This window comes from Pseudomonas sp. TE6283 (assembly GCF_054060555.1).
Map to the genome: position 1 here is coordinate 229326 of NZ_JBSSDH010000006.1, position 57671 is coordinate 286996.

The following is a 57671-nucleotide window of genomic DNA, read 5'->3' on the forward strand; positions in this document are numbered from 1 at the left end:
AGCGGAGCACGCCGGGAGAATCAATCGGTCAGATCTGGCTGTATGAAGCGTGTTAGCGAGTAACTACTGGGTAAGTCCATGGTGGGATTCCACAAGCCCCGGCGGGGCTGACGGGCGCAATCATACACTGTGTAAGCTGTCGGATCGCTTAAATTTTTGGCCAGAACAATCGTTTGCGCGCTAAAGCTGTGACAACGCTCGAAGCCATCAGTGCGACGGTCGCTCTGGCGTAAAAAGCACATTCGTCACGTGCCAACTCGATGTGCATCGCCGATCCCTGCAGGGACCTCCTACAGAACAGCGTAGATGGACATCCGTGACAATTCAGCGCACCAGAAAAACAAAAAGCCCGCTCTAATGAGCGGGCTTCTTGATGTATGGCGGACTCAGGAGGATTCGAACCTCCGACCGCTCGGTTCGTAGCCGAGTACTCTATCCAGCTGAGCTATGAGTCCGTGGTGGTAGTTTTAGGCCAGATTACCACTGGCTTGTCGAAGCGTCTTTGCAAGCAAAGCCACTTCAAGAGTGGCGGACTCAGCAGGATTCGAACCTGCGACCGCTCGGTTCGTAGCCGAGTACTCTATCCAGCTGAGCTATGAGTCCGTGGTTGGTAGTTTTAGGCCAGATTACCACTGGCTTGTTGAAGCGTCTTTGCAAGCAGAGCCACTTCAAAAGTGGCGGACTCAGCAGGATTCGAACCTGCGACCGCTCGGTTCGTAGCCGAGTACTCTATCCAGCTGAGCTATGAGTCCGTGGGGTAGTTTTAGACCAGATTACCACTGGTGAATTGAAGCAGCCTTGCAGGCAAAGCCACTTCAAAAGTGGCGGACTCAGGAGGATTCGAACCTCCGACCGCTCGGTTCGTAGCCGAGTACTCTATCCAGCTGAGCTATGAGTCCGTGTCTTGCTGTGCCATTCGGATCGCTTTAAGCGCTCCAGGCAAATAATGGCGGTGAAGGGGGGATTCGAACCCCCGATACCCTTATGAGGTATACTCCCTTAGCAGGGGAGCGCCTTCGGCCACTCGGCCACCTCACCGCAACACGAGGCGAATATTAAACACACCCTTCCTCGTTTGCAACCCTTTTTTTGAAAAAAACTTCAAAAAAATTAAAGGCTTGGCTCCTCGTCCTTCTCTTTCTTGATCCGCAGGTAGATTTCCTCGCGGTGAACAGCCACTTCCTTGGGCGCGCTAACGCCAATACGCACCTGGTTGCCTTTGACACCCAGGACCGTCACGGTGATCTCACCGTCACCAATGATCAGGCTCTCGGCGCACCGACGAGTCAGAATCAGCATAGTTTTCTCCTCACATGAATCTTCAGGGACAACAGTCTTTGAAAAGCAGGGCCTGGCCGGGGACAACGGCACTGGCCCGGATCGACCGCCACGGCTGCCTGGACAGGGACAGCCGCAGCGACCAGAAACGCGAAGGGCGCGGCAAGCCGCGCCCCTCCAGGCAGCGTGTCACTCACCCTGTCGGGCAGGCGCGTCAAGCTCGAACGCGGTGTGCAGCGCACGTACAGCCAACTCCAGGTACTTCTCTTCGATCACTACCGAGACCTTGATCTCGGAGGTGGAGATCATCTGGATGTTGATGCTCTCCTTGGCCAGGGCCTCGAACATGCGACTGGCAACACCCGCATGGGAGCGCATGCCAACGCCGACGATCGACACCTTGGCGATCTTGGTATCGCCGATCACTTCACGCGCGCCGATTTCGCGGGCGGTATTCTCCAGCACGCTCAACGCCTTCTCGTACTCGTTGCGGTGCACGGTGAAGGTGAAGTCGGTGGTGTTATCGTGCGAGACGTTCTGCACGATCATGTCGACTTCGATGTTGGCAGCGCTGATCGGACCGAGGATCTTGAAGGCAACGCCCGGGGTATCCGGGACGCCACGAATGGTCAGCTTGGCCTCATCACGGTTGAAGGCGATACCGGAAATGATCGGCTGTTCCATGGATTCCTCTTCATCGATGGTAATGAGGGTACCCGGACCCTCCTTGAAGCTGTGCAGCACGCGCAGCGGGACGTTGTACTTGCCGGCGAACTCCACCGAGCGGATCTGCAGCACCTTGGAACCGAGGCTGGCCATTTCCAGCATCTCCTCGAAGGTGATCTTCTCCAGGCGCTGGGCCTGGGGCACGACACGCGGGTCGGTGGTATAGACGCCATCGACATCGGTGTAGATCTGGCACTCGTCGGCTTTCAGCGCCGCCGCCAGGGCCACGCCGGTGGTGTCGGAGCCGCCACGACCGAGGGTGGTGATGTTGCCGTGCTCGTCGACGCCCTGGAAACCGGCGACCACCACGACACGGCCGGCCTTGAGGTCGGCGCGGATCTTCTGGTCGTCGATCTGCAGGATGCGCGCCTTGTTGTGCGCACTGTCGGTGAGGATGCGCACCTGGTTGCCGGTGTAGGACACCGCCGGCACGCCGCGCTTCATCAGGGCCATGGACAACAGGGCGATGGTGACCTGCTCGCCGGTCGAGACGATCACATCCAGCTCCCGGGGTTCGGGCTTGTCGGTGATCTGCTTCGCCAAGTCGATCAGGCGATTGGTTTCCCCGCTCATCGCCGACAGCACAACCACCAGGTCGGTGCCTTGCTCGCGGAATTTCTTGACCTTGTCGGCAACCTGCTCGATCCGCTCGATGGAACCGACAGAGGTACCGCCAAATTTCTGTACGATCAACGCCATTTCAAAGGTGCCTCAGCCCTCAAGGGCCCCAAAAAACAATCCAACATGGCGGGGACGCCGACCAGACCGACGCCCCCGCCATCTCAAAGTCCCTGCTCGGCGAACGGCACGGCCAGGGCCAGCGCCTGGTCCAGCGCGGCGACGTCGACGCCACCGCCCTGGGCCATGTCAGGACGACCGCCGCCCTTGCCTCCGACCGCCGCAGCAGCTTGTTTCATCAGGTCGCCAGCCTTGAGTTGGCTGGAGAGGTCCTTGGTCACGCCAGCCACCAGCACGACCTTGCCCTCATGCTCGCTGCCCAGCAGGATCACTGCGTGGCCGAGCTTGTTCTTCAGTTGATCGACGAGCGCCAGCAGCGCCTTGCCATCCTGCCCATCCAGGCGTGCGGCGAGGACCTTGGCGCCCTTGACCTCAACGGCCGCATTGGAGAGATCATCCCCGGCGGCGCTGGCGGCCTTGGCCTGCAGCTGCTCGAGCTGCTTTTCCAGCTGGCGGTTGCGCTCGAGCACAGCCGACAGCTTGTCGATCAGGTTGTCGCGATTGCCCTTGACCAGTTGCGCGGCTTCCTTGACCTGCTCTTCGGCAGTGTTCAGGTAGGCCAGCGCGGCGGCGCCGGTGATCGCTTCGATACGGCGCACGCCAGAGGCCACGCCGCCTTCGCTGATGATCTTGAACAGGCTGATGTCGCCGGTGCGCTTGGCATGGATGCCACCGCACAGCTCGACAGAGAAGTCACCGCCCATGCTCAGCACACGCACGGTGTCGCCGTACTTCTCACCGAACAGCGCCATGGCACCCTTGGCCTTGGCGGTCTCGATGTCGGTCAGCTCGGTCTGCACCTCGGTGTTGCGACGCACCTCGCGGTTGACGATGTCTTCCAGGGCCTTGATCTGTTCCGGCTTGACCGCCTCGAAGTGGCTGAAGTCGAAACGCAGGCGCTGGCTGTCGACCAACGAGCCCTTCTGCTGCACGTGCTCGCCCAGCACCTGGCGCAGGGCTTCGTGCAGCAGGTGGGTGGCGGAGTGGTTCAGCGAGGTGGCGTGCTGCACCTCGGCATCGACGCGGGCATCAACCGCGGCGCCGACAGTCAGCGCACCACTGGCGACCACGCCGTGGTGCAAGAAGGCACCGCCGGTCTTGGTGGTGTCGCGCACGTCAAAGCGCACGGCGCCGGCCTGCAGGTAGCCGCAGTCACCGACCTGGCCACCGGACTCGGCGTAGAACGGCGTGCGGTCGAGGACCACGACGCCCTCCTCGCCTTCACCCAACTGCTCGACGGCCTGGCCGTCCTTGTACAGGGCGATGACCTTGCCCTGGCCTTCGGTAGCGTCGTAGCCGAGGAAGTCGGTGGCGGTGTCGACCTTGACCAGGCTGTTGTAGTCCATGCCGAAGGCGCTGGCGGAGCGGGCACGCTCACGCTGGGCCTCCATCTCGCGCTCGAAGCCGGCTTCGTCGATGGTCAGCTCGCGCTCGCGGGCGATGTCGGCGGTCAGGTCCATGGGGAAGCCGTAGGTGTCGTACAGCTTGAACACCACGTCGCCCGGCACGACCTTGCCCTGCAGCTGGGCCAGGTCCTGCTCGAGGATGCGCAGGCCCTGCTCGAGGGTCTTGGCGAACTGCTCTTCCTCGGTCTTGAGCACGCGCTCGATGTGCGCCTGCTGGCCCTTGAGCTCTGGGAAGGCTTCGCCCATCTCGGCCACCAGCGCGGCGACGATCTTGTGGAAGAAGCTGCCCTTGGCGCCCAGCTTGTTGCCGTGGCGGCAGGCGCGACGAATGATGCGGCGCAGCACGTAGCCGCGGCCTTCGTTGGACGGCAACACGCCGTCGGCGATCAGGAAACCGCAGGAACGGATGTGGTCGGCGACCACTTTCAGCGACGGCTGGTCGTCATTGGCGCAACCGATGGCTTTGGCGGCAGCGGCCAGCAGGCTCTGGAACAGGTCGATCTCGTAGTTCGAGTGCACGTGCTGCATCACCGCACTGATGCGCTCCAGGCCCATGCCGGTGTCCACCGATGGGGCGGGCAGCGGGTGCAGGACGCCGTCAGCGGTGCGGTTGAACTGCATGAAGACGTTGTTCCAGATCTCGATGTAGCGGTCGCCGTCTTCTTCCGGCGAGCCGGGCGGGCCGCCCCAGATGTCGGCTCCGTGGTCGTAGAAGATCTCGGTGCACGGGCCGCACGGGCCGGTGTCGCCCATGGTCCAGAAGTTGTCGGAGGCATACGGGGCGCCCTTGTTGTCACCGATGCGCACCATGCGCTCGGCCGGCACGCCGACTTCCTTGGTCCAGATGTCGTACGCTTCGTCATCGCTGGCGTAGACGGTGACCCACAGTTTTTCCTTCGGCAGGTTCAGCCACTTGTCCGAAGTCAGGAAGGTCCAGGCGAAGGTGATGGCATCGCGCTTGAAATAGTCGCCGAAGCTGAAGTTGCCCAGCATCTCGAAGAAAGTGTGGTGACGGGCGGTGTAGCCGACGTTTTCCAGGTCGTTGTGCTTGCCACCGGCGCGTACGCACTTCTGGCTGCTCACGGCGCGGGTATAGGCGCGCTTTTCCTGGCCGAGGAAGCAGTCCTTGAACTGGTTCATGCCGGCGTTGGTGAACAGCAGGGTCGGGTCATTGCCCGGGATCAGGGAGCTGGAGGCAACGCGAGTATGTCCCTGCTCTTCGAAGAAGCGGAGGAAGGCTTCACGGATTTCTGCGCTTTTCATAGGTTCTTCCACGGAAACGGCGGCCACGCGTCGAATCGACGAAACGACGGCAAAGGGCCGCATTATATCGGTCCTGCAGTCTCGGTGCAGTGTGTTTATGCGATAGAAACCGTCGAATGGACGGTTTGTCGGACTACAGCAATTGAAAACGGCATGACCGCGATGCTAAAGCCAGCGTTTCGCTACTGGCAAGCCAATTACGGTCCCGGGTCGGGGAAAATTAACGGGTTGGTGAATTAAAAGAATTTCATCACCGAAGGGATCCAAAATCACGCTGACCTTGCAGCGTGGGAGCGGGCTTGCCCCGCGATCGGTACCCGATTGCACCAAGGCGCCCGCCAGGCCAGACGCAATCGCGGGGCAAGCCCGCTCCCACGCCAAGTTCAGGTGCCTGTAATGGATAGTATCAAGCCAGCCGCTGGCCCGAGTCGGGCACGATCAGGATGCCGGCACGCAGCCCGTTCTTCACCTTGGGGTTGGGGAAGATGATCCGCGCGCCCTCCTCCTCCACCACCCAGCGCGTCTCGGCCAGGTCTTCGGCCAGCAGGTAACCCTTGCTGAGCTCGGAGAAGTTCTCGATGTCCGCCGGCAGGTGCAGGTGGAAGCTGTCGCTGTGCTTGATGATCTCGCGGGCGACGCTGAACAGCTTGAGGCCATCCAGGGACTGCTCGGTTTGCGGCTCGGTATCCTCGATGAGCTGGATCAGGCGCACCTCGAGCCGGTCGAGGTTGACCTCGTCGTTCTGCCCGAACGGGCGGGCCTTGCCGAGTTCCAGGGTGAAGGCCTCGGCGTCGAGCTGCTCGTAGGTGAATGCGCTGAAGGTGATCGACGACTTGCTCTGCAGCAGCACCGCCTCCATGCCGGCCGCAGCCAGACGGGCCAGCTCGCGTCGGGAATGCCGGCGACCTTCCTTGTAGGGATACAGGGCAAACTGCTCGATCTTCGACCCGCGAATGGCGGTATGCAGGTCGTAATGCAGGCGGGTGCGCTCGGGCTTGCTGAAGAACACCCGGGCGAACTGTTCGAGCTCGGCGGCGCGCAGCGCCTCGAAGCCACTGGAGAGCTCATGACGGCCATTGAACAGGCGGTTGATGTCCTGTTCGATGAAGCGCTCGCCCTTGCGGATCGCCGCTGGGTTGCCGAACAGGAACAGCACCCGCGCGCGCGGCTTGATCTTGCCGTTTGCAACACCGTGCAGCAGCCTTTCGAGCAGCTCGATCGGCGCCGTCTCGTTGCCATGGATACCGGCCGACAACAGTAGGTCGAGACCGCAATCCTCACCTTCGGGCGGACGCACTTCCAGCGCACCCTCCCCCAGCCAGCGCAAACGCACGCCCCGGGTGGTCACTTGGGTCTTCTCGGCCGGTTCGTGATCGGTCAGGGTCAGCTCAAGCAATTTGCCAAGGGCGAGCATAGACGCTTCCTTAGTGGTGGTGGCCGCAGTCCGGGCCGTGGACGTGGTCGTCGTCACCGGCGACGTCGGCCGGTTCCATCTCCAGTTGCAGGCTGACCAGGTTGGTGGCCATCGGGCGCAGCAGCAGGTTGGCGTATTCGGTATCGTCTTCCTCGACATCGACGCCGATCAGCAGCTGGCCGCGGCCGTCCTGCTGGATCCACACTTCCTTGCCTTGCCAGACCACGGCAAAACGGGTGCAGGAGGTTTCCAGCTGGGTGCCGTCTTCATCTTCCAGGATCAGGCGCAGGGCGTCGGACATTGCAATTTCTCTCTATCAAGGTTGGCGTTGGAACGGATACACCGAGCCCAGCTTGAGGATCTGGGTCAGTTCATCCAGAGCCGTGCGGCATTCCACCAGCAACTGCGGGTCGGCCAGGTCCGCTTCGCCGAGGCGATCGCGGTAATGCTTGTCGACCCACTGCACCAGGGTGTCGTACAGCGAGGCGGTCATGATAACGCCTGGATTGACCGCCGCCAGTTCGTTTTCCTTCAGCGCCACACGCAGACGCAGGCAAGCCGGGCCGCCACCGTTCTGCATGCTCTGTTTGAGGTCGAACACCTTGACCTCCTTCACCGGACCGCCCCGGCTGGTCAATTGACTCAGGTATGCCCAGACGCGCTCGTTGTTGCGGCACTCTTCCGGCACCACCAGCAGCATCGATCCGTCCTCGCGGCTGAGCAACTGGCTATTGAACAGGTAGGAACGCACCGCGTCCTCCACCGTCACTGCCGCGCGCGGCACGCAGATACCCTGGAAGCTGCCACCCCTGCTGGCCAGTTTAGCCTGCAACTGGCCGAGCACAGCGTGGGTCTCGAGGAAGGCGTCCTCGTGGTAGAACAGCACCTCGCCGTTGCCCACCGAGATCACGTCGTTGTGGAACACGCCCTGGTCGATCACCGCCGGATTCTGTTGAGCGTAGACCACGCCATCATCGCTCAGCCCGTGCAGGCGAGCGACAGCCTGGGAGGCTTCCAGGGTCTGGCGCGCCGGATACTTCTGCGGCGCGGGATAGCGGCTGTCGAAGGCGCTGCGGCCATAGACGAAGAACTCGACGCCGGCCTCGCCATAGGCGCGGCAGAAGCGGGTGTGGTTGGCCGCCCCCTCGTCACCGAACTGGGCCACCGCTGGCAGCGCCTCATGGTGGGCGAAGACCTTGTCATCGCTGAACATGGCGCCCAGCACACGGCTGGTGGTCGGGTGCTCGATGCTGCGGTGGTACTTGCAGTTGAGGTTGGCGGCAGTGAAGTGCACGCGGCCATCGGCGGTGTCGGCGCTGGGGCTGACGGTGGCGGCGTTGGCCACCCACATGCTCGAGGCCGAGCAGCTGGCGACCAGCAGCGGCATGGCTTCCTTCGCGGCGCGCTGGATCACTTCGCCGTCGCTGCCGGTGAAGCCCAGGCGGCGCAAGGCGGCCACGTCCGGGCGCTCCTGCGGGGCCAGCACGCCCTGCTTGAAGCCCATTTCCATCAGCGCCTTCATCTTCGCCAGGCCCTGACGCGCCGCCTCGCGCGGGTTGGAACCCTGCTGGCTGTTGCTCTGCGAGGCCACGTTGCCGTAGGACAGGCCGCCGTAGTTGTGGGTCGGCCCCACCAGGCCATCAAAATTCACTTCAAAGGATTTCATCGGCAAGGCTCCGAGACCGGTTGTTATAGGGTGACGCCCGGCGTCAGGGTCGCCGGCAGTGCAAGGCTCGCGGTCTCCAGCGAAGCCACGGGGTAGGCGCAATAGTCCGCCGCGTAGTAGGCGCTGGCGCGGTGGTTGCCGCTGGCGCCGACGCCACCGAACGGCGCGCTGCTGGCAGCGCCGGTCAGCTGCTTGTTCCAGTTGACGATACCGGCGCGGCTGCGCAGCCAGAAGTGCTGGTAGCGGGCGTTGGAGTCCGACAGCAGGCCGGCGGCCAGGCCGTACTGGGTGTTGTTGGCCTCCTCGATCGCCGCATCGAAGTCGGCGTAGCGGATCACCTGCAGCAGCGGGCCGAAGAACTCTTCGTCCGGGCGCTCGGCCACGGCGCTGACATCGATGATGCCCGGCGTGAGCAAGGCCGCGCCGGCCTGCGGCTGGGTCATCTTCAGCAGCGCCACCGCGCCCTTGTCGAGCAGCTCGGCCTGGGCCGCCAGCAGCGCACGGGCCGCCTGCAGCGAAATCACCGAGCCCATGAATGGCGCGGGTTGCTGATCGAAGGCACCGACACTGATGTTGCGGCTCACCTCGACCAGGCGCTGGATCAGCGCGTCACCCCAGGCGCCCTGCGGCACCAGCAGGCGGCGGGCGCAGGTGCAGCGCTGGCCGGCAGAGATGAAAGCCGACTGGATGATGGTGTACACCGCAGCGTCCAGGTCCTTGACCTCATCGACAACCAGCGGGTTGTTGCCGCCCATTTCCAGGGCGAGGATCTTGTCCGGACGGCCGGCAAACTGCTGGTGCAGCAGGTTGCCGGTGCGACTGGAGCCGGTGAAGAACAAGCCATCGATACCCGGGTTGGCGGCCAGCGCGACGCCGGTTTCGCGGGCGCCCTGGACCAGGTTGAGCACGCCGGCCGGCAAGCCGGCCTCGATCCAGCACTGCACCGTCAGCTCGGCGACCTTCGGGGTCAGCTCGCTGGGCTTGAACACCACGCAGTTGCCGGCCAGCAGCGCCGGAACGATGTGGCCGTTGGGCAGGTGACCCGGGAAATTGTACGGGCCGAACACCGCCACCACGCCATGGGGTTTATGGCGCAGCACGGCGGTGGCGTCGGCCAGCGGGCCGCTCTTCTCGCCGGTGCGCTCGCGGTAGCTCTGCACCGAGATGGCAACCTTGTTGACCATGCTGGTCACTTCGGTAGCCGACTCCCACAGGGGCTTGCCGGTTTCTTCGCCGATGCAGCGCGACAGTGCTTCGGCATTGGCCTTGAGCTTGTCGGCGAAGGCCTCCAGCACGCTGATACGCGCCTCCAAGCTCAGCGATGCCCAGGCCGGGAACGCCTGGCGGGCGGCCTGCACGGCAGCTTCGACCTGGGTGGCGTCGGCGCCCTGCCCTTGCCAGATCACCGACTGGGTGACGGGATTGAGCGACTGCAGGGCTTCACCCTGGCCGGCCAGCCAGTGGCCGGCGATGTAATGCGTGTTCATTTACTGGGCCTCCCGACCGGCGGACAGCGGCACGGCGCGGACATTGTCGCCGGCGCCCAGGCGCAGGCGCTTGGCAGTCTGCGGATCGACCACCAGGGTGCCTGCCGCCAGGCGCGCCGGTGCAGCCGTGATGCGGCAGTCTTCGCGCTTGCGGTTGTGAATGATGTAAGGGGTGGCGTCGTCACCCGGGGTGCCGACGGCCAGTACCAGGGTCTCGCTGTCACGCACGGCGCGGATCTTCGAGGTCTCGCACTCGATGGCGGGACCTGCGTCGAAGATGTCGACGTAACCCTGGTAGTTGAAGCCTTCGCGCTTGAGCATGGCCAGCGCCGGCTCCGTGTCGGTGTGCACGCGACCGATGACGTTGCGCGCCGCTTCCGAGAGGAAGCAGGTGTACAGTGGGAACTTGGGCATCAGCTCGGCGATGAACGACTTGTTGCCCACGCCGGTCAGGTAGTCGGCCTGGCTGAACTCCATCCTGAAGAAGTGCCGGCCCAGGCTCTCCCAGAAAGGCGAACGGCCTGCCTCGTCGGACATGCCGCGCATCTCGGCGATGATCTTGTTGCCGAACAGCTGCGGGAACTCGGCGATGAACAGCATCCGCGCCTTGGACAGCAGACGACCATTGAGACCGCTGCGGTAGTCGCTGCGCAGGAACAGCGAGCACAGCTCGGAGTTGCCGGTCAGGTCGTTGGCCAGGAACAGCGTGGGAATCTCGCGGTAGATGTTCAGTTCCTGCGAGGCGCTGACGGTCAGCCCGACCCGATAGTTGTACCAGGGCTCACGCAGGCCAACGGCACCGGCGATGGCGCTGATGCCAACCACCAGGCCTTCGTCGTTCTCCAGCACGAACAGGTAGTCGGTATCGCCGCGCTCGGCTTCGCCGCGAAAGCTCTTCTCGGCCCAGCCGACGCGCTGGCCGAGGCGCTCCTCGTTGGCGGGCAGCGTGGTCAGCCCGGTGGTGCCGGTGCTGCGGGCCAATTCGATCAGCGCGGGTAAATCGCTGCTGCGTACAGGACGAACGATCATGCTATCTCCTTGTGCGGCGGTCTGTGCCTGCCGCGAAACTCTCTGTTGCGGCGTTCAGACCGCGACCAGGCGCACGCTTGCGCCTTCGCCGACCCCCAGGGCCTCGGCGGCTTCGCCGCTCAGGCTGACCGGCTTGCCCGGCACCCAGTCCAACTCAAGCAGCACGGCGCGGTAATCCTGCAACTGGCCGTTGCACACCAGATACGGACGGCCACCCTTGACCGGCGTCTGGTCGAGCTTGACCGGCACCACCCGGCTCTGGGCGATGGAGCGGATACCCGAGGCGCGGGCGTGCAGGGTCGGGCCGCCGTCGAAAATGTCGATGTAGTGCTCGGTCTCGAAGCCTTCGCGCATGAGGATGTCGAAGGTGATCTGCGCCCGCGGGTGCACCTGGCCCATGGCTTCCTGTGCCTGGTCGGCCAACAGCGGCACATAGATCGGGTAGTGCGGCATCAGTTCGGCGAGGAAGGTGCGGCTCTTGAGGCCGCAGAGGCGCTCGGCGTCGGCGTAGTTGAGGTCGAAGAAGTTACGGCCGATGGCGTCCCAGAACGGCGACTCGCCCTGCTCGTCGCTGTAGCCGACGATCTCGGTCACCACCGAGTCGGCGAAGCGCTCGGGGTGCGCGGCCATGAACAGCAGGCGGCCGCGGGAGTTGAGCTCGGCGAAGGCGCTGCTCACCAGCTCCGGCACCACGTAGAAACTGGTCAGCAAGCTGTTGCCGGTAAGGTCGTGGCACAGCGACAGGACGTGGATCTTGTTGTGGATCTTCAGCTCGCGGGAGGCGTGCACGAAGGTCTCGTTGCGGAAGCTGTAGAACGGCTCGGAGTAGCCGGCCGAGGCGACAATGGCCGAGCAGCCGACTAGCTTGCCGGTGGTGCTGTCCTCGAGCACGAAGAAGTAGCTCTCCTCGCCATTGAAGCTGACCTCGGCGGCGAAGGAGGTTTCCGAGGCGGCGATCTTGTCGCCCAGGCGGCCGGCGTCATCGGGCAGCGAGGTGACACCAATGGGGCTGTCGGCAGCCATGCGCTGCACTTCGTTCAGATCAGCCATTTGCGCGGGGCGCATCACCAGCATGGTGTCACTCCTTTCGGGAAAGCGCGCCGATCACATCGGCACGGAAAAACGGCGGGCACGCGCCACCACCTGCAAGCAGGTGCCCGCACTGGAATTCAGGTATCGCCGGCCCCGTCTGGAGGCCGGCGAAGGGCGATCAGCCCTTGGTCAGTTTTGCCACGGCACGTTCGAAACGATCCAGGCCTTCGTCGATGTCGGCATCCTCGACCACCAGGCTCGGGGCGAAGCGCACCACGTCGGGACCGGCCTGCAGGACCATCACGCCTTCCTTCTCGGCGGCGTTGAGGATGTCCTTGGCCTTGCCTTTCCAGGCCTCGCTCAGCACGCAGCCGATCAGCAGGCCGACGCCACGCACCAGGGTGAACAGGCCGGTTTCCTGGCCGATCTTCTCCAGACGGGCCTTGAAGCGCTCATGCTTGGCCTTGATGCCTGCCAGGGTTTGCGGGGTGTTGACCACATCGAGCACGGCGCAGGCGACGGCACAGGCCAGCGGGTTGCCGCCGTAGGTGGTGCCGTGGGTGCCGACGGCCAGGTGCTTGGCCAGGTCACTGGTGGTCAGCATGGCGCCGATCGGGAAGCCGCCGCCCAGGCTCTTGGCGCTGGTCAGGATGTCCGGGGTCACGCCGTAGTGCTGGTAGGCGTACAGCGAGCCGGTACGGCCAACGCCGGTCTGCACTTCGTCGAAGATCAGCAACGCGTTGTGCTCATCGCACAGCTTGCGCGCGCCTTCCAGGTAGGCCTTGTCGGCCGGGACCACGCCGCTCTCGCCCTGGATCGGCTCGATGACCACGGCGCAGGTCCTGTCGGAAATCTGTGCCTTCAGCGCTTCCAGGTCGTTGTATGGCACATGGCTGATGCCGGTGATCTTCGGACCGAAGCCGTCGGAGTACTTGGGCTGGCCACCGACGCTGACGGTGAACAGGGTACGACCGTGGAAGCTGTTCACGGTCGCGATGATCTCGTGCTTCTGCGGGCCAAAGCGGTCGTGGGCGACGCGACGGGCCAGCTTGAAGGCGGCCTCGTTGGACTCGGCGCCGGAGTTGCAGAAGAACGCGCGCTCGGCAAAGGTCGCGTCCACCAGCTTGTGCGCCAGGCGCAGGGCCGGCTCGTTGGTGAACACGTTGGAGACGTGCCAGAGGGTGTTGGCCTGCTCGGTGAGCGCCTTGACCAGCGCCGGGTGGCAGTGGCCCAGGGCGTTCACGGCGATACCGCCGGCGAAGTCGATCAGCTCGCGACCGGTCTGGTCCCAGACTCGGGAACCCTCGCCTCGTACAGGAATGAACGCCGCCGGGGAGTAGTTGGGAACCATGACCTGGTCGAAATCGGCACGTTGCACCGGGGCTTGCTCAACGGACATCTGAGTCTCCTGAAGAGGAACGCTGGCCTGGAAGTGGCGAGCGATGAGGGGATTGTAAGGACTGATCGGCGCCTGTCCTTGCTGCCAGGCGACAACTTGTTACAGCGCCAAACCGTGTTTTCACGCGGTTTTCGGCAATGCGACAAACAGTGTCGCAATCGCGCAGTGTAACGGGAGGATGGGGTGTCGGGGAGATGCCCGGCGAGAATTGGGTGAACGGGTGTTCACATAGATAAACCCCATCGCGGGTCAAGCCCGCTCCCACACACAGCGCAAGCCGTGGGAGCGAGCCTGCCCCGCGATAGCGTCTTCGCAGAAAGGAAGGTCTTCAGCCCCGCTCGGCCGGCGCCGAACTCAGCTCGAACGGGCTGCTGCTGCGCCGCTGGTTACGGTCTTCACGCGGCGTGGCGCCAAAGAAGTTGCGGTATGCACTGGAGAAATGCGGCCCCGAGGAGAACCCGCAGGACAGCCCGATCTGGATGATCGACTTGCTGGTCTGCATCAGCATCTGCCGTGCCTTGTTCAGACGCAGCTCCAGGTAATACTGACTGGGCACTCGATTGAGGTACTGCTTGAAAATCCGCTCCAGCTGGCGACGGGACACGCACACATGCTGGGCGATCTCGTCAGTGGTCAGCGGCTCCTCGATATTGGCCTCCATCAGCAGCACCGCCTGGGTGAGCTTGGGATGACTGGAGCCCAGGCGATTCTGCAGCGGAATGCGCTGGCGCTCGCCGCCTTCACGGATACGCTCGACCACCAGCTCTTCGGACACCGCGCCCGCCAGCTCCGCGCCATGATCGCGCGCCAGCACCGCCAGCAACAGGTCGGTCACTGCCATGCCACCGCAGGCCGTCAGGCGGTCACGGTCCCAGTCGAACAGATGACTGGTGGCGATCACCTTGGGGTAGCGCTCGGCGAAATCATCCTGCCAACGCCAGTGCACCGCGGCGCGGTAGCCATCGAGCAGGCCCAGCGCCGCCAGCGGGTACACGCCGGCGGACAGGCCACCGATCATGCAGCCGCTGCGCGCCAGTTGCTTGAGCGCGGCGGACAGCGACGATCCGATAGTCGCCGGCGGCTCATCGGCCAGCAGGAACAGTTTGTGGCAACCCTCGAGACGACCGTTCCATGCCTCGCCCGGCAAGCGCCAGGGGCCCTCCTGCCCGGCTTCGGCCTGCAGATAGGTCAACTCGTAGACCACGTCCGGATGCACCCGCTGGGCCACCTGCAGCACCTCTTCAGCCAACGCCAGGGTCAGCGGCTTGGTACTTGGCCAGATGAGAAATCCGATTCGCTGGGTGGTCATAGGGCGTGGTCCGAAACCTGGAAGGAAGGGTTCGCGCTTGTGGCGCCAGGGCATGCCGCGCGGATGGCGCAGCATGCCCCATTAGGGTGCAAATGTGCAGAGATTACTTCAAGCTGCCGGAAAGGAACTGCTTGAGGCGCTCGGACTGCGGATTGACCAGCACCTCGCGCGGGCAGCCGCGCTCCTCCACCAGCCCCTTGTGCAGGAACACCAGCTGGTTGGACACCTCGCGGGCAAAGCCCATCTCGTGGGTGACCACGACCATGGTGCGGCCCTCCTGGGCCAGCGACTGCATGACCTTGAGCACATCGCCTACCAGCTCCGGGTCGAGTGCCGAGGTCGGTTCGTCAAACAGCATCACCTCCGGCTCCATGGCCAGGGCGCGGGCGATGGCCACGCGCTGCTGCTCGCCACCGGACATGTGGCCAGGGAAGGCATCCTTGCGATGGGACACGCCGACCTTGGCCAGGTAGTGCTCGGCCTTCTCCAGCGCTTCCTTCTTGTTCACCCCCAGCACGTGCACCGGCGCTTCGATGACGTTCTCAAGCGCGGTCATGTGCGACCACAGGTTGAAATGCTGGAACACCATCGACAGACGCGAGCGCATGCGCTGCAGCTGTTTCGGGTCGGCAGCCTTGAGCGCGCCGTCCTTGCCGGCCACCAGCTTGAGCTCTTCGTTGTTGAGCAGGATCTTGCCCGCGTGCGGCTGCTCCAGCAGGTTGATGCAGCGCAGGAAGGTCGATTTGCCCGAACCGCTGGAGCCGATGATGCTGATCACGTCGCCTGCCTTGGCTTCGAGGGAGACGCCCTTGAGCACCTCATGGCTGCCGTAGCGCTTGTGCAGGTCTTGGATTTGGAGTTTGTACATGCTGTCGGATCTCACAGAGCGGTCAGTGCTTGCGCGGCGCCAGGTAGCCGAGCCAGCGGCGTTCGGCCATCTTGAACAGGCGCACGAGGATGAAGGTCAGGCACAGGTAGAACACGCCCGCCGTGATGTAGGCCTCGAAAGGCAGGTAGTACTGGGCGTTGACCGTGCGCGCGGCACCGGTGATGTCGATCAGGGTGACGATCGACGCCAGGCTGGTGGTCTGCAGCATCATGATCACTTCGTTGCTGTACTGCGGCAGTGCCCGGCGCAGCGCCGAAGGCAGGAGGATGCGGCGGTACATCTTCATGCGCGACATGCCGATGGCCTTGGCCGCCTCGATCTCGCCGTGAGGCGTGGCCTTGAGGCTGCCAGCGATGATCTCGGCGGTGTAGGCGCTGGTGTTGATGGCGAAAGCCAGGCAGGCGCAGAAGGTCGCGCTGGACAGCCACGACCACAGGAAGCTCTCGCGCACCGCCTCGAACTGGGCCAGGCCGTAGTAGATCAAAAACAGCTGCACCAGCATCGGCGTACCGCGGATCACGTAGGTGTACAGCCAGGCGCTCATGTTCACCAGCGGCTGCTTGGAGACGCGCATCAGGCCCAGCGGCACGGCCGCCAGCAGGCCGAACAGCAGCGACAGCGCCAGCAGCTTGAGGGTGGTCAGCAGGCCGCCCAGATAAAGCGGCATGGCCTCCCAGATGACGTTGTAGTCGAAGATCATAGTTCAGCCGCCTTGACGCCCACCGAGTAGCGCTTCTCGAGATACTTCAGCGCCAGCAGCGAGACACTGGTCAGCACCAGGTACAACGCCGCCACCGCGAGGAAGAAGGTGAAGGGTTCACGGGTGGCGTCCGCCGCCTGCTTGGCCTTGAACATCATGTCCTGCAGGCCGACCACCGAAATCAGCGCGGTCGCCTTCGTCAGCACCAGCCAGTTGTTGGTGAAGCCCGGGATCGCCAGGCGGATCATCTGCGGCACCATGATCCGGAAGAACACCTGGACACCGCTCATGCCATAGGCCGCGCCCGCCTCGGCCTGCCCCTTGGGAATACCCAGGAAAGCGCCGCGGAAGGTTTCCGAGAGGTAGGCACCAAAGATGAAGCCCAGGGTGCCGATGCCGGCAGCCAGCGGGTTCAGGTCGATGTAGTCGTCATAGCCGAGCAGCGGCGCCACCCGGTTGATGATGTCCTGGCCGCCGTAGAAGATCAGCAAGATCAGGACCAGGTCAGGGATGCCACGGATCACCGTGGAATACAGATCCCCCAGCCAGGCCAGCCAGCGCACCGGCGACAAGCGCAGCGCCACGCCGATCAGGCCGAGGACGATGGCCAGGGCCATCGACGACAGGGCGAGCTGCAGCGTCAGCCACGCCCCATCGAGGATGACTGCCCCATAGCCTTTCAACATGATTCGAATTCCTCAGGGCTTGGGAATGAAAAATGGTGCAAACCTCAGAGATTCTGCTGTTTGCACCATTGCACAGGTGAAACTCGAGGGCTTACTTCGAGTCTGGACCGTAGATATCGAAGTTGAAGTACTTCTTCTCGATTTCTTTGTATTTGCCATTGGCACGTATCGCGTCGATGGCCGCGTTGATGCGCTCGGCGTTGGCGGTGTCGCCCTTGCGCACGGCAATGCCGACACCGTCACCGAAGTACTTGGTGTCGGTGAAGGCCGGACCTACGAAAGCGAAGCCCTTGCCGGCGTCGGTTTTCAGGAAACCGTCTTCGAGCAGGGTGGCGTCGGCCACGGTACCGTCCAAGCGACCGGCGGCGACGTCCAGGTAGATTTCGTTCTGGGTGCCGTAAGGCACGACGGTGGCGCCTTGCGGGGCCAGGACTTCCTTGGCGAAGCGGTCGTGGATCGAGCCGCGCTGCACGCCGATCTTCTTGCCCTTGAGCTCGGCCAGGCTGTCGCTGACGGCAGTGCCTTCCTTCATGACCAGGCGCGCCGGGGTCAGGTAGTAGCGCTTGGTGAAGTCGACCGACTTCTTGCGATCGTCAGTGATCGACATGGACGACAGGATGGCGTCGATCTTGCGCACCTTCAGCGCCGGGATCAGGCCGTCGAACTCCTGCTCGACCCAGGTGCACTTGGCTTTCATCTGTTCGCACAGGGCGTTGCCGATGTCATAGTCGAAGCCGGCGAGGCTGCCATCGGGCTGCTTGAAGGCGAAGGGTGGGTAGGCGGCCTCGATACCGATCTTCAACGGCTTCTCATCGGCCTGCGATACCAGGGAAAACACGGAAAGCGCCAGGGCGCCAAGCAGTGCGAGCTTCTTCATCAGGTAACTCCATCGGTACGGGGCAATACAAGGCAGTTGTAACGGCTGCCCGATATGCGAATGGGTACAGCGCGAGCCGCGCAGGTTTCGACCAAGGTCGCAGACCACGAGCGAGTGAGTGGCATTCTAGCGACAGCCCGGTGGTCGATATTTCTTCAAAGCGACAACTAATTACAGAAGCGCCAGGAACCGCGGCGGGCGATATTGACAGCTCCTGCGAGATATGCAAGAGCAAAAGAGAAATAACCTATACCCAAAGCAATAAGCGGGCCCATTATTGGCAAAGCCTTGTATTCCGGCAAGCGCAGCGTGCGACCCTGCACCAAATGCTCGCCGGAATGCACTCAAATGGCACGCGATTGTTTCCACAAGCCCCGCATTTGGGCGAAATAGGTGACAGCCAGGGTTACCGATGGATGTAGGAGTAACAGTCGGTATCAGTAAAGCAAAAACCCCGCCGGGCATGGGCGGGGTTTTTACTGATGACCGTATCGCAGGACAGGTCCGCCCCACGATTGGGACGCTTCAACTCAAGCGGTGGCCAGGCTCATCGCCTTGTGGGTGTCGATCAGGTGCTGCACCACCCCTGGGTCGGCCAGGGTGGAGATATCACCCAGCGCGTCGTACTCGCCGGTAGCAATCTTGCGCAGGATGCGGCGCATGATCTTGCCCGAGCGGGTCTTCGGCAGCCCCGGCGCCCACTGGATCACATCCGGCGAGGCGATCGGGCCGATCTCCTTGCGCACCCAGTTCTTCAGCTCCTGGCGCAGTTGCTCGCTCGACTCCTCGCCGGCGTTGAGGGTGACATAGACGTAGATACCCTGCCCCTTGATGTCGTGCGGCACGCCCACCACGGCCGCCTCGGCGACCTTCGGATGCGCCACCATCGCGCTCTCGATCTCAGCGGTACCCATGCGATGCCCGGAGACGTTGAGCACATCATCGACACGGCCGGTGATCCAGTAGTAGCCGTCTTCGTCGCGGCGGGCACCGTCACCGGTGAAGTACATGCCGCGGAAGGTCTTGAAGTAGGTGTCGACGAAACGGTCGTGGTCGCCGTACAGCGAACGCGACTGACCCGGCCAGGAGTCGAGGATCACCAGGTTGCCCTCGGCGGCGCCTTCGATCAGGTTGCCCAGGTTATCCACCAGCGCTGGCACCACGCCGAAGAACGGACGGGTCGCCGAGCCCGGCTTCAGCGCGGTGGCGCCCGGCAGCGGGCTGATCAGCACACCTCCGGTCTCGGTCTGCCACCAGGTATCGACAATCGGGCAACGTTCCTTGCCGACGGTCTTGTAGTACCAGTTCCAGGCCTCGGGGTTGATCGGCTCACCCACCGAGCCCAGCAGGCGCAGACTGGAGCCATCAGCACCGGCCACCGCCGCCTCGCCCTCGGCCATCATGGCGCGAATGGCGGTCGGCGCGGTGTAGAGGATATTGACCTTGTGCTTGTCGACGATCTTCGACACCCGGTTGATGTCCGGGTAGTTCGGCACGCCCTCGAACAGCAGTGTGGTGGCGCCGTTGGCCAGCGGGCCGTAGACGATGTAGCTGTGGCCGGTGACCCAGCCCACGTCGGCAGTGCACCAGTAGACCTCGCCCGGACGGTAGTCGAACACGCGCTCATGGGTCAGCGCGGCATACACCAGGTAACCGCCAGTGGTGTGCAGCACGCCCTTGGGCTTGCCGGTGGAGCCGGAGGTATAGAGGATGAACAGCGCCTCCTCGGCGCCCATCTCTTTCGGCGCGCAGTGGCTGGAGGCAACCTTCATCAGGTCTTCGTACCAGATGTCGCGGTGCTGGTGCCAGGCGATGTCGCCACCGGTGCGCTTGCACACGATGATCTTCTGCACGCTGTTGGTTTCAGGGTTGGTCAGGGCCAGGTCGACATTGGCCTTGAGCGGGGTGCGACGGCCACCGCGCAGGCCTTCGTCGGCGGTGATCACCACTTTCGACTTGCAGTCGATGATGCGCCCGGCCAACGCCTCCGGCGAGAAGCCGCCGAACACCACCGAGTGGATCGCACCGATGCGGGCACAGGCCAGCATGGCGACCACGGCCTCGGGGATCATCGGCATGTAGATGGTCACCACGTCGCCACGGTGCACGTCCTGGCCACGCAGGGCGTTGGCGAACTTGCAGACCTGCTCGTGGAGCTCGCGGTAGGTGATGTTACGGTGTTCGGAAGGGTCGTCGCCTTCCCAGATGATCGCCAGCTGGTCGCCGCGCTCGGCGAGATGGCGGTCCAGGCAATTGTAGGAAACGTTCAGAGTGCCGTCGGCGAACCACTTGATGTCGACATGGTGGTCGTCGAACGAGGTCTGCTTGACCTTGGTGAAAGGCTTGATCCAGTCCAGACGCTGGGCCTGCTCGCGCCAGAAGCCGTCCGGGTTGATCACCGATTGCTGGTACATGGCCTTGTAGGTGGCCTCGTCGGTCAGGGTACTGGCCGCAACCTCGGGACGAACGGGATACAGTGGAGCCGCACTCATCTGTGTTACCTCGGTGTAATAGTTGTTTTTGTATGGAACCGTTTGTAACTGTACCAGAGCGGCCAAGACCATTCGACGTTGGTAGTAACACGACGGGCCGTCGACCTACCGATCGGGCGCGACCGCTCTAGTACATGGCATGCAGCCATTGTCGAGAGGAAAAGACAGGGTTTCGACGGGGATTGTTACAGATTCTGTCAAAAGACTTTATCAAAACCCCCTCTGTTTCAGCCGTGGGCGCCTCCCTAAAATTCATCTCGCCAGCAACGGCAACGCGATTAACTTGGAAACAGCCCCCACGAAGGCAGCGTTAATCCGTACTTCATCCCGATAGTTGAAACTTGCTGTACTCGCGGCGCCATAAGCGCCGCGTGCCCCCTCACGACCTTAGACAGGTAACTTGAACATGAAAGCTTTACTGGTATTGGTACTTGGCGGTTTTTGCGGCGCGGCATTGGCCGGCGAAGCAAAAGATGTCGAGCAGATTCCGGTTGAACAGTACAGTTATTCGCAGCACCTGGACATCGCCCGCGTCATCTCCATGAGCGAAGTGCCGAACGTCTGCGAAGTGGTGCCGGCCCGCATGACCTACGAGGACTCCCAGGGCCAGAAGCACATTCTCGAATACCGCGTGATGGGGAATGGTTGTTCCAACGGCTGAGGTCAAGCCTCGCTCCCTGCAGGAGCGGCCTCGTGTCGCGAAAGGGCCGCACAGCGGCCCCGACGATCTTGGCATGCTGCTAAAACCCAGGGCCGCTACACGGCCCTTTCGCGACACAAGGCCGCTCCTACAGGGATAAGTGTAACTTTCAAGGCAATTAGCCACGCTCACTCCGCCGACTTGCTCAACGAATAATCCCGCAACTTGTTGGCAATGGTCGTATGGGAAACACCCAATCTTTTCCCCAGCGCCCGACTACTTGGAAATTCACTCATCAAACTTTCCAATACCGCCTTTTCAAACCGCCCGACAATTTGCGAAAGATCGCCATCCAGGGAAAACTCGCCCAATGGCTGGCGTGCACCATAATCCGGCAAACGGATATGTTCGCTCTTCACCACCCCGCCCTCGCACAACGACACCGCCTGGAACAGCACGTTCTCCAGCTGGCGCACGTTGCCCGGCCAATGATATTGAGCAAGCTTGTCCATCGCCGCCGGCGCCAGGCGCGGCATCGGGCAGCCGATCTGCCGGCTGGCCTGGTCGAGGAAGTGCTGCACCAACCCCTCCAGGCCATCCATGCATTCGCGCAGCGGTGGAATATGCAGCGACAGCACGTTGAGGCGATGGTAGAGGTCCTGGCGGAACTCGCCCCGGGCGCACAGCTCGGACAGGTCGACCTGGGTCGCGCAGATCACCCGCACATCCAGGTACACCTCTTCGTCACTGCCGACCCGGCGGAAACAGCCATCCTGCAGAAAGCGCAGCAGCTTGACCTGCAAGCGCGGGCTCATCTCCCCCACGCCATCGAGGAACAGCGTGCCACCGGCGGTAAGCTCCAGCAGCCCCAGCTTGCCTTCGGCACGCGCACCTTCGAACGCCCCCGGGCCGTAGCCGAACAGCTCGGTTTCGGCCATCGACTCCGGCAGGCCGGCGCAGTTGAGCGCCATCAGCGGCGCCTGGCCACGGGGGCTGGCCAAGTGGCAGGCGCGCGCCAGCAATTCCTTGCCGGTACCGGTCTCGCCCTCGATCAGCAGCGGCGCATCCAGGGGCGCCATGCGCCGCGCCTCGCGCACCACCGCAGCCATCACCCGCGAGCTCTGGAAGATGCTGTCGAAGCCTCGCAGCTCCTGCTTGCGCACGTTGTAGATACGCTCGCCGATGCGATCAGCGCGATGCAGGGTGATCACCGCACCCGCCAGGGCCTCGCTGTCATCATGCTCCGACTGCAATGGCGCGATATCAGCGAGGAACACATCGCCCTTGACCTTGATGCGCAGGCCGTTGATGCGCGACTTGTTGGCGCGGATCAGCTCCGGCAGGTCGAAGTCCTCGACGTAGCGCGACAACGGAATGCCCGGCACCTCGTCCACCCGCACCCCGAGCAACTGCGCCGCGCCGCGGTTGGCGGCGACGATGCTGCCGCCCATGTCGATCGACAGCACCGGGAAATCCAGCGCGCCCAGCAAAGCGTTCAGTTCCATGTGTCGGCGCTCGCTGGGCATCAGGCCGACGCGCTTGACCCCGAACACCCCGGCGATCGACTCGAACTTCGGCCGCAGCGCCTGGAACTGCAGGTTGATCAGGTTCGGGCAGTGCAGGTAGATGGCGTTGCCATGATCGCCGCCCACCTCGCCGCGCAGCACGTTGATACCGTACTCCACCAGCAGGTTGAGGATGTCCCGCAGGATGCCGATGCGGTTCTGGCAGTGCACTTTGATACGCATGAAAGCTCTCGAAGCGGCCAAGGTTTTTACTTGGCACGCGGAAAATTCGTAAAGATAAGCTGACAGAATCACCCTTCCGCACAGCTCGATGCCCGTGATTTTCCGGCACAAGGGCATTTTTGTAAAATTATCGTTACGAATTCAGGACCAGCGGATAACCACAGGTGGCATCAACCCCGGTGCAAAGCCGCGTTTGTAGGGATATTCCTAAGGTATGTCCTGTACATAACAAGAACGCCCTCACCAGGAGAGCCACATGAAACAGACGCAATACGTGGCACGCGAGCCCGATGCGCATGGTTTTATCGACTACCCGCAGCAAGAGCATGCGGTGTGGAACACCCTGATCACTCGCCAACTGAAAGTGATCGAAGGCCGGGCATGCCAGGAATACCTGGACGGCATCGAGCAGCTCAAGCTGCCCCATGACCGCATCCCCCAGCTCGGCGAAATCAACAAGGTGCTGGGCGCCACCACCGGCTGGCAAGTCGCCCGCGTGCCGGCGCTGATCCCCTTCCAGACCTTCTTCGAGCTGCTGGCCAGCAAGCGCTTCCCGGTCGCCACCTTCATCCGTACCCCCGAAGAGCTGGACTACCTGCAGGAGCCCGACATCTTCCACGAGATCTTCGGCCACTGCCCGCTGCTGACCAACCCGTTCTTCGCCGAATTCACCCACACCTACGGCAAGCTTGGCCTGGCGGCGACCAAGGAACAGCGTGTGTACCTGGCGCGCCTGTACTGGATGACCATCGAGTTCGGCCTGATGGAAACCGCGCAGGGTCGCAAGATCTACGGCGGCGGCATCCTCTCCTCGCCGAAGGAGACCGTCTACAGCCTGTCCGGCGAGCCGGAGCACCAGGCCTTCGACCCGATCGAGGCCATGCGCACGCCGTATCGCATCGATATCCTGCAGCCCCTGTACTTCGTCCTGCCGAACATGAAGCGCCTGTTCGACCTGGCCCACGAAGACATCATGGCCATGGTCCACCAGGCCATGCAGCTGGGTCTGCACGCACCGAAGTTTCCACCCAAGGTCGCCGCCTGAGCGCCCCTGTCGATAACAACTCAAACCGGAAAACACCCATGAATGCCTTGAACCAAGCCCACTGCGAAGCCTGCCGCGCCGATGCGCCGAAAGTCACCGACGAGGAACTGGCGGTACTGATCCGCGAGATCCCGGACTGGAACATCGAAGTCCGCGACGGCCACATGGAGCTCGAGCGCGTGTTCCTGTTCAAGAACTTCAAGCACGCCCTGGCCTTCACCAATGCCATTGGCGAAATCGCCGAAGCCGAAGGCCATCACCCAGGCCTGCTGACCGAGTGGGGCAAGGTCACCGTGACCTGGTGGAGCCACTCGATCAAGGGCCTGCACCGCAACGACTTCATCATGTGCGCGCGCACCGACGAAGTCGCCAAGACCGCCGAAGGGCGCAAGTGATGCACTTCGCAGCCATCGGTCGGGTCCCTGGCGACCCGATCCTCGGGCTGATGGAGGCCTACGCCCACGACGCCAACCCGGCCAAGTTCGACCTGGGTGTCGGCGTGTTCAAGGACGCCCAGGGTCTGACACCTATCCCCGCGGCGGTCAAACAGGCCGAGCAGCGCCTGGTCGAACGCCAGGCCACCAAGAGCTACATCGGCGGCCATGGCGACGCGGCGTTCGGCCGCCTGGTCAGCGAACTGGTGCTGGGTAGCGACTCGCCGCTGCTGGCCAGCCAGCGCGCCGGCGCCACCCAGACCCCGGGCGGTACCGGCGCCCTGCGCCTGGCCGCGGAGTTCATCGCCCATTGCCTGCCGGGGCGTGGCATCTGGCTGAGCGACCCGACCTGGCCGATCCACGAGACGATCTTCGCCGGCGCCGGGCTCACGGTGTCCCACTACCCCTACGTGGGCAAGGACAACCGCCTGAACGTCGACGGCATGCTCGCCGCGCTGGAACAGGCAGCGCAAGGCGATGTGGTGCTGCTGCACGCCTGCTGCCACAACCCGACCGGCTTCGACCTGGGCCAGGACGACTGGCGCGCGGTGCTCGACATCGTCAAGCGCCGCAACCTGCTGCCGTTGATCGACTTCGCCTACCAAGGCTTCGGTGACGGCCTGGAAGAAGACGCGTGGGCGGTGCGCCTGTTTGCCGCCGAACTGCCGGAACTGCTGGTCACCAGCTCCTGCTCGAAGAACTTCGGCCTGTACCGCGATCGCACCGGCGCACTGCTGGTGTGCAGCCACGATGCCGAGAAACTGCTGGATGTGCGCAGCCAATTGGCGTTCATTGCGCGCAACCTGTGGTCGACGCCACCGGACCATGGCGCCGCGGTGGTCGCCGAGATCCTCGGTGATCCGGCACTCAAGGCGCTGTGGGTCGAGGAAGTGAACGCCATGCGCCAGCGCATCGCCGAGCTTCGCCAAGGCCTGGTGCAGGCGCTGGCGCCCCATGGCCTGGCCGAGCGTTTCGCGCATATCGCCGCGCAACGCGGGATGTTCTCCTACACCGGGCTGAATCCCGAGCAAGTGCGCCTGCTGCGTGAGCGGCACAGTGTGTACATGGTCGGTACCGGCCGGGCGAACATCGCCGGGGCCGATGCACGACGCCTGGAGCAATTGGCGGCGGCCATCGCCGACGTCTGTCGCTGATATCTGGCCGATGTGGCGTGGGGGGCAAATCTGCCCCCCACGCGCCCTCCTGACACACTCCTTGACCGATAGCCGCCCGCTAAAACCGACCAGCGCCCGGCAAAAATCTCAAACTGTCACCCAGACTGCTGTATCCTGCCCCAGCTTTTCGAAGCCACACATGCGCCCTGGCGCCGCCTTTTCACTCACACTTGCGAGGAACGACGAGATGCATGAAATCCCGAATCTTCCCTTCCCAAGCCTGAACCCCGAAGAGCAATCCGTTGCCGCCCACGCCGAACCGACGCCCGCCGTCGACCAGGACGGCGACGATCAATCCAGCGCCGACCAGGAATAACCCGCGCACCGTTCGACAGTGTGAAAACGACTGACCTGCGGGACATCCCTGCCAACGACGTTTTCACACCGTCAGGAGCCTTCCTGATGCGATACCCCCATACCGCCCACCCCCCTTTTGAATCAACAGACTGACACCTCCCATAAACAGGAGGCCGCATGTCATTTGTTTCCACTTTCAAGCCCGTTACCATACTCCACGAGCACTGCACCGATCAGCGCCTCGTCCTGCCCCCCAGCTCCCCTGTATCCCAAAACCAGATACTCCACGAGTACTGCACCGATCAGCGCCTTGTCCTGCCCCCCAGCCCCCCTGTATCCCAAAACCAGATACCGACCATCGGCAGCACATCAGCTGATGGCCACGGCGCCATCAGCGCGCAGCTCACCCCATCACAATTACTGGAAAAAATCCTCGCGTACGTGTCGACCAGGCCCTCGACGGACGAAGACCTGGACAACAGTATCCAGTCACCGGTCCCCGCACTTGTCGCCAACGACCTGGACATCCCCCTGAGCGTCCCACGTGATGCATGCGACGCTATCAGGGCAGTTCACCTCACCCTCAACTATCTGCTGGACGGCAACACGCGATTCCCTGAAGAGCCACGCTTCATCTTTAGGAACCTGATGGATCTATACGGCGACGCGAGGACCTATGCGTTGGTTGCCGCAGTCCTGGACGTCGCGCCGGATACCCTGACACCCCGCCAGATCCACCAGTTTTTTGCGCGCATCGCCTGGGTCAATGAAGCCTCGATCAAAACGCCGACCGCGAAAAAGCAGCTCGATGAATTGCTGTTTGGCGAAAAGGCATTGAGTGCAGAAACCGCTCGACTTGGCAAAGATGAGTTTTCCGAACTGGGCGAACTGCTGACCGGTGTGCCTGCCGCCTTGCAGACATGGATGTTGCAGTTCAAACGCGGCGAACGCCGAGACATCGCCAGCGATTGGCTTGCGCAGTGCCCGGCTGAAAATCTGCTGAAAGACCTGACAGCATATGAATTGAATCCAGCCCAGACGGCCTTGACGGCCTTGACCCTCACGCTCCAGGAAGTACTCCCCACCCGAACCGAGTATGAAGACAACGCACTGATAATTTCGCGAAACCTACAGCTGACCCAGCCGATGATGAAGCTTCGTGTCAGGGTGCTTCCTGGTGCATCGCAGGTGCCACCCTTGGCGAATGAAGATGGTTATCGCGATGACAGCCCATCGGTCGAATGGAGCAATGCCCAGACTCAGGACCTGGGAACCCGACTGCTCCGGAAAGTGGTACTGCATGCACTGGATGCAAGTACTGAGGCCTGGGTGCCTCTGACCCTCGACAATGTCCAACGCGCTCAGGGTATGCAGGCCTTTTCCTTTGCGCACACACTGAAGCAGGTGCACCCGGCCTTGAGTACGCCAGATTGCCTGCGCATAGCCTCGTTGCTATTGCCATCAACGCCTGAAATGGCTGCCCCATCCCCGCTAGACCCCTTGCCTGACAGTCGAGCCCTGATTGAAACGCTCCCCGCCTTCAGCGACTGGTGCACACACACCCTCATTGATGATGTGTTCACGAACGCAGGCTGCGAACTGCTCAGCGAACTCAAGCAGGGCGAACGCCACTTGCTGTTGCCGGCCTCGAAAACCTGGCAGTTGATGATGGGGTCATCACAGTTCGCAGACGTTTTCCGGCCTCTTCTCGCCCAGGCTGGCTGGTATGGCGCCTCCCAGGCTGAATCCGCGTCACCACGTGCGACACAGGCACTGGCGAGCAGAGCAATCGTCGATCACTTCCTTGGGCCTCGTACACCAGCAGACCAATCACTGGCCGAGAACTTCCACGATCACTGGGTGACTGAGCACAGCCATGTAGAACTGCGCGTGAAAGTAAGCGACAACATTCGAGCTCGAAATCCCGGTATATCCCCAGCAGCGCTGAGCCTGCTCGAATACTTGCTGCTCAGGGAGCTCGCACCCGAACTACTGATCACCGACACACCCGACTGGCTCTACTATGGCCGCTCACTGCAAAGCCTCGCCCTGATGCACGGCGCCAGATTGCTTGAAGCCATCTTGCCAGGCGCCTGCAGCAGGGCAACCTATGACAAAGTCATCACCCTGGCGAGTGATTTGAGCAGCGTCAACGATGAACAGTTACAGCGTCAATGGAGCAGCACCCTGATCTTGCCAGCCTTGCGCTATGCCAAAGCCCATGGCGCCTTGCCCGACTTCACGGGCAACGACATCAGGCAAGCCACCCAGCAGCAGATGAACAGTGCCGTGCAATTTGTCACTAGCGAGCAGCAGGCATTTGCGCAGGATGCGCAACAAATAGCCATGACGCCTCCGGACCGAAAGACCTTGGCGGAGCAGCAATTGGCTGAAGCAGGCGTCGACAAGCAATACTGGGACAAGGCTATTAACGCCCCATGGATCTGGAACCACCTGAGCGACCTTGGCCTTGCCAAATCGAGCAGCTACAACTGGCATCAGACCACCGCCACACCTGGATTCACAAGTGACGTTGACGAGCCAAGCCAGAAACCTGTCATTGAAAACCTCACGCAACTGATCATGACAGGGGATATTTATCGCGAAGGCAAAAGCACGGTGCCTCAGCTGTATGACCGAGCCTTCGAAACCTTCAAGAATGTGTGGCAGGCTGCCCACGCACGGCTGATCAGGCGCTTGTTCCTGGAAATGCCGCAAGCCTTGCGCAATAGGCTCTACACGTCCACCTGCGAAGTGAACCTGGTCACTTTTGAAGAAACGCCGAATAGCAAGGAACAGGCAGGAACTCAAGGCCTATTCATTCGTTGCCAACCTGGCGACCACCGAGCCGACTTCGACACTCACGAAGCCAGCACCGAGTATTTCTTTGAGCTCACTCCCGGCGCCGGTGCACTTCGCCCTTGCAGCCAACAGTTCAATTACAAGGTTGTGCCGGACACCGGTTTTAGCGGCAATATTGTCGAGACGGTGGCCAAGCACTGGGAGAACAACGAGCGCAAGCGCCAGGCCCGCGTGACCCCGCTGCAACCATTGGACAGTGACGCCTACCTCAATGGCACGCCTTCACGTTTCGCCGATCAGCTCCAGACACCACGCAGGGGCAAACTGATTGCAGCAACGGAACGCATTTACGCCCAGCAGGCCAGTGAAGGCGATTTTTTCCAAACATTGGCCACTACCGCGACAGCTCACCTCTACGCTTCCACGCTCGCCCAATTCAAGGCACGCCACACCCACACCACGCCTTGGGAAGAGCTAGTCGACCTGGAAAAACAAGTTGCAGACTTCCTTGCCCGTACGCTCCTGCCGTTCTATGGCTGCATTGCCGACCTGGTCAAGGGCGATCACTCCGCCGGCGTCATCACTGGCTGCGTGCTGGATGCTGTCGGTGTCCTGATACCAGCAGGCAAGTTCATTGCCTCGAGCCTGGCACTGATTCGCGATGCCGCCAACCTCACCCTGCGCGCGACCTGCGAAATCATGAGCAGCGCCATCGGTGACCTGCTGCTCCACTTGGCAGAACAAAGCCCGGTACTCATTTACCGCGACATTGGCCGCGGTATCCGCTGGCTCTTCGTCAAATCCTGGGAAAAACTGGCACAACCTGCACTGCGCTGGCTGCACGACCTGCGCGGCGCCCAGCAGCTGCTGCACACGACCGAACAAGGCACCTACGCCATTACCCGGGAGGCCTTGAGCGACTTGGGGCATGTCGCTCTGCCAGGCGAACTGGAACAGGTGGGTTCCAGCGAAAACACACTGGTGCGCAACCTTGGCACGCCAGAAACGCCAAACTTCAAGTTACTCGATCCACACGACAACCTGCCCTTCGGGCCAAGACTGATCGGCGAAGACGCGTCACTGGCGCACTCTCTGGTCCCATTGAAAGCACCTGGGAGCATCAGCCCCAATCATTACCCCACGCGCATCATCACCGTAGCGACGGCTGACGACAGACTGAGCATGTCAATCGATGCGGCCTGCGAGGTACGCGTGCGCTACAGGGGTGAGGGTCACTACGATATCCATATCGATGATCACGGCTACCACCTGGATACCACCTCAGCCGAACCCTGCCTCACCGAATTACCCAAGGCCCCCGTCAGTGAACTGACCGATGTGGAGGCCGAGCAAATCCTCTGCCGCCTCAGGCGCGATGTAATTGAGGTTTCCTGCACCCCCCATACCAAATTAGTTTCCCTACCGGCCGAACGCCTTCGCGCCCCAGATGCCGACCCACTGACTCGCGGACAGGAAATCAGCCAGGCATTCGAGACCAAGGAGTTCCATCTTGAACGGCGCACCATCCCGGCGAGTGAACAGTCCCCGGAGCAAACGCACGACCTGCTGGTCCATGAAGGCAAGTTCTGCAAATGGGACCATGCGCCTATAAAAAGAACCAACCCCGTAAGGTTTACTCCAGACAAACAGATCGTGGCCTTGAGCGCCGAGCAACGCGATGCCCTTGGCTTACCCGAAGCACCTCGCTATCGCGCCGAAATCAAAGGGCGCATGTCCAGGGAGCGTAATTTCGGCTTCTCCGATCAAATCAGTGGCACGCAAGCCAAGACCATCAATCCCCAAGTGCCAGTCGTCGAGCTGGACCAGATCTGCGATCAAGTTTTCGATAGGCGACGCCTGCGCGGGATCAGCATGGAGTGGGAGACAGAAACGTACATCTACGTTGAAGTCGACAATGGACGATTTTATAAAACCCGCCAAGGCCCCGGTGAACTGTCATTCACTCCCGTTAGCGATCCGGCGGAAATCGACGAGTACCTGCGTCTATCCAACCAGTACCGGTTCGTTTCCGAGCGCCCCTACAGCGCTATTGACCGGGACAATATTGCCAAGCTGCTCTATGGCACCCTTGTGGAGAAGAACGAACCAGGGCTTCAAACCTGGATTGCCTCCGCGCCGCGCAATCGTGAATACCAGGCATACGCCCAGTGGTGTATCGACAACAACGTACGTAACGACATGCTGCACTTTGCCGAGAACATTCTGTCAGGGGAGCGTTCACAGAGCGCCTTGGTCGAAGAGACACGAGGACTGATTCCCGACTGGAGGAAAATCACCCAACGCAATATCGCTGAAAAAAGCGCGACTGCCGAAACCCTGAATGAACTATTACCGATCCAAGGCAAAGAGGCCAGCTGGGTTCCCGTCACAGCCAAAAACATTGGCGATGACGCAGTTTCGAAAATGATCTCGAAACAGGTCAATACCAGCAACCTGGCATTTTTCTCGATTCAGACCAAGGAAGGGAAAAAGTTCGTCTATTACGCCCTGGCAGGCGGCAAACGCGCGGAGAAGCTGAACCTCAAGATCCATGTGCAGGGGGAACACAGTCGCACAATCAAAGGCATCACCTATACGGATGCGCGAGCGCTGATGAAAGATCGCGCGCCAGACCCGAGCATTACCAGCCTCCCGAATGTGAGGCATGCAGACAGACTGGCCATTGCCGGGCATTCCCGTCACCTGGACGCCGAGCGCTTGATCGCAAGCATCGTCAAGGAACAGCACCCGGCAAACAGCATCGACTCCATCCACGTCTTTACCCGAATGGATACCTGTCGATCCTGCGGCGGAGTGGTATTGCCTCAATTGGCGCTCGCGTATAACGATGCGGATTTCTGGGTGACTTATCTGGATGACTATCAATAAGCAAAGCACTGTGCGGCACCCTCACCGCAGCGAGCACAGCGCCCTCCCCTGAGCCCGCCCAGCAAGGTCTCCCACCGGGCCGCAATGCGACCGGGTGGGAGCTGTCCGCCCCGCCTTGTTTGCCGGTATCAGCGCTGGGCGTACTGCAGCACCACCTCCAACGGATGGCGCAACTGCTTATCGGTCATGCGCTTGACCTGGCTGCGGCACGAGTAGCCGGTCGCCAATGCCTCACCCTGCCTGTCCAGCTTGGTCGCCCAGGACTGCTCGAAGATGGTCTTCGAGGTTTCCTGGTTGCGCGCTTCATGCCCATAGGTACCGGACATGCCGCAGCAGCCGGTGGCCTCGGTGACCAGCTTCAGCCCCAGGCGGGCGAACACCTGCTCCCACTGCTTGGTACTGGCTGGCACATTGGTTTTCTCGGTGCAGTGGGCCATCAGGCGGAAGCTCTCGGCCTTGGCCGGCGCCCGCTCGGGCAACACATTCATCAGCCACTCCTGGGGCAGCAGCACCGACGGACACTCCACGCCATCCACCTTCTGGTACTCCTGGCGATAGACCAGGGTCATCGCCGGATCCAGCCCTACCAGCGGTACGCCGCAGTCGGCCAGGGCCTTGAGCTGGGTGGCATTGCGGATCGCCGCCCTGGCGAAGGCACCGAGGAAACCCTGCACGTGCAACGGCTTGCCGTTGGCGCTGTAGGGCGCGAGGAACACCTTGTGCCCCAGGCGATGGGCCAGGTCGATGAACGAGGCCAACAGTGGCGTCTCGAAATAGCGGGTGAAAGCATCCTGCACCAGCACGATGCTGCGCTCGCGCTGGGCCGGGGTCAGCTCACGCAGGGCCGGCACGCTCGCCACCTGGACCCGGCAACGGGTCAAGGTGGCCTGGAAGTTGAAACGGCTGATCAGCGGGCTGTCGACCATGCCGACCTTGTCCGCCAGCAGCCTGCTCACCCACTTCGAGCCCATCACCGCGTTGTACAGGCCCGGCGCATGGGCCAGGTACGGGATGGTGAATTCCAGCGAACCAATCAGGTAATCGCGCAACGGGCGCTGGTAGCGGCCGTGGTACAGCTCGAGGAAGCGCGAGCGGAAGTCCGGCACGTTGACCTTGATCGGGCACTGCCCGGCGCAGGACTTGCACGCCAGGCAGCCGGCCATGGCGTCGTATACCTCGTGGGAGAAGTCTTCCTGTCCCTGCTGGCGCGCACGGCTGTTGCGCAGGCGCGCCGGCAGCCCCTTGAACCAGGACGCCTTGCGCTGGGCGGCGGCGAGCACATCGATGTTCGCCTCGCCCTGCAGACGCAGCCATTCGCGGATCAGCGAAGCACGCCCCTTGGGTGAGTGCTGGCGTTCACGGGTGGCCTTCCACGATGGGCACATGGCGTCGTTGGGGTCATAGTTGTAGCAGGCGCCGTTGCCGTTGCAGTGCACGGCGCTGCCGAAGCTTTGCCAGACGCGCTCGTCGATACTGCGGTCCAGGTCACCACGCAGGGTCACGCCATCCACGGGGGTCAGGCCTTCGGCGCTGTCAGGCGGGGTGCAGATCTTGCCCGGGTTGAGCTGGTTGTGCGGGTCGAAGGCACCCTTGAGACGCTGCAGCGCCGGGTACAGTTCGCCGAAGTATTCCGGCACGTACTCCGAGCGCAGGCCTTTGCCATGCTCGCCCCAGAGCAGGCCGCCATAGCGCTGGGTCAACGCCGCCACGGCATCGGAGATCGGCTTGACCAGCGCGGCCTGGGCCGGGTCCTTCATGTCCAGCGCCGGGCGCACGTGCAGCACGCCGGCATCGACATGGCCAAACATGCCGTAGGCAAGACCGTAACCGTCAAGCAGCGCGCGGAAGTCGGCGATGTAGTCAGCCAACTGCTCCGGCGGCACGGCGGTGTCCTCGACGAACGGCTGTGGCCGCACCTCGCCCTCGACGTTGCCCAGCAGCCCCACCGAACGCTTGCGCATGGTGTAGACCCGGGTGACCGCCTCGGCGCCCTCCGCCAGGGTATGCCCCAGGCGCTCGACGCTGGTGTCGCGCTGCAGGTGGGCGACGAACGCCTCGACCCGGGCATTGACCTCGGCCGGCTCGTCGCCGCAGAACTCCACCAGGTTGATGCCCAGCGTCGGGCGCTCGGCGTCGGCCGGGAAATACTCGGCGACGCTGTGCCAGACGATGTCCTTCATCGCCAGCATCAGCACCTTGGAGTCGACGGTCTCGATCGACAGCGGCTTGTGCGCCATCAGCGCATTGGCGTCGCGCAGGGCGTCCATGAAGCTGGTGTAGCGCACGTTGACCAGCACCGCGTACTTCGGGATCGGCAGCACATTGAGCTTGGCCTCGACCACATAGCCCAGCGAGCCTTCGGCACCGCACAGCACGCTGTTGAGATTGAAGCGCCCCTGCTCGTCGCGCAGGTGCGCCAGGTCGTAGCCGGTCAGGCAGCGGTTGAGCTTGGGGAAGGTGCTTTCGATCAGCCCGGCCTGAGTTTGCTGGATCTCGCGGGCCATGCGGTACACCTCGCCGACCCGGCCGGGCGCGGCGCAGGCCTGCTCCAGCGTCGCGTCGTCGATCGGCAGGCTGTGCAGACGCTCGCCACCGAGCAGCACACTGTGCAGCTCGAGCACGTGGTCGCGGGTCTTGCCATAGGTGCAACTGCCCTGGCCGCTGGCGTCGGTGTTGATCATGCCGCCGACGGTGGCGCGGTTGGAGGTCGACAACTCTGGCGCGAAGAACAGCCCATGGGGCTTGAGCGCGGCGTTGAGCTGGTCCTTGACGACGCCCGCCTGGACCCGCACCCAGCGCTGCTCGACGTTGATCTCGAGAATGCTGTTCATGTGCCGCGACAGGTCGACGACGATGCCGTCGGTCAGCGACTGGCCGTTGGTGCCGGTGCCGCCGCCACGCGGGGTCAGCTTGATATCGCGAAAGCGCGGCTCGGCCATGAGCGTGGCGACCCGCGCCACATCGTCGGCATCCAATGGGAACACCGCCGCCTGGGGCAGGCGCTGGTAGATGGAGTTGTCGGTGGCCAGCACGGTGCGGGTGCCGTAGTCGGCACTGATCTGGCCACGAAAGCCGCTGTTCTTCAGGGCTTCGAGAAACTCGGGGTAGTAGGCGGCGGGCGCACGGGGCGGCAGCTGGGCGATCATCGAAGGATGCCTCTTTGATATCGGGCTAATTCACGGAAATCTTGTCACTCCTGCATGAATGACTCATGGGAGGATTTCGAACAGGCCAATGTTCCTGTAGTTTCGCGCCAGGGGCAAATGGATATTCCTGCCGCTATCAATGAGCTTTATGAATGAATTACCGCCACCTCACGCCGTCCATGTCGCTGCTGCTGGCCTTCGAGGCGGCCGCGCGGCATGAAAGCTATACCCGCGCCGCCGCCGAGCTTTCGCTGACCCAGAGCGCGGTGAGCCGCCAGGTGCAGGCGCTGGAGCAACAGCTGGGGCTCACCCTGTTCCGCCGCGAGGGGCGCCAGGTGCAGCTGACCGATGTCGGCCGCCTGTACCAGCGCGAGCTCAGCGAGGCCCTCGGCCGGATCCGCAGCGCCACCTTGCAGGCCCTGGCCTACCAGTCCGGGGTCGGCACCCTGCGCCTGGCGACCCTGCCGACCTTCGGCTCGAAATGGCTGCTGCCGCGCCTGCATGCGTTCTACAGCGCCCACCCCGGCATGCTGGTGCACATTCATTCCCGTATCGAAGCCATCAACTTCGACACCAGCGAGATCGACGCGGCCATCGGCGTGGCCACCCACGACCTGCCCGGACTGGTCTGCCATCGCCTGCACGCCGAGGAACTGGTGGTGATCCTGCCACCCGAATCCAAGGTGGACGGGCATTGGAACCCGCAAAGGATCAGCGAGCAGGTACTGCTCAACGTCGCCAACAACCCCCATGCCTGGGGCGAGTGGTTTTCCCACCATGCCCTGCCCCACCGGACGATGCGCCTTGGGCCAAGTTTCGAGCTGACCTCGCATTTGATTCAAGCGGTTCGGGCAGGCATAGGCATTGGCCTGGTGCCCAGAATCCTGGTGCAGGAGGAACTGGCCAGCGGCGAACTTTTCAGCCCGGGCACACCGTTTGCCAGCCAACGCAGCTACTACCTGATCTATCCGCCCAGGAACGAGGCATTGCCTTCGCTGCGGGCGTTTCGCGGCTGGTTGCTCGAACAGATCTGAGGCCGGCACAGGCAACAAAAAACCCGATGCCAGTCACCCGGCATCGGGTTCTTTGTTGGTGCGCGTCAGCGCTTACTTGGCGATGCTGCCAGCAGCGCCATTGGCCTGGGAGCCACGCTTGCTCTTCAGTTGGTAGGCCACATACATCACCACCAGCCATACCGGCATGGCGTACACCGATACCTGGATGCCCGGGATCTGCAGCATGATGCCGAGGATCAGCACCACGAAGGCCAGCACCAGGTAGTTACCGTACGGGTACCACAGCGCCTTGAACAGCGGCTTCTGGCCGGTGCGGTCGAGGTGCTGGCGGAACTTCAGGTGCGAGTAGCTGATCATCGCCCAGTTGATCACCAGGGTCGCCACCACCAGCGACATCAACAGCTCCAGGGCGTTCTGCGGCATCAGGTAGTTGAGCAGCACCGCGATCAGGGTCACGGCCGCCGACACCAGGATCGAGCGTACCGGCACGCCGCGACGGTCGACCTTGGCCAGCGCCGCCGGGGCATCGCCCTGCTCGGCCATGCCCAGCAGCATGCGGGCGTTGCAGTAGGTGCCGCTGTTGTAGACCGACAGCGCCGCGGTCAGGACCACGAAGTTCAGCAGGTGCGCGGCCACGTCGCTACCCAGCAGCGAGAAGACCTGGACGAACGGGCTGCTGCCGTAGCTGCCGCCGGAGGCGTCGATGCTGGCCACCAGGCTGTCCCACGGGGTCAGCGACAGCAGCACCACCAGGGCGCCCACGTAGAAAATCAGGATGCGGTAGATGACCTGGTTGATCGCCTTGGGGATCACGGTCTTCGGCTTGTCGGCCTCGGCTGCGGTGAAGCCGAGCATTTCCAGGCCACCGAAGGAGAACATGATGAAGGCCAGAGCCATCACCAGGCCGCTGACGCCATGCGGGAAGAAGCCGCCATGGGCCCACAGGTTGGTCACCGACGCTTCCGGACCGCCACTGCCGCTGGTCAGCAGGTAGGCGCCCAGGCCGATCATGCCGACGATGGCGGCGACCTTGATGATCGCGAACCAGAACTCGGCCTCGCCGAAGAACTTCACATTCATCAGGTTGATGGCGTTGATCAGCAGGAAGAACGCCGCCGCAGTCACCCAGGTCGGGATCTCCGGCCACCAGTAATGGACGTACTTGCCCACTGCCGACAGCTCCGACATGCCCACCAGGATGTACAGCACCCAGCAGTTCCAGCCCGACAGGAAGCCGGCGAAACCACCCCAGTACTTGTGTGCAAAGTGGCTGAACGAGCCGGCCACCGGCTCTTCGACGATCATCTCGCCGAGCTGGCGCATGATCATGAAGGCGATGAAGCCGCAGATCGCATAGCCGAGGATCATCGACGGACCGGCGGACTTCATCACGCCGGCCGAGCCCAGGAACAATCCGGTGCCTATCGCGCCACCCAGGGCGATCAGTTGGATATGGCGGTTCTTCAAGCCACGCTTGAGTTCGCCAGACTGTGAATTATGTCCACTCATGAACGAAGTCACCTGCTTGTTTTTATCTGTGACGGAATCGGACCCACCGCACTCGTGGCGCAGCGGAATGGGCAAGGTGGTTACCTTGGGTTCTTGGACGGGACGGTCCTGACGGGCGAGGTGCCCGGACGGATCAACCGGGTGTCAGCAAGAGTGCGCGGTACGCAAGGGGGTCACAGGTAAAACGCGGCGCATTGTATACCCCTGCAAACGCGCAGGCGTCAACGCGTTGCATCGTTTCCTGTGGAAAAAACGCACCGGTCCTGGGGTGAAGGCCTGAAAAGGCGGAGTGATCGGCGTACATGGCGCCTCCATTTTGTTGTTTTCGATGCCTGGCTATCCTGCCTGGCTCTGCACACGGCAATGGCGCTATCTCAGCGTTTGGGCAGGGGTTTGGGAAGAGGGGAAAGGGTGTCGGGGAGGCTCTGGCGCGCAAGTCTTGGAAAGATTTTGTGACGAAGAGCGGTAAATCACTGGCAAGCCGAGGAAAAGGCCTCGGATCGTATAATTTTCTTTACATAGCGGTTTGAAAATTTGCCACTGGCCGGGAAAATTTCTGTCTGTTCAGGTACTTGGGACCGCTTTGCCCCGTGCCATAAACCGCAGCCACAAAAAAGCCAGCCCGAAGGCTGGCTCTTTCGCTACCGGGGCGAATCAGCCACGCGGCTTGCCGCGACCACGGCCGGCAGGCTTGTCGCCCTCGGGACGGGCCGGACGCTTGCGCATCTCGCTCGGGCGCTCGGCCACCGTGCTGCCACGACCACTCTTGCGCGGCGCAGACTCTTCACGCGGCGCGCGCGCCGGGCGCTCGGCCTTACCTTCGGCAGCCGGACGCAAGGTGCGCACACGCTCGCCACGCCCCAGCGGACGGGTCGACTTGCGCTGCAGACGCTCGAGCTTGTCCTTGGCCTTGAGCTTCATCTCCGGCAGCGCCACTGGCTGCAGGCCGACTTCGGCGGCCAGGATGTCGATCTCGCCCTGGCTCATTTCGCGCCAGCGGCCCATCGGCAGGTCGGAGTTGAGGAACACCGGGCCGAAACGCACGCGCTTCAGGCGGCTGACCACCACGCCCTGGGATTCCCACAGGCGGCGCACTTCACGGTTGCGGCCTTCCATCACCACGCAGTGGTACCAGTGGTTGAAGCCTTCGCCGCCCGGTGCCTTCTGGATGTCGGTGAACTTGGCCGGGCCGTCCTCGAGCACCACGCCGGCCTTGAGGCGATCGATCATGTCGTCGTCGACCTCACCGCGCACACGCACGGCGTACTCGCGGTCCATTTCATAGGACGGGTGCATCAGGCGGTTGGCCAACTCGCCGTCGGTGGTGAACAGCAGCAAGCCGGTGGTGTTGATGTCCAGGCGGCCGATGTTGATCCAGCGGCCCTCTTTCGGGCGCGGCAGGCGGTCGAACACGGTCGGGCGGCCTTCCGGGTCGTCACGGGTGCAGATTTCGCCGTCGGGCTTGTTGTACATGATCACGCGGCGGGTCGCCTCGGCGGCCTCGACACGCTTGATCAGCTTGCCGTCGACGGTGATGGCGTCGTGCAGGTCGACGCGCAGGCCCAGGGTGGCCTCGACGCCGTTGACCTTGATACGGCCCTGGCCGATCCAGGCCTCGACGTCACGACGCGAGCCGACGCCGATGCGCGCCAGTACTTTCTGCAGTTTTTCGCCGGACGGCGGGGTGGGTTGTTGGTCTTGCAGGTCTTTGTCACTCATCTGGGCACCTCCCGGTGTAGTAGTGAAAGCGGGCGCGCATCATACGCGGTTCGGCGGGGGAACGCACTGGAGGGTAGAAGGTTTTTGGTGATAGCCCTGTAGATTCTGCCCAAAGGTAGGTGTTGACGGTGCCGGCCTTATCGCGGGGCAAGCCCGCAGTCACAAGGTCGGCAGTCAGGCCTTTGGTTCGTCCTCGGGCTCGACCGACGCCTCATCGCGCAAATCATCGAAATCGGTCTTGAGCCCCTCTTCCATCGCATCCAGCTCAACCAGCAGCGAGCGGAAACTAGTCTGCTCCTTGGGTTGCACCTCTTCACCCTCCCCGCCCAGGCTGGCATCGGCCAAGGCTTGCAGGTGAGCGGGCACCGGCGCCTCGTCCGGATCGAGCAGCGGTTCCGGCTCCATCTCGCGCAACTCGGCCAATGCCGGCAGCTCGTCGAGGCTCTTGAGGTTGAAATGATCGAGAAACGCCTTGGTGGTGGCGAACATCGCCGGCCGGCCGGGCACCTCGCGATAGCCGACGATGCGGATCCACTCGCGCTCTATCAGGGTCTTGATGATGTTGCTGTTGACCGCCACGCCGCGCACGTCCTCGATCTCGCCACGGGTGATGGGCTGGCGATAGGCGATCAGCGCCATGGTTTCCAGCAGCGCGCGGGAATAGCGCTGCGGGCGCTCCTCCCACAGGCGGCCGACCCAGGGTGCATAGTCTTCGCGGATCTGCAGGCGATAGCCGCTGGCCACTTCCTTGAGTTCGAAGGCACGGCCGCTGCAGGACTTGCCCAGCACATCCAGGGCCTTCTTGAAAACAGCGGGGGCCGGGCGCTCGGCCTCCTCGAACAACTCGTAAAGGCGTTCGAGGGATTGTGGCTTGCCCGAGGCGAGCAGGAAGGCCTCGATCAGCGACGCCAGTTCACGGGGTTCGTTCAGGTTCATCGGTAGTCGTCAGGTCATTCTGCCCGGGCACGGACGTGGATCGGGGCGAAAGGCTCATTTTGCACGAGTTCGATCAGCGATTCCTTCACCAGTTCGAGAATCGCCATGAAGGTCACCACGACGCCGAGCTTGCCCTCCTCGCGACTGAACAGTTCGACGAAAGGCACGAAGCCACCGCCCTTGAGGCGTTCGAGCACCTCGCTCATGCGCTCGCGGGTCGACAAGGTCTCGCGGGTGATCTGATGGCTCTCGAACAGGTCGTTGCGACGCATGACCTCGGCCATGGACAGCAGGATCTCCTCCAGCGCCACCTCCGGCAGCAGCTTGCGCACCTTGGCCTGGGGGGCCTCGAGGCGCGGCACGACAACGTCGCGTCCGACCCGCGGCAACTCATCGATGCCTTCGGCGGCGGCCTTGAAGCGCTCGTACTCCTGCAGTCGGCGGATCAGTTCGGCGCGCGGGTCGCCCTCCTCTTCCTCGATCTCGCTGGAACGCGGCAGCAGCATGCGCGACTTGATCTCGGCAAGCATGGCGGCCATTACCAGGTACTCGGCGGCCAACTCCAGACGCACGCTCTTCATCAACTCGACATAACCCATGTACTGGCGGGTGATCTCGGCCACCGGGATATCGAGAATATCGATGTTCTGCTTGCGGATCAGGTAAAGCAGCAGGTCCAGCGGACCCTCGAAAGCCTCGAGGATCACTTCCAGCGCGTCCGGTGGGATGTACAGGTCCACCGGCAGTTCGGTCAGCGCCTCCCCGTAGACCAGGGCCAGCTGCAACTGTTGGGGGGCATCGGCCTCCTCGGCCGGCGCCTCGGGCGTTTCCGTCTGGCTCATGCGTTGACCAGGAACGGCGTGGGGTCGCCGCAGCCTTCACGGATCAACGCAGGTTCGTCGCCGGACAGGTCGATGATGGTGGAAGCCTTGAGGTCGCCGAAGCCGCCATCGATCACCAAGTCGACGTTGTGTTCAAGGCGCTCGCGGATCTCGTAGGGGTCGACCATCGGCTCAGCGTCGCCCGGCAGGATCAGGCTGACGCTCATCAGCGGCTCGCCCAGTTCCGCCAGCAGGGCCAGGGTGATTTCATGCTTAGGCACGCGCAGGCCGATGGTACGGCGCTTCTCGTGAAGCAGCAGGCGCGGTACCTCGCGGGTGCCATTGAGAATGAAGGTGTAAGGCCCAGGCACATGGGCCTTGAGCAGGCGGAACGTGCCGGTGTCGACCTTGGCGTACAACCCCAGTTGCGACATATCACAGCACATCAGGGTGAAATTGTGGGTCTTGTCCAGGCCACGCAGCTTGCGCACCCGCTCGATGGCGGCCTTGTTGCCGATCTGGCAGCCCAGCGCATAGGCCGAGTCGGTCGGATAGACCACCACGCCACCCTTGCGGATGATCTCCACAGCCTGCTTGATCAGGCGCGGCTGCGGGTTCTCCGGATGAATCTGGAAAAATTGGCTCACGAAATCGTCCTGTTCATACCGCCATAGGCTGTTCATGTCGGAATCGGCGCCACAGGGGTGGCAGGTCCTCGGGCAATGGCCGGTAGGCACCGATCTCGCCCCAGGTGCCAGGGCCGTGGAAATCACTGCCGGCGCTTGCCAGCAAGCCGAACTCACGGGTGAGGATCGACATAGTCCCCACCTGCTCGGGCGGCATCATCCCATTGACCACTTCCAGTGCCTGCCCTCCTGCCTGAATATAGTCGGCAATCAGCCGTCTGCGCTTGCTGCGGGTCAGGTCGTAGTGCATGGGATGAGCCAGGCTCACCCAGGCATTGGACTGGCGCAACGTGGCGACGGTTTCCTCCAGCGTCGGCCAGTGCAGCTTGACGTCCCCCAACTTGCCGGCGCCCAGCCACTTGCGAAAGGCCTCGCCACGGTCCTTGACGAAACCTGCGCGCACCAGGAATTCGGCGAAGTGCGGGCGCGCCGGGGCATTGCCGCTGTCGCCCAGCTCCTGCTGCACGGCCCGCGCGCCGTCCAGCGCGCCGGGCATGCCCTTGGCCGCCAGCTTGCGGTCTATTTCCTCGGCGCGCAGCCAGCGGCCACGGTGCAGGTTGTCGATGGCCTCGAGCAAGGGCGGGGCATCGAGCGGAAAATCGTAACCCAGCACATGGATGGTGGCGCCGCCCCAGGTGCACGACAACTCCACCCCGCTGATCCACCGCATGCCGTTGTCCAGGCAGGCCTGGCGGGCCTCGGGCAGACCTTCGAGGGTGTCGTGGTCGGTGAGCGACAGCGTCCGCACCCCGTGCTCATGGGCCCGGGCGACCAGTGCCGTGGGCGACAGGGCGCCGTCGGAGGCCGTGCTGTGACAGTGCAGATCAACATTCATGGAGGAGCGCTTTCGCAGGAATCGATGTTTGTTATTATGCCGTCACATCCCGCTTCTGGCTGCCACTGTGAAACAATTCATCGATTTCATCCCGCTGCTGCTGTTCTTCATCGTCTACAAACTGGACCCGCGCCCGGTCGAATTCGCCGGCCACGGCTTCGAGTTCGGCGGGATCTACAGCGCCACCGCCATGCTGATCGCCAGCTCCGTGGTGGTCTACGGCGCGCTGTTCCTGCGCCACGGCAAGCTGGAGAAGGGCCAGTTGCTGACCCTGGTCGCCTGCCTGGTGTTCGGCGGCCTGACCCTGGCCTTCCACAGCGAGACCTTCCTCAAATGGAAGGCGCCGGTGGTCAACTGGCTGTTCGCCCTGGCCTTCGCCGGCAGCCACTTCATCGGTGACCGGGTGCTGATCAAGCGCATCATGGGCCACGCCCTGACACTCCCTGAAACAGTCTGGAACCGCCTGAACCTGGCGTGGATCGGCTTCTTCCTGGTGTGCGGCGCCGCCAACCTGTTCGTCGCCTTCACCTTCCAGGACATCTGGGTCGACTTCAAGGTGTTCGGCAGCCTGGGCATGACCGTGCTGTTCCTGGTGGCCCAGGGTGTCTACCTGTCGCGCCACCTGCACGATACCGACCCTTCCACCTCCAAACCCAAGGACTGACATGCTCTACGCCATCATCGCCAGCGACGTCGAAAACTCCCTGGAAAAACGCCTGGCCGCACGTCCCGCCCATATCGAGCGCCTGCAACAGCTCAAGGCCGAGGGCCGTGTGGTGCTTGCCGGCCCGCACCCGGCCGTCGACAGCAACGACCCGGGGGCCGCCGGTTTCAGCGGCAGCCTGATCGTCGCCGAGTTCGATTCGCTGGCGGCCGCCCAGGCCTGGGCCGACGCCGACCCGTACATCGCCGCGGGCGTCTACGACAAGGTCGTGGTCAAGCCGTTCAAGCAAGTCCTGCCCTAACAGGCTGTTGAGGACAGGCTTTGTGGTAGCGGGCCAAGGCCGCACCAGCAAAGCCTGCTCCCTGCTACACCCCGCGCTGCGCTATTCATAAATTCCGACAACCGGCCGACAACCTCCTGAATCGATACGAATCAGGAGTTCCAATGCGTCAAGGTCCGATGTCCCTGCTGCTTTGCCTGTTGCTGTCGTCCCCTTTCGCCGCGGCCGAGCAGCCGCTGTCGCTGGAAGCCGGGGCGCGGATCACCGAGCTGCAACAGCGCCTGGAAGAAAGCGAGAAACAGCGCGACGCGCTGACCCTGCAACTGCAGAACCAGGACAACGAGCGCGAAAGCGCCCAACTCTCGCGCCTGCGCCAGGACAACCAGCGCCTGAAGCTGGCAATCAAGGAGCTGCAGGCCGCGAGCAGCGCGCCTCAGCGGCTGCTCACCGACCAGCAGCAGTGGTTCCTGATCGGTTCGGTCGTTGCACTGTTGTCGGCAGTCTGCGGTATCTTAGCCAGCGGCGGACACAGAAGACGCCGGCAATGGTTGAATTGAGTGAGACATGAGCGAGCTGTTACTGATTGATGATGACCAGGAACTGTGCGAGCTGCTCGGCAGCTGGCTGACCCAGGAAGGGTTTGCGGTGCGCGCCTGCCACGATGGCCAGAGTGCGCGCCAGGCCTTGGCCACCCACGCTCCGGCGGCGGTGGTGCTGGATGTCATGCTGCCCGACGGCAGCGGCCTGGAACTGCTCAAACAGTTGCGCAGCGAGCACACCGACCTGCCGGTGCTGATGCTCTCGGCCCGGGGCGAGCCGCTGGACCGCATCCTTGGCCTGGAGCTGGGCGCCGACGACTACCTGGCCAAGCCCTGCGACCCCCGCGAGCTCACCGCCCGCCTGCGCGCCGTGCTGCGCCGCAGCCACCCCAGCGCGCCCAGCAGCCAGGTCGAGATCGGCGACCTGACCTTCAGCCCGGTGCGCGGCGTGGTCAGCATCGACGAACGCGAGATGACCCTCACGCTGTCCGAGAGCCGCATCCTCGAAGCGCTGCTGCGCCAGCCCGGCGAGCCGCTGGACAAGCAGGAACTGGCGCAGATCGGCCTGGGCCGCAAGCTCACGCTCTATGACCGCAGCCTGGACATGCACGTCAGCAACCTGCGCAAGAAGATCGGCCCGCACCCGGATGGCCGCCCGCGCATCGTCGCCCTGCGCAGCCGCGGCTACTACTACAGCCTCTGACAGGCAACACGACCTCTGTAGGAGCGGCCTTGTGTCGCGATGGGACGCGAAACGGCCCCAGAATCGTGGCGGTATGCAAAAAATTGCCGGGGCTGCTGTGCAGCCCATCGCGACACAAGGCCGCTCCCACAGGATCCGCACGGTGGCTACCGGCATCTTTACCCAGCCTTTACCCTCGCCTGACCGCCCTTGACCTTGATCTCCCTAGACTGGGCTCATCCGGTAACCACCGGCCCCTGAAAGGAGAGACACCATGCGCAAGACCCTGATCGCCCTGATGTTCGCCGCCGCCCTGCCGACCGTGGCCATGGCCATGCCTGACGGCGGCCCGCGCCACGACGGCCCCCATCATCGCGGTGACGCGCCTTTCGCCCAGCTGGACCTGAGCCGCGATCAGCGCCAGCAGATCGGCAAGCTGATGGGCGAGCAGATGCAGCAGCGCCGCGACATCACCGAGCGCTACATGGCCAAGCTGCCGGCCGCCGAGCAGAAAGCGATGAAGGACGAACTCAAGGCCAGCCACGACAAGACCGACGGCCAGATCCGCGCCCTGCTCAAGCCCGAGCAGCAGAAGAAGTTCGACGAATTGCAGAAGGAACGCGCCGCGCGCAAGGCCGAATGGAAGGAGTTCCAGGCCTGGAAGGCTGAAAAAGCCGCCAAGGCCCAGTAAGCTGTCAGCCCGATGCCCGGCCCGCGCCCCCGCGGGCCGGGCTTTCGCCCTTTCTCGGAGGTGCTCGTCTTGCGTTCACTGTTCTGGCGCATCCTGGCCAGCTTCTGGCTGGCCATCGCCCTGGTCGCCGGGCTGTCGATCCTGCTCGGGCACATGCTCAACCAGGACACCTGGATCCTCAGCCGCCATCCGGGCCTGAACAACTTGGCCAGTCACTGGGCCCAACACTATGAACAGGACGGCCTGGAGTCGTCGCAGCGCTTCCTGGAGCGGCGCAAGCAGCGCTACAAGATCGACGTGCAGGTGCTCGACGACAGCGGCGATGCCGTGGTACCCGGTACCTTCCCGCGCCGCGCCGCCGCCTTCGAGGCGCGCCAGCACAACGACGAGCGCCGCCTGCCCTGGCGCCGCCTGACCGAGGAATACACCAGCCCCACCAGCGGCGAAACCTACCTGCTGATCTACCGCATTCCCCACCCCGAACTGGCCGCCTGGCACCGCGAGAGCCTGATCTGGCCGCTCAGCGCCCTGGGGATCGCCCTGGTGGTGCTGACCCTGTTCAGCCTGCTGGTGACCCTGTCGATCACCCGACCGCTCAGCCGCCTGCGCGGCGCGGTGCACGACCTGGGACAGACCAGCTACCAGCAGAACAGCCTGGCGCGGCTGGCAGTGCGCCGCGACGAGTTCGGCGTGCTGGCCAACGATTTCAACAAGATGGGCGCGCGCCTGCAGAGCTTGATCGGCAGCCAGCGCCAGCTGCTGCGCGATGTATCCCACGAACTGCGCTCGCCGCTGGCACGGCTGCGCATCGCCCTGGCCCTGGCCGAGCGCGCCGAGCCGCAGCAGCGCGAGGCCTTGTGGCCGCGCCTGACCCGCGAGTGCGATCGCCTGGAAGACCTGATCAGCGAGATCCTGGTGCTGGCCCGGGTCGATGCCGACCAGGCCCATGCCGAACCCGTGGACCTCAATGCCTTGCTGGGCGGCGTGCGCAAGGACGCCCAACTGTCAGCCCCGGAACAGGAAGTGCGACTGGAGGCGCAGGCAGGGCTGACCTTGCACGGCTGGCCGACCTTGATCGAACGGGCGGTGGACAATTTATTGCGCAATGCCCTGCGCTTCAATCCGGCCGGGCAGCCGATCGAGGTGCATGCCCGCCGCGAACAGGATCGCATCGTGCTGAGCGTGCGCGATCATGGGCCGGGGGTGGCGGCAGAGCACCTGGCGCAGCTGGGCGAGCCGTTCTTCCGGGCGCCGGGGCAGGAGGCGCCGGGGCATGGCCTGGGGCTGGCGATTGCGCGCAAGGCGGCGGAGCGCCATGGTGGCAGCCTGGTGTTGGGGAACCATCCGCAAGGTGGGTTCATTGCGACGCTGGAGCTGCCCTTGGGGCATGAATAGCTGATAGTGGTGATGAACCCATCGCGGGGCAAGCCCGCTCCCGCGCATTCCTGTGGGGCGGGCTTGCCCCGCGATAACTGATGCTTCAGTTACCCCAGGCGCTGACGTACCGGGCCGTCTCCAGGACCGGCGCCGTGCGCGGCTCGCCCATCGGCGTGCCGACATACAGGTAGCCGATCACCTCTTCATTCGCCTCCAGGCCCAAACCCTCGTGCACATGGGCATCGAACGCCATGTCGCCGGTGCGCCACACCGCGCCGATACCCTGGGCATGGGCGGCGATGAGGATGCCATGGGCGGCGCAGCCGGCGGCCAGGCGCTGCTCGATCTTCGGCACCTTGAAATGATCCTGCAGCCGGGCGATCACCACGATCAGCAGCGGCGCCCGCAGCGGCATCGCCCGGGCCTTGTCCAGCGCGGCCGGGGAGGCATCGCCCTTGGCCTGCACCGCCTCGGCGAACAGCTCGCCGAGCTTCTCGCGGCCCTGGCCCTCGATGGTCAGGAAGCGCCAGGGGCGCAGCTGGCCATGGTCCGGCGCGCGCAATGCGGCCTGGAACAGCGCCTCGCGCTGGGCGGCATTGGGCGCAGGTTCGGTCAGGCGTGGCACGGAAACACGGTTGAGCAATGCGTCGAGAGCCTCCATGGGCTACCCTCCTGGCAGATTGAAAGTGCCGCCATTCTCAAGCTGCAAGCTGCAAGCTGCAAGCCACAAGAAAAACAGCCTTCGTAAGCCTCATTGGTACTTGCAGCTTGCAGCTTGCAACTTGCGGCTTAAAATGGCGCCCTTTCCGTAGCGAGTCAGAGCAGATCACATGGCGTTGCCGACCTTAAGGATCATTGGTTTCATCATCGGCATCTTCCTGATCACCCTGGCAGTGAGCATGGTGGTGCCCATGGCGACCCTGGTGGTCTTCGAGCGCACCGGCGACATGCCGTCGTTCCTCTGGTCGAGCCTGATCACCTTCCTCGCCGGGCTCGGCCTGGTCATCCCCGGCCGCCCCGAGCACGTGCACCTGCGCCCCCGCGACATGTACCTGCTGACCGTCAGCAGCTGGCTGGTGGTCTGCGTGTTCGCCGCCCTGCCGTTCCTGCTGACGCAACACATCAGCTACACCGACGCCTTCTTCGAAAGCATGTCTGGCATCACCGCCACCGGCGCCACCGTGCTCAGCGGCCTGGACACCATGTCGCCGGGCATCCTGATGTGGCGCTCGATGCTGCACTGGCTGGGCGGCATCGGCTTCATCGGCATGGCGGTGGCGATCCTGCCGCTGCTGCGCATCGGTGGCATGCGCCTGTTCCAGACCGAGTCCTCGGACCGTTCGGAAAAGGTCATGCCGCGCTCGCACATGGTCGCCAAGTCGATCGTCGCGGTGTATGTCGGCATCACCGTGCTCGGCAGCCTGGCGTTCTGGTGGGCGGGGATGAGCCCGTTCGACGCGATCAACCACGCCATGTCGGCGATCTCCACCGGCGGGTTCTCCACCTCCGACCAGTCCCTGGCCAAATGGGACATCCCTGCGGTGCACTGGGTCGCGGTGGTGGTGATGATTCTCGGCAGCGTGCCGTTCACCCTGTACGTGGCCACCCTGCGCGGCCACCGCAAGGCGCTGATCAAGGACCAGCAGGTGCAGGGCCTGCTGGCCATGCTGGTGGCCACCTGGCTGGTGCTCGGCACCTGGTACTGGGCCACCACCAACCTGCACTGGCTCGACGCCCTGCGTCACGTGGCGCTGAACGTCACCTCGGTGGTCACCACCACCGGCTTCGCCCTGGGCGACTACAGCATGTGGGGCAACTTCTCGCTGATGCTGTTCTTCTACCTGGGCTTCGTCGGCGGTTGCTCGGGCTCCACCGCCGGCGGCATCAAGATCTTCCGCTTCCAGGTCGCCTACATCCTGCTCAAGGCCAACCTCAACCAGCTGATCCACCCGCGGGCGGTGATCAAGCAGAAGTACAACGGCCATCGCCTCGACGAAGAGATCGTGCGCTCGATCCTGACCTTCTCGTTCTTCTTCGCCATCACCATCTGCATCATCGCCCTGCTGCTGTCGCTGCTGGGCGTGGACTGGATGACCGCGCTGACCGGCGCCGCCGGCACGGTGTCGGGCGTAGGCCCCGGGCTGGGCGAGGTGATCGGCCCGGCCGGCAACTACGCCAGCCTGCCGGACGCGGCCAAGTGGATCCTCTCCGGCGGCATGCTGCTGGGCCGCTTGGAGATCATCACGGTGCTGGTGTTGTGCATGCCGGCGTTCTGGCGTCACTGACCGACAACCGCGTGCGGTACTCGCTCGGGGTGGTGTCGAACCAGCGGCGGAACGCCCGGTAGAAGTTGCTCGGATCGGCGAAACCCAGCAGGTAGGCGGTTTCCAGCAAGGTGGTGCCGGGCTGGGCCAGGTACTGCTCGGCCAGTTCGCGGCGGGTGTCGTCGAGCAGGGTCTGGAAGCTGGTGCCCTCGTCCTGCAGGCGCCGTTGCAAGGTGCGCTGCGACAGGTGCAGGGCCTGGGCCACGGTCTCGCGCTTGGGCTCGCCCTGGGGCAGGATACGGCACAGCACCTGGCGCACGCGGTGGGTCACGCGGCTTTCCGAGAAGCGCGCCAGGTATTCACCGGCAAAGCGGTCGTGCAGCACCGCCATCGCCTCGTTGGCGGTCGGCAGCGGCGCCTCCATGTCGGCACGCTCGAACACCAGCGCGTCATGGGGCGCGCCAAACACCAGCGGTGCATGAAAGGCCACCTTGTACGGCTCGACATTCTTCGGCTGGCCGCCCTGGATCAGCACCCGCCGGGGCTGGATCGGCCGCCCACTGAGCCAGGTGCACAGGGCCAGGGCACAGGCCAGGGAGGCCTCGGCGCTGTGCCGGGTCGGTGGCAGGTGATCGCCATGCACGGTCAGCACCAGGGCGTAGCCGTCCGGCTCGAGGCGAAAGCTCAGGTCCGAGCTCTCGGCGATGATCCGCTGGTAGCGCACCAGGCGCTCGAAACCCTCGGCCAGGGTGCGGCTGGACATCAGCGCATAACCCACCACATGGAACGAGGCCGGACGCACCACCCGGGCCATGTTCAGGCCGATGGCCTCATTGCCCGACAACTCGACCGCCAGTTGCCACAGCCGGGTCATCGAATCCTGGGTGAATCGCGCATCGGGGTCGTCGAGGGCGGAAAAGTCGAGCCCTAGTTGCTTGAACATGGCCGGACAATCGAGTCCTTCCAGCTCCAGTGCCTTGACGATCCCTGATGCCCAGCTGGCTGACGTGGTTCTCTCACTCATGACAGGCTCTTGTGCTGACCGCTCCTGCGGTGAACCGAAAGGATACTCAATTGGCGCCTATTGTCACTGGCCACTGCCCCCAATGACTCTAGACTCGATTCAGGCTCCACGCCGTGTATCCTGTTCGCACGATCCGCAGATCCGGAAGCCCGCCATGACCCGCACAGCGCAGTTCCGCAGTTTTGCCGAGTTCTACCCTTACTACCTGGGCGAGCACAGCAACGCCACCTGCCGCCGCCTGCACTTCGTCGGCACCAGCCTGGTGATCGCCCTGCTCGCCTACAGCATCGGCAGCGGCCAGTGGCTGTTGCTGCTGGCCGTGCCGCTGGCCGGCTACGGCTTCGCCTGGGCCGGGCATTTCTTCTTCGAGAAGAACCGGCCGGCCACCTTCACCCATCCCTGGTATAGCCTGGTCGGCGACTTCGCCATGTTCCGCGACATCCTGCTGGGCCGGATCAACCTCTGAATAGGCCCGCAAGGCCAGGTTCGCGTCCCGGCCGGCCACTGCCAAAGCCCGCGCCCTGGCCAACACTGCCAGGCATGTCCCCGACACGAGTGGCCCGCGGCGATGAACAAGCAAGCGAACTTCAGCCACATGCGCGACGGCACCGCCCAGGACTGGGCAATCATTGCCGACGACTTTCGCGCCTATGCCCGGCAGTTGCCCCAGCGCATCCTCGCCCACCTGCGCCTGCTCGATGGCGACTTCGGCGGTTTTCCCATCGATCGCCTGAGCCACTCGCTGCAGACCGCCACCCGCGCCTACCGTGACGGCCGCGACGAGGAATACGTGGTCTGCGCCCTGCTGCATGACATTGGCGACACCCTCGGCAGCTACAATCACCCGGATATCGCCGCGGCGATCCTCAAGCCCTTTGTCAGCGCCGAGAACCTGTGGATGGTCGAGAAGCACGGGATCTTCCAGGGCTACTACTTCTTTCACCACCTGGGCATGGATCGCCACCTGCGCGAGCAGTTCAGCGATCACCCGCAGTACCAACGGACCATCGAGTTCTGCGCGCGCTACGACGCGGCGGCGTTCGACCCCGAGTACCCGAGCCTGCCGCTGACGTTCTTCGAACCGATGATGGAGCGGCTGTTCGCCCAGCCCAGGCAGTCGATCTACAAGACGGCCCTGAAAGCGTCGGCCTGACCAGCAGGGACGGCGATCAAGCCGGTTCACCCAGCTCCGCCAGGCGCGACGCGGCTTCCCGCGCCTGCGCCTCGGCGAACCGGTACAGCTCGATCCGCCCGTCCCAGTGCTCGATCAGCGCCGTGCACGACTCCACCCAATCACCGCAGTTGAGGTACTCCACCTCGCCCACCCGACGAATCTCGGCATGGTGGATATGCCCGCACACCACGCCCTGGAAACCACGCCGGGTACACTCGTGGGCGATGGCGTCCTCAAAATCGCTGATGAAGTTCACCGCCCCTTTGACCTTGTGCTTGAGGTAGGCCGACAACGACCAGTAACCGTAGCCATAACGGGCGCGCCAGTGGTTGAGCCAACGGTTGAGCACCAGGGTGAATTCGTAGGCCCGGTCGCCGAGAAACGCCAGCCAACGGTGGTAGCGGGTGATCACGTCGAACTGGTCGCCGTGGATCACCAACAGCCGCCGGCCATCGACGGTGAGGTGCTCGGCCTCGTCCACCAGCTGGATATTGCCCAGGATCAGTTTCGAGTAGCGGCGCAGGAACTCGTCGTGGTTACCGGTGACGTAGATCACTTCGGTACCGCGCTTGCTCAGGGTCAGCAGGCGGCGGATGACGTTGGTGTGAGCCTGGGGCCAGTAGATGCCGCCGCGCAGTTTCCAGCCATCGATGATATCGCCGACCAGGTAGATGCGCTCGGCCTGGTAGGCCTTTAGAAAATGCGCGAGGTGTTCGGCCTGGCAATCCCGGGTGCCCAGGTGCACATCGGAAATCCACAGGGTGCGGACACGCAGCTTGCGTGACGGGCGAAAGGATTCGGCATGGGTCATGGGCAGGCTCCGGCGCTGTTTGCTGGAGACTGGCAGGCACCGGTGACAGATTGGTGGCAGGCGCATGACCATCCTGCGTCCGCCTTGAGGTGTACACTCTTCACCTGCTTCGTGAGGACTCAACATGACCGCTGCCCCCCTGCTTTCGCTGCGCCATTATCGCCACGACCTGATCGCCCACAGCCACGACCACTCGCAACTGGTGTTCGGCCTGGGCGGACGCCTGGATTTCGAGGTGGATGGCCGCGGCGGCAGGGTCGGTCGCCAGGACCTGATGGTGGTGCCTGCCGGTGCCCACCACACTTGCGGCAGCCCCGAGGGTAGCCACTGCCTGGTGCTGGACGTGCCAGGCGGGCACTGGCTTGGCGAGCACCTGGGCGAGCACGCCGACAACAGCCGCCGCCTGCTCGACCGCCCCGGCCCCCTGGGCCTGGACAGCCGCCAGCAGCAGTTGGTGGACTGGCTGGCGGCAAGCCCGGTGGACGACCCGCTGATTGCCCGCCAAGGCGCGGTGCTGTTGCTGGCCAGCCTCAACCCGCAGGTCGGTGCCCCGGTACTGGCCAGCAGGCGCCTGCCCTATGCCGCCTTCGACCGCCATATCGAGCAGCACGCCGCCTATCCATTGCAGGTCGCCGATCTGGCGCGGCTGGCCGGGCTTTCCAGCGCGCGACTGCATGCGCGTTTTGCCAGCGAGCGCGGTATGACGCCGATGGACTATATCCGTGAGCGGCGGTTGGCGATGGCCCGGCGACTGTTGCGTGAAACGCTGTTGCCGGTGGGTGAGGTCGCGGCGCGGGTGGGGTATGGCTCGCAGAGTGCCTTCAGCGCGGCGGTGATGCGGGCGTTCGGCTGCACGCCGCTGGCGTTGCGGCGCGAGTCTGGCGACAATGGGCGCGAGGTGGGCGACAGACGCAGGTAGACCGGGCTCTTACACTGAGCGCCAGGATCTTCTCTCCCTGCGAATGCAAAAGGACCACCATGAACCACCGCACCGCCCTCGGCGCCCTGCATATCGGCGCGCTGTTCTTCGGCCTGACCGGCGTCTTCGGCAAGCTGGCCGCCAGCGCCACCCCCTCGATCATCGTCTTCGGCCGTGCCCTGTTCGCGGTGCTGGCCCTGGCCCTGTTCGCCAGCCTGGCGCGCCAGGCCTGGCAACCGCTGCGCGGGCAGGACCTGCGCCGCCTGCTGCTGGGCGGCGCGCTGCTGGCCGGGCACTGGGTGAGCTTCTTCATCGCGGTCAAGGTCGGCGGCGTGGCCATCGCCACCCTCGGCTTCGCCAGCTTCCCGGCCTTCACCGTGATCCTCGAGGGCCTGCTGTTCCGCGAACGCATCCGCCGCAATGAAGCACTGCTGGTGCTGCTGGTGAGCATCGGCCTGGTGCTGGTCACCCCGGCCTTCGACCTGGCCAGCGAGGCCACCGGCGGGCTGCTCTGGGCGCTGCTCTCGGGCCTGCTGTTCTCGCTGCTGTCGCTGACCAACCGCGCCGGTTCCAGGCGCCTGCCCGCCGTGCAGGCGGCGCTGTGGCAGAACCTGGTGGTGAGCCTGTGCCTGCTGCCGTTCGCCGTGCCCGGCCTGGGCGCGGTGGCACCGCTGGACTGGCTGTGGATCGCCCTGCTCGGCGTTTTCTGCACCGGCGTCGCCCACAGCCTGTTCGTCGCCAGCTTGGCGGTGATCAAGGCGCGCACAGCCGCGGTAGTGTTCGGCATGGAGCCGGTGTACGGCATCGCCGTGGCCTGGGTGGTGTTCGCCGAACAGCCGACCCTGCGCATGCTCGCCGGCGGCGCCTTGATCATCTTCGCCATCGTGCTGTCCAGCCGCCTGGCCGCCGAGCAACCCGCCCGCCAGCCGCAGCCCGAAAGCGCCTGATCAGCGATCGTTGTGGCCCAGGTCGCGCTGCGGATCGATCTGGTCGCGCACCCGCTGCTTGAGCACCTTGGCCTCGGGGAAGCCGCCGTCGGCCTTGCGTTCCCAGATCTGCACGCCGTCGCAGGTGATGCGGAACACCCCGCCGGTGCCGGGCTCCAGCGCTACCTGGCCGAGGTCGTCGGCAAAGGTGCTGAGCAGCTCCTGGGCCAGCCAGGCAGCGCGCAGCAGCCACTGGCACTGGGTGCAATAGGTGATGACGATTTGTGGCTTGCTGTCTGCCATGTAGGGAAACTCCGCAGGAAGGGCCGCTTATACTAGCGGTCTTTATCCTCTGGTTTGAGACTCACGATGCGCCGCTTGCTGTACTGCCTCCTGCTGATGCTCACCTCCTTCACTGTGCTGGCCGCCGAAGCGACACGACCAAAGATCGGCCTGGTGTTGTCGGGCGGCGCCGCCCGCGGCCTGGCCCATATCGGCGTGCTCAAGGCCCTGGAGGAACAGGGCGTGCGCATCGACGCCATCGCCGGCACCAGCATGGGCGCGGTGGTCGGCGGGTTGTACGCCTCGGGCTACAGCATCGCCGAACTGGAAAAGCTGGCCACCACGCTGGACTGGCAGCAGGCGCTGTCCGATGCGCCGCCGCGCAAGGATGTGCCGTTCCGACGCAAGCAGGACGACCGCGACTTCCTGATCAAGCAGAAGCTGAGCTTTCGCGACGACGGCAGCCTGGGCCTGCCGCTGGGGGTTATCCAGGGCCAGAACCTGGCCCTGCTGCTGGAAAGCAAGCTGGCCCACACCGCCGACATCCGCGACTTCGACAAGCTGCCGATCCCCTTCCGCGCCGTGGCCACCGACATCACCAGCGGCGAGAAGGTGATCTTCCGCCGCGGCCACCTGCCCCAGGTGATCCGTGCCAGCATGTCGATCCCCGCGGTGTTCGCCCCGGTGGAGCTGGACGGCCGGCTGCTGGTGGACGGCGGCATGACCGACAACATCCCGGTGGATGTGGTGCGCGAAATGGGCGTGGACCTGGCCATCGTCGTCGACATCGGCACCCCGCTGCGCAACCGCAAGCAACTGGCCACGGTGGTGGACGTGCTCAACCAGTCGATCACCCTGATGACCCGGCGCAACTCCGAGGAACAACTGGCCAGCCTGCGCCGCGAAGACATCCTGGTACAGCCACCGCTGTCGGCCTTCGGCGTCACCGATTTCGGCCGCGCCCGGGACATGATCGACGCCGGCTACCGCGCCACCCGCGCCCTCGACCCGCGCCTGGCGGCGCTGCGCCAGCCCGAGGGCGACAGCAACCTGGCGGTGGCGCGCTCGCCGAAACAGCGCACGCCGATCATCACCGCCATCCGCGTGGAGAACGACTCCAAGGTCAGCGACGACGTGATCCGCTACTACATTCGCCAGCCCATCGGCGAGCCGCTGGATCTCGGCCGCCTGCAGACCGACATGGGCACCCTCTACGGCCTGGACTACTTCGACCAGGTGCAATACCGCGTGGCGCACAAGGGCGACGAGCATACCCTGGTGATCAACGCCCGTGGCCGACGTGGCGGCACCGACTACCTGCGCCTGGGCCTGAACCTGTCGGACGACTTGCGTGGCGACAGTGCCTTCAACCTCGGCGCCAGCTACCGGGTCAATGGCATCAACCGGCTCGGCGGCGAATGGCTGACCCGCGCGCAGATCGGCGACGAGCAGGAACTGTACAGCGAGTTCTACCAGCCCCTGGACGTGGGCTCGCGCTACTTCGTCGCCCCTTACCTGGCCTTGGGCTCGCAGAACGTCGAGGCGACCCTGGACAACGACCCGGTGGCCGAGTACCGCCTGGAACGCTATGGCTTCGGGCTCAATCTCGGCCGGCAGATCGGCACTTACGGCGAGGTGCGCCTGGGCGTGGGCAAGGCCTGGGGCAACGCCGAGGTGCGCATCGGCGACCAGGACCTGCCCAAGGTCAGCTTCAACGAGGGCTTCTACGAGCTCAAGTACTCGTTCGACACCTTCGACAACGTCTACTTCCCCCATAGCGGCGAGGACATCGGCCTGACCGTACGCAAGTACGACAAGTCACTGGACTCGGACCAGAACTACCGGCAGTGGCTGTTCAACCTGGACAAGGCCATCAGCAGCGGGCCTAACACCCTGGTACTGGGCGGGCGCTACGGGCGCACCCTGGACGATGCCGAAGTGGTCACCTCCAGCTTCGTGTTCGGCGGCGCCCGGCAGTTGTCCGGGTTCCGCCAGGATTCGATCTCCGGGCAGAACATGAGCCTGCTGCGCATGGTCTACTACCGCCGCCTGACGCCACGGGCCTACCTGCCACTGGATTTCCCGCTGTACCTGGGCGGGTCGCTGGAGCGTGGGCGGGCGTGGAACAACGACAATGAGTTCGACAGTGGCTACATCAATGCGGCAAGCATTTTCCTGGGGCTGGAAACGCCACTGGGGCCGTTGAACCTGAGTTATGGGGCCAACGATGCCCATGAGAAGGCGGTGTACCTGAACCTGGGGCATACCTTCTAGAACGATCGCGGGGCAAGCCCGCTCCCACAAGTCATGCAGACAATTGCGCAAGCAGACTCGTGGGAGCGGGCTTGCCCCTCGATTGATGAAGGGTTCAGGACTTCTCGAGATTACCGAGAATCTTCGCATGCACGCGCATGCACACTTCCATGTCGGCCTCGTCGATGCCGGTGAACAGCTCGAGGCGCAAGGCGTTGGCGATGGTCTCGATCTGGTCGATCAGCGGCTTGGCCGGCGGGCACAGCAGGATCTTCTTGGCCCGGCGGTCTTCCATCACTGCCTGGCGGCGCACCAGTCCCTGGCTCTCGAGACTGTCGAGCAGGCGCGCCAGGGTCGGGCCCTCGACGCCCACGCTCTGGGCCAGCTCACGCTGGGTCGGCGCCTCGTCGAACCTGGCCAGGTGCAGCAGCACCAGCCAACGGGCTTGCGACAGGTTGAGCCCAGCCAGGCGGCGGTCCAGTTCGGCACGCCAGCCCCGGGACATCTGGGCCAGCTGCATGCCGAAGCGGTGTTGGTTGTCGGTCAGGGGCATAAGCAACTCAATGAATAGAACTAATTATTAGCCAGCTAATCATGGCCCGGCCAATCAGGCAAGGTTCGACGCCTCGGAAATGGCTGATAATCATGTAAGGGTATGACAAAGGTCAGCAATTGGCGCAATTACCGGCAATCACAAGCCGAACTCCACCGCCAGCGCCGCCCGTACACAATGCAGGACGCCTTCCGGCACCCGCTGGCCAAACAGCGGCGCCACGCCGGACACCGGCGGCAACTCGCCCTCGCCGTCGAGGAAGGCGTCCTGCACCTCCATCATCAGCTCCTCCGGCAGGTCCAGGGCCTGCTCCAGACTCAGTTCCTGACGGCCGATGGCCTCGGCCAGCAAGCTGTAGACGTTCTTCTCGGTGCAGTTCAGTTGCCCGGCGATCTGCGCCGGGGTCATGCCGGCGCGGGCCAGGCTGACCAGTTCGTGGCGCAGGTCGAGCACCACCTTCGGCGCCTCCTCGGTGCCGCCGGCGCCGTTGAGCACCTCGAGGAAGGCCTGGCCGTAGCGCTCCAGCTTGCGCGCGCCGACACCGCTGACCTGGGCCATGTCGCTGAGGCTGGTGGGCATGCTGCGCAGCATCTCCAGCAGCGTCGAGTCGGGGAAGATGACGTAGGGCGGCACGCTGTGCTCCTCGGCCAACTTGCGCCGCAAGGTACGCAGCGCTTCCCATAGTTCGCGCTCCTCGGCGCGCACCAGTTGGCTGGCCGGGCTGCCGCCACTGCCGCCGGAGGCCTTGGCCGCGATCTGCGGCTTGAGGTCGCGGCGCAGTTGCAGGTTCACCTCGCCGCGCAGCAACGGCCGGCAGCTGTCGGACAGGCGCAGGCCGCCATAGCCTTCCAGGTCGATATCCACCAGGCCACGGGCCACCAGCTGGCGGAACAGCGAGCGCCATTCGGCCTCGGCCAAGGCCTTGCCGACGCCGAACACCGAGAGTTTCTCGTGGCCGAAATTACGTACTTTTTCGGTGTCCTTGCCCAGCAGCACATCGACCAGGTGGCCGACGCCATAGCGCTGGCCGGTGCGGAACACCGCCGACAGCGCCTGACGGGCAGGTTCGGTGGCGTCCCAGGTCTGCACATTGTCGACACAGTTGTCGCAATGCCCGCACGGCTGATCGAGCACTTCGTCGAA

49 protein-coding genes and 5 tRNA genes (1 of these 54 only partly in view) are annotated in these 57671 nt (G+C 63.8%); 19 read left to right on the forward strand and 35 right to left on the reverse strand.

Annotation, left to right across the window (positions count from 1 at the left end; translation table 11 throughout):
- Positions 1-378 precede the first annotated feature (378 nt).
- From ACVWZ5_RS11405 to acs, 21 genes are all read right to left on the reverse strand, one after another.
- Positions 379-455, reverse strand: a tRNA-Arg gene (locus tag ACVWZ5_RS11405).
- Between the two features lie 71 nt (positions 456-526).
- Positions 527-603: transfer RNA gene (locus tag ACVWZ5_RS11410), tRNA-Arg, on the reverse strand.
- Between the two features lie 72 nt (positions 604-675).
- Positions 676-752: transfer RNA gene (locus ACVWZ5_RS11415), tRNA-Arg, on the reverse strand.
- Positions 753-822: 70 nt separating this feature from the next.
- Positions 823-899 (reverse strand) — tRNA-Arg (locus ACVWZ5_RS11420).
- Between the two features lie 48 nt (positions 900-947).
- A tRNA-Ser gene (locus ACVWZ5_RS11425) sits at positions 948-1038 on the reverse strand.
- Between the two features lie 72 nt (positions 1039-1110).
- Positions 1111-1299, reverse strand: coding sequence for a carbon storage regulator CsrA (gene csrA, locus ACVWZ5_RS11430; RefSeq protein WP_003254503.1), 189 nt, complete (start codon positions 1297-1299; stop codon positions 1111-1113).
- Between the two features lie 168 nt (positions 1300-1467).
- Positions 1468-2703 carry an aspartate kinase gene (locus tag ACVWZ5_RS11435; RefSeq protein WP_028691060.1) on the reverse strand — a complete coding sequence of 412 codons (1236 nt, stop codon included), beginning with the start codon at positions 2701-2703 and terminating at the stop codon, positions 1468-1470.
- Between the two features lie 83 nt (positions 2704-2786).
- Entirely contained in the window at positions 2787-5411 is a 2625-nt protein-coding gene (gene alaS / locus ACVWZ5_RS11440) for an alanine--tRNA ligase (protein ID WP_062574770.1), read from the reverse strand.
- A 406-nt stretch (positions 5412-5817) separates the two neighbouring features.
- Complete coding sequence (gene astE, locus ACVWZ5_RS11445; protein WP_062574771.1) at positions 5818-6825, reverse strand: succinylglutamate desuccinylase; 1008 nt, start codon at positions 6823-6825, stop codon at positions 5818-5820.
- 10 nt (positions 6826-6835) lie between these two features.
- Positions 6836-7126 (reverse strand): hypothetical protein, encoded by a 291-nt coding sequence (locus tag ACVWZ5_RS11450; protein WP_011534960.1) that lies wholly within the window; start codon positions 7124-7126, stop codon positions 6836-6838.
- Positions 7127-7141: 15 nt separating this feature from the next.
- On the reverse strand, positions 7142-8491 hold the full coding sequence (gene astB, locus ACVWZ5_RS11455; RefSeq protein WP_062574772.1) for an N-succinylarginine dihydrolase: 1350 nt from the start codon (positions 8489-8491) through the stop codon (positions 7142-7144).
- Positions 8492-8514: 23 nt separating this feature from the next.
- A complete protein-coding gene (gene astD / locus ACVWZ5_RS11460) occupies positions 8515-9978 on the reverse strand; it encodes a succinylglutamate-semialdehyde dehydrogenase (RefSeq protein WP_457340615.1) in 1464 nt (487 codons plus the stop codon).
- Positions 9979-11007, reverse strand: a complete 1029-nt coding sequence (astA, locus tag ACVWZ5_RS11465) for an arginine N-succinyltransferase (protein ID WP_028691065.1) — start codon at positions 11005-11007, stop codon at positions 9979-9981.
- Between the two features lie 54 nt (positions 11008-11061).
- Complete coding sequence (gene aruF, locus ACVWZ5_RS11470; protein ID WP_062574774.1) at positions 11062-12081, reverse strand: arginine/ornithine succinyltransferase subunit alpha; 1020 nt, start codon at positions 12079-12081, stop codon at positions 11062-11064.
- A gap of 136 nt (positions 12082-12217) precedes the next feature.
- Entirely contained in the window at positions 12218-13438 is a 1221-nt protein-coding gene (locus ACVWZ5_RS11475) for an aspartate aminotransferase family protein (RefSeq protein WP_062574775.1), read from the reverse strand.
- A 328-nt stretch (positions 13439-13766) separates the two neighbouring features.
- Complete coding sequence (argR, locus tag ACVWZ5_RS11480) at positions 13767-14747, reverse strand: transcriptional regulator ArgR (RefSeq protein ID WP_062575759.1); 981 nt, start codon at positions 14745-14747, stop codon at positions 13767-13769.
- A gap of 103 nt (positions 14748-14850) precedes the next feature.
- On the reverse strand, positions 14851-15615 hold the full coding sequence (locus ACVWZ5_RS11485; RefSeq protein ID WP_023630946.1) for an ABC transporter ATP-binding protein: 765 nt from the start codon (positions 15613-15615) through the stop codon (positions 14851-14853).
- A gap of 22 nt (positions 15616-15637) precedes the next feature.
- Positions 15638-16336 (reverse strand): ABC transporter permease, encoded by a 699-nt coding sequence (locus ACVWZ5_RS11490; protein ID WP_062574776.1) that lies wholly within the window; start codon positions 16334-16336, stop codon positions 15638-15640.
- Complete coding sequence (locus tag ACVWZ5_RS11495; protein WP_062574777.1) at positions 16333-17022, reverse strand: ABC transporter permease; 690 nt, start codon at positions 17020-17022, stop codon at positions 16333-16335. The genes ACVWZ5_RS11490 and ACVWZ5_RS11495 overlap by 4 nt, the downstream gene beginning before the upstream one ends.
- A gap of 91 nt (positions 17023-17113) precedes the next feature.
- Complete coding sequence (locus ACVWZ5_RS11500; protein WP_050706738.1) at positions 17114-17899, reverse strand: ABC transporter substrate-binding protein; 786 nt, start codon at positions 17897-17899, stop codon at positions 17114-17116.
- Positions 17900-18429: 530 nt separating this feature from the next.
- Complete coding sequence (gene acs / locus ACVWZ5_RS11505; RefSeq protein ID WP_457340616.1) at positions 18430-20391, reverse strand: acetate--CoA ligase; 1962 nt, start codon at positions 20389-20391, stop codon at positions 18430-18432.
- Between the two features lie 406 nt (positions 20392-20797).
- Here acs and ACVWZ5_RS11510 point away from each other — a divergent pair, with 406 nt between their 5' ends.
- Entirely contained in the window at positions 20798-21052 is a 255-nt protein-coding gene (locus ACVWZ5_RS11510; protein ID WP_023630669.1) for a DUF2790 domain-containing protein, read from the forward strand.
- Positions 21053-21219: 167 nt separating this feature from the next.
- Here the strand turns inward: ACVWZ5_RS11510 and ACVWZ5_RS11515 are convergent, their stop codons facing one another.
- Complete coding sequence (locus ACVWZ5_RS11515) at positions 21220-22779, reverse strand: sigma-54-dependent transcriptional regulator (protein ID WP_062574778.1); 1560 nt, start codon at positions 22777-22779, stop codon at positions 21220-21222.
- Between the two features lie 256 nt (positions 22780-23035).
- Between ACVWZ5_RS11515 and phhA the strand changes: the two genes are divergently transcribed.
- The 5 genes from phhA to ACVWZ5_RS11540 all read left to right on the forward strand — a co-directional run bounded on the left by phhA (position 23036) and on the right by ACVWZ5_RS11540 (position 31421).
- Positions 23036-23824, forward strand: coding sequence for a phenylalanine 4-monooxygenase (phhA, locus tag ACVWZ5_RS11520; RefSeq protein ID WP_062360651.1), 789 nt, complete (start codon positions 23036-23038; stop codon positions 23822-23824).
- A 38-nt stretch (positions 23825-23862) separates the two neighbouring features.
- Complete coding sequence (locus tag ACVWZ5_RS11525; protein ID WP_062574779.1) at positions 23863-24219, forward strand: 4a-hydroxytetrahydrobiopterin dehydratase; 357 nt, start codon at positions 23863-23865, stop codon at positions 24217-24219.
- A complete protein-coding gene (locus ACVWZ5_RS11530) occupies positions 24216-25412 on the forward strand; it encodes an amino acid aminotransferase (protein ID WP_172402437.1) in 1197 nt (398 codons plus the stop codon). The genes ACVWZ5_RS11525 and ACVWZ5_RS11530 overlap by 4 nt, the downstream gene beginning before the upstream one ends.
- 208 nt (positions 25413-25620) lie before the next feature.
- On the forward strand, positions 25621-25749 hold the full coding sequence (locus tag ACVWZ5_RS11535; RefSeq protein WP_256582346.1) for a hypothetical protein: 129 nt from the start codon (positions 25621-25623) through the stop codon (positions 25747-25749).
- A 158-nt stretch (positions 25750-25907) separates the two neighbouring features.
- Positions 25908-31421, forward strand: coding sequence for a deaminase domain-containing protein (locus ACVWZ5_RS11540; RefSeq protein WP_457340617.1), 5514 nt, complete (start codon positions 25908-25910; stop codon positions 31419-31421).
- 128 nt (positions 31422-31549) lie between these two features.
- Here the strand turns inward: ACVWZ5_RS11540 and ydiJ are convergent, their stop codons facing one another.
- The gene (gene ydiJ / locus ACVWZ5_RS11545) at positions 31550-34567 is read right to left on the reverse strand and encodes a D-2-hydroxyglutarate dehydrogenase YdiJ (protein WP_186600176.1); all 3018 of its coding nucleotides are present in this window, start codon (positions 34565-34567) and stop codon (positions 31550-31552) included.
- 152 nt (positions 34568-34719) lie between these two features.
- On the opposite strand from ydiJ, the gene ACVWZ5_RS11550 reads away from it, so the two are divergent.
- A complete protein-coding gene (locus ACVWZ5_RS11550; RefSeq protein WP_084943109.1) occupies positions 34720-35601 on the forward strand; it encodes a LysR substrate-binding domain-containing protein in 882 nt (293 codons plus the stop codon).
- A 72-nt stretch (positions 35602-35673) separates the two neighbouring features.
- Here the strand turns inward: ACVWZ5_RS11550 and ACVWZ5_RS11555 are convergent, their stop codons facing one another.
- The 6 genes from ACVWZ5_RS11555 to ACVWZ5_RS11580 form a co-directional block, all read right to left on the reverse strand.
- Complete coding sequence (locus tag ACVWZ5_RS11555) at positions 35674-37092, reverse strand: amino acid permease (protein WP_062574784.1); 1419 nt, start codon at positions 37090-37092, stop codon at positions 35674-35676.
- A gap of 654 nt (positions 37093-37746) precedes the next feature.
- A complete protein-coding gene (rluB, locus tag ACVWZ5_RS11560; RefSeq protein WP_028691082.1) occupies positions 37747-38811 on the reverse strand; it encodes a 23S rRNA pseudouridine(2605) synthase RluB in 1065 nt (354 codons plus the stop codon).
- A 174-nt stretch (positions 38812-38985) separates the two neighbouring features.
- A complete protein-coding gene (scpB, locus tag ACVWZ5_RS11565) occupies positions 38986-39747 on the reverse strand; it encodes an SMC-Scp complex subunit ScpB (RefSeq protein ID WP_457340618.1) in 762 nt (253 codons plus the stop codon).
- 14 nt (positions 39748-39761) lie between these two features.
- Positions 39762-40460: a segregation and condensation protein A gene (locus tag ACVWZ5_RS11570; RefSeq protein WP_172402438.1), complete on the reverse strand. Its 699-nt coding sequence runs from the start codon at positions 40458-40460 to the stop codon at positions 39762-39764.
- Positions 40461-40585: 125 nt separating this feature from the next.
- Positions 40586-41215 (reverse strand): L-threonylcarbamoyladenylate synthase, encoded by a 630-nt coding sequence (locus ACVWZ5_RS11575; protein ID WP_062575760.1) that lies wholly within the window; start codon positions 41213-41215, stop codon positions 40586-40588.
- A gap of 13 nt (positions 41216-41228) precedes the next feature.
- Positions 41229-42089 carry a PHP domain-containing protein gene (locus ACVWZ5_RS11580; protein ID WP_062574788.1) on the reverse strand — a complete coding sequence of 287 codons (861 nt, stop codon included), beginning with the start codon at positions 42087-42089 and terminating at the stop codon, positions 41229-41231.
- Between the two features lie 67 nt (positions 42090-42156).
- On the opposite strand from ACVWZ5_RS11580, the gene ACVWZ5_RS11585 reads away from it, so the two are divergent.
- The 6 genes from ACVWZ5_RS11585 (at position 42157) to ACVWZ5_RS11610 (ending at position 46340) form a co-directional block, all read left to right on the forward strand.
- Positions 42157-42753, forward strand: a complete 597-nt coding sequence (locus tag ACVWZ5_RS11585) for a septation protein A (RefSeq protein ID WP_062574789.1) — start codon at positions 42157-42159, stop codon at positions 42751-42753.
- Between the two features lies 1 nt (position 42754).
- Complete coding sequence (locus tag ACVWZ5_RS11590) at positions 42755-43054, forward strand: YciI family protein (protein ID WP_062574790.1); 300 nt, start codon at positions 42755-42757, stop codon at positions 43052-43054.
- 143 nt (positions 43055-43197) lie between these two features.
- Positions 43198-43590, forward strand: coding sequence for a hypothetical protein (locus ACVWZ5_RS11595; protein WP_062574791.1), 393 nt, complete (start codon positions 43198-43200; stop codon positions 43588-43590).
- 7 nt (positions 43591-43597) lie between these two features.
- Positions 43598-44275, forward strand: a complete 678-nt coding sequence (locus ACVWZ5_RS11600; RefSeq protein ID WP_028691090.1) for a response regulator transcription factor — start codon at positions 43598-43600, stop codon at positions 44273-44275.
- 253 nt (positions 44276-44528) lie between these two features.
- On the forward strand, positions 44529-44945 hold the full coding sequence (locus ACVWZ5_RS11605; protein WP_084943104.1) for a Spy/CpxP family protein refolding chaperone: 417 nt from the start codon (positions 44529-44531) through the stop codon (positions 44943-44945).
- Between the two features lie 12 nt (positions 44946-44957).
- Complete coding sequence (locus ACVWZ5_RS11610) at positions 44958-46340, forward strand: sensor histidine kinase (RefSeq protein WP_084943102.1); 1383 nt, start codon at positions 44958-44960, stop codon at positions 46338-46340.
- An 85-nt stretch (positions 46341-46425) separates the two neighbouring features.
- On the opposite strand, the gene ACVWZ5_RS11615 is transcribed toward ACVWZ5_RS11610, so the two are convergent.
- On the reverse strand, positions 46426-46983 hold the full coding sequence (locus ACVWZ5_RS11615) for an NAD(P)H nitroreductase (RefSeq protein WP_062574794.1): 558 nt from the start codon (positions 46981-46983) through the stop codon (positions 46426-46428).
- 169 nt (positions 46984-47152) lie between these two features.
- Here ACVWZ5_RS11615 and ACVWZ5_RS11620 point away from each other — a divergent pair, with 169 nt between their 5' ends.
- Complete coding sequence (locus tag ACVWZ5_RS11620) at positions 47153-48607, forward strand: TrkH family potassium uptake protein (RefSeq protein WP_062574795.1); 1455 nt, start codon at positions 47153-47155, stop codon at positions 48605-48607.
- On the opposite strand, the gene ACVWZ5_RS11625 is transcribed toward ACVWZ5_RS11620, so the two are convergent.
- On the reverse strand, positions 48564-49610 hold the full coding sequence (locus ACVWZ5_RS11625; RefSeq protein ID WP_084943099.1) for an AraC family transcriptional regulator: 1047 nt from the start codon (positions 49608-49610) through the stop codon (positions 48564-48566). The two genes, ACVWZ5_RS11620 and ACVWZ5_RS11625, sit on opposite strands and share 44 nt — an antisense overlap.
- Positions 49611-49764: 154 nt before the next feature.
- On the opposite strand from ACVWZ5_RS11625, the gene ACVWZ5_RS11630 reads away from it, so the two are divergent.
- Entirely contained in the window at positions 49765-50076 is a 312-nt protein-coding gene (locus ACVWZ5_RS11630; RefSeq protein ID WP_062574797.1) for a DUF962 domain-containing protein, read from the forward strand.
- Positions 50077-50178: 102 nt separating this feature from the next.
- On the forward strand, positions 50179-50763 hold the full coding sequence (locus ACVWZ5_RS11635) for an HD domain-containing protein (RefSeq protein ID WP_062574798.1): 585 nt from the start codon (positions 50179-50181) through the stop codon (positions 50761-50763).
- 16 nt (positions 50764-50779) lie between these two features.
- Here the strand turns inward: ACVWZ5_RS11635 and ACVWZ5_RS11640 are convergent, their stop codons facing one another.
- Positions 50780-51595, reverse strand: coding sequence for a UDP-2,3-diacylglucosamine diphosphatase (locus ACVWZ5_RS11640; protein WP_062574799.1), 816 nt, complete (start codon positions 51593-51595; stop codon positions 50780-50782).
- A 124-nt stretch (positions 51596-51719) separates the two neighbouring features.
- Here ACVWZ5_RS11640 and ACVWZ5_RS11645 point away from each other — a divergent pair, with 124 nt between their 5' ends.
- Together ACVWZ5_RS11645 and ACVWZ5_RS11650 are read left to right on the forward strand one after the other, a co-directional pair.
- On the forward strand, positions 51720-52514 hold the full coding sequence (locus ACVWZ5_RS11645; protein ID WP_062574800.1) for a helix-turn-helix transcriptional regulator: 795 nt from the start codon (positions 51720-51722) through the stop codon (positions 52512-52514).
- 59 nt (positions 52515-52573) lie between these two features.
- A complete protein-coding gene (locus tag ACVWZ5_RS11650) occupies positions 52574-53461 on the forward strand; it encodes a DMT family transporter (protein WP_457340619.1) in 888 nt (295 codons plus the stop codon).
- Here ACVWZ5_RS11650 and ACVWZ5_RS11655 read toward each other — a convergent pair whose 3' ends face one another.
- Positions 53462-53743, reverse strand: a complete 282-nt coding sequence (locus ACVWZ5_RS11655; RefSeq protein ID WP_096049580.1) for a SelT/SelW/SelH family protein — start codon at positions 53741-53743, stop codon at positions 53462-53464.
- A 66-nt stretch (positions 53744-53809) separates the two neighbouring features.
- On the opposite strand from ACVWZ5_RS11655, the gene ACVWZ5_RS11660 reads away from it, so the two are divergent.
- On the forward strand, positions 53810-55996 hold the full coding sequence (locus ACVWZ5_RS11660) for a patatin-like phospholipase family protein (protein ID WP_457340620.1): 2187 nt from the start codon (positions 53810-53812) through the stop codon (positions 55994-55996).
- A 94-nt stretch (positions 55997-56090) separates the two neighbouring features.
- On the opposite strand, the gene ACVWZ5_RS11665 is transcribed toward ACVWZ5_RS11660, so the two are convergent.
- A complete protein-coding gene (locus ACVWZ5_RS11665; RefSeq protein ID WP_084943091.1) occupies positions 56091-56528 on the reverse strand; it encodes a MarR family transcriptional regulator in 438 nt (145 codons plus the stop codon).
- A 138-nt stretch (positions 56529-56666) separates the two neighbouring features.
- Positions 56667-57671 carry the 3' portion of a DNA helicase RecQ gene (gene recQ / locus ACVWZ5_RS11670; protein ID WP_062574803.1) on the reverse strand. Its footprint extends 1143 nt past the window's final position, so 1005 of the gene's 2148 nt are visible here — the last part of the coding sequence; its start codon lies beyond the right edge, outside the window — the gene reads right to left on this strand; it ends in the stop codon at positions 56667-56669.

Excerpts from the sequence above, each read along its gene's own strand:
- csrA (WP_003254503.1), bottom strand. The coding sequence starts at position 1,299 with ATGCTGATTCTGACTCGTCGGTGCGCCGAGAGCCTGATCATTGGTGAC.
- ACVWZ5_RS11435 (WP_028691060.1), bottom strand. The coding sequence starts at position 2,703 with ATGGCGTTGATCGTACAGAAATTTGGCGGTACCTCTGTCGGTTCCATC.
- alaS (WP_062574770.1), bottom strand. The coding sequence starts at position 5,411 with ATGAAAAGCGCAGAAATCCGTGAAGCCTTCCTCCGCTTCTTCGAAGAG.
- astE (WP_062574771.1), bottom strand. The coding sequence starts at position 6,825 with ATGCTCGCCCTTGGCAAATTGCTTGAGCTGACCCTGACCGATCACGAA.
- ACVWZ5_RS11450 (WP_011534960.1), bottom strand. The coding sequence starts at position 7,126 with ATGTCCGACGCCCTGCGCCTGATCCTGGAAGATGAAGACGGCACCCAG.
- astB (WP_062574772.1), bottom strand. The coding sequence starts at position 8,491 with ATGAAATCCTTTGAAGTGAATTTTGATGGCCTGGTGGGGCCGACCCAC.
- astD (WP_457340615.1), bottom strand. The coding sequence starts at position 9,978 with ATGAACACGCATTACATCGCCGGCCACTGGCTGGCCGGCCAGGGTGAA.
- astA (WP_028691065.1), bottom strand. The coding sequence starts at position 11,007 with ATGATCGTTCGTCCTGTACGCAGCAGCGATTTACCCGCGCTGATCGAA.
- aruF (WP_062574774.1), bottom strand. The coding sequence starts at position 12,081 with ATGCTGGTGATGCGCCCCGCGCAAATGGCTGATCTGAACGAAGTGCAG.
- ACVWZ5_RS11475 (WP_062574775.1), bottom strand. The coding sequence starts at position 13,438 with ATGTCCGTTGAGCAAGCCCCGGTGCAACGTGCCGATTTCGACCAGGTC.
- argR (WP_062575759.1), bottom strand. The coding sequence starts at position 14,747 with ATGACCACCCAGCGAATCGGATTTCTCATCTGGCCAAGTACCAAGCCG.
- ACVWZ5_RS11485 (WP_023630946.1), bottom strand. The coding sequence starts at position 15,615 with ATGTACAAACTCCAAATCCAAGACCTGCACAAGCGCTACGGCAGCCAT.
- ACVWZ5_RS11490 (WP_062574776.1), bottom strand. The coding sequence starts at position 16,336 with ATGATCTTCGACTACAACGTCATCTGGGAGGCCATGCCGCTTTATCTG.
- ACVWZ5_RS11495 (WP_062574777.1), bottom strand. The coding sequence starts at position 17,022 with ATGTTGAAAGGCTATGGGGCAGTCATCCTCGATGGGGCGTGGCTGACG.
- ACVWZ5_RS11500 (WP_050706738.1), bottom strand. The coding sequence starts at position 17,899 with ATGAAGAAGCTCGCACTGCTTGGCGCCCTGGCGCTTTCCGTGTTTTCC.
- acs (WP_457340616.1), bottom strand. The coding sequence starts at position 20,391 with ATGAGTGCGGCTCCACTGTATCCCGTTCGTCCCGAGGTTGCGGCCAGT.
- ACVWZ5_RS11510 (WP_023630669.1), top strand. The coding sequence starts at position 20,798 with ATGAAAGCTTTACTGGTATTGGTACTTGGCGGTTTTTGCGGCGCGGCA.
- ACVWZ5_RS11515 (WP_062574778.1), bottom strand. The coding sequence starts at position 22,779 with ATGCGTATCAAAGTGCACTGCCAGAACCGCATCGGCATCCTGCGGGAC.
- phhA (WP_062360651.1), top strand. The coding sequence starts at position 23,036 with ATGAAACAGACGCAATACGTGGCACGCGAGCCCGATGCGCATGGTTTT.
- ACVWZ5_RS11525 (WP_062574779.1), top strand. The coding sequence starts at position 23,863 with ATGAATGCCTTGAACCAAGCCCACTGCGAAGCCTGCCGCGCCGATGCG.
- ACVWZ5_RS11535 (WP_256582346.1), top strand. The coding sequence starts at position 25,621 with ATGCATGAAATCCCGAATCTTCCCTTCCCAAGCCTGAACCCCGAAGAG.
- ACVWZ5_RS11540 (WP_457340617.1), top strand. The coding sequence starts at position 25,908 with ATGTCATTTGTTTCCACTTTCAAGCCCGTTACCATACTCCACGAGCAC.
- ydiJ (WP_186600176.1), bottom strand. The coding sequence starts at position 34,567 with ATGATCGCCCAGCTGCCGCCCCGTGCGCCCGCCGCCTACTACCCCGAG.
- ACVWZ5_RS11550 (WP_084943109.1), top strand. The coding sequence starts at position 34,720 with ATGAATTACCGCCACCTCACGCCGTCCATGTCGCTGCTGCTGGCCTTC.
- ACVWZ5_RS11555 (WP_062574784.1), bottom strand. The coding sequence starts at position 37,092 with ATGAGTGGACATAATTCACAGTCTGGCGAACTCAAGCGTGGCTTGAAG.
- rluB (WP_028691082.1), bottom strand. The coding sequence starts at position 38,811 with ATGAGTGACAAAGACCTGCAAGACCAACAACCCACCCCGCCGTCCGGC.
- scpB (WP_457340618.1), bottom strand. The coding sequence starts at position 39,747 with ATGAACCTGAACGAACCCCGTGAACTGGCGTCGCTGATCGAGGCCTTC.
- ACVWZ5_RS11580 (WP_062574788.1), bottom strand. The coding sequence starts at position 42,089 with ATGAATGTTGATCTGCACTGTCACAGCACGGCCTCCGACGGCGCCCTG.
- ACVWZ5_RS11590 (WP_062574790.1), top strand. The coding sequence starts at position 42,755 with ATGCTCTACGCCATCATCGCCAGCGACGTCGAAAACTCCCTGGAAAAA.
- ACVWZ5_RS11595 (WP_062574791.1), top strand. The coding sequence starts at position 43,198 with ATGCGTCAAGGTCCGATGTCCCTGCTGCTTTGCCTGTTGCTGTCGTCC.
- ACVWZ5_RS11600 (WP_028691090.1), top strand. The coding sequence starts at position 43,598 with ATGAGCGAGCTGTTACTGATTGATGATGACCAGGAACTGTGCGAGCTG.
- ACVWZ5_RS11605 (WP_084943104.1), top strand. The coding sequence starts at position 44,529 with ATGCGCAAGACCCTGATCGCCCTGATGTTCGCCGCCGCCCTGCCGACC.
- ACVWZ5_RS11610 (WP_084943102.1), top strand. The coding sequence starts at position 44,958 with ATGCCCGGCCCGCGCCCCCGCGGGCCGGGCTTTCGCCCTTTCTCGGAG.
- ACVWZ5_RS11615 (WP_062574794.1), bottom strand. The coding sequence starts at position 46,983 with ATGGAGGCTCTCGACGCATTGCTCAACCGTGTTTCCGTGCCACGCCTG.
- ACVWZ5_RS11620 (WP_062574795.1), top strand. The coding sequence starts at position 47,153 with ATGGCGTTGCCGACCTTAAGGATCATTGGTTTCATCATCGGCATCTTC.
- ACVWZ5_RS11625 (WP_084943099.1), bottom strand. The coding sequence starts at position 49,610 with ATGAGTGAGAGAACCACGTCAGCCAGCTGGGCATCAGGGATCGTCAAG.
- ACVWZ5_RS11630 (WP_062574797.1), top strand. The coding sequence starts at position 49,765 with ATGACCCGCACAGCGCAGTTCCGCAGTTTTGCCGAGTTCTACCCTTAC.
- ACVWZ5_RS11635 (WP_062574798.1), top strand. The coding sequence starts at position 50,179 with ATGAACAAGCAAGCGAACTTCAGCCACATGCGCGACGGCACCGCCCAG.
- ACVWZ5_RS11640 (WP_062574799.1), bottom strand. The coding sequence starts at position 51,595 with ATGACCCATGCCGAATCCTTTCGCCCGTCACGCAAGCTGCGTGTCCGC.
- ACVWZ5_RS11645 (WP_062574800.1), top strand. The coding sequence starts at position 51,720 with ATGACCGCTGCCCCCCTGCTTTCGCTGCGCCATTATCGCCACGACCTG.
- ACVWZ5_RS11650 (WP_457340619.1), top strand. The coding sequence starts at position 52,574 with ATGAACCACCGCACCGCCCTCGGCGCCCTGCATATCGGCGCGCTGTTC.
- ACVWZ5_RS11655 (WP_096049580.1), bottom strand. The coding sequence starts at position 53,743 with ATGGCAGACAGCAAGCCACAAATCGTCATCACCTATTGCACCCAGTGC.
- ACVWZ5_RS11660 (WP_457340620.1), top strand. The coding sequence starts at position 53,810 with ATGCGCCGCTTGCTGTACTGCCTCCTGCTGATGCTCACCTCCTTCACT.
- ACVWZ5_RS11665 (WP_084943091.1), bottom strand. The coding sequence starts at position 56,528 with ATGCCCCTGACCGACAACCAACACCGCTTCGGCATGCAGCTGGCCCAG.